Source organism: Staphylococcus sp. HMSC034C12 (assembly GCF_001835895.1).
GTDB lineage: Bacteria > Bacillota > Bacilli > Staphylococcales > Staphylococcaceae > Staphylococcus > Staphylococcus hominis.
Genome location: NZ_KV826352.1, coordinates 1 through 57671 on the forward strand (window position 1 = coordinate 1; position 57671 = coordinate 57671).

Here is a 57671-nt window from a genome sequence, read left to right on the forward strand (position 1 = left end):
TTTCACTTATCCAGATACTTTATGTCCCAGCCTCGTGTTTTTATATACTTCCCACTAATTGGGGTCAGTCCAGATATTCATCTATGGGTTTTTTATAATGTTAGGGTTTAATATACGAGCAAGATAAATTTACTGTATTTTTGAAACTGTTTTTATCTTTGAACTCAATTTTTACTTTAGTTTGTCTTATGTTAGATATATTACTCTAACATTTCTGAAACACGAGCATCTTCAATACCAGTGATTGGAAAATATTGAGATAAATAAAAAGCAATAATAAGTAAAGCAATTGTCATACCAACAAAAAGAATATCTTTGTATGAGAAAGGTGCTTTATAATAATAGGTACGTGGGCCATCTTTAAATCCTTTTGATTCCATAGCTACTGATAATTGATGTGCACGACGTATGTTTTGACTTAAAACTGGAATAAGTAAGTGTTTTATACGTTTAAATCCACGATAATTGGAAGCATCAATCATTTGGTAACGCATTTTTAAAGAACGTCTTAATTGGATAAATGATGTGAAAATAAGTGGTACCATACGAATAGCAGCCATAAATGCATAGGCGATTTTAGGTTTTACTTTTAAATGTTGCATTAAACTATAGAAAATCATTACAATTTGCGATGTTAATGCAATTAACACACCAAACATTGAAACAGTAATTGTTCTTAAAGATAAGTGAAGACCTCTTACAATGCTCTCAGTACTAATATGAATAATTCCCCATTCAAATAACATATGTGTACCATCACCATATAAAATCATGAATAATGATGATAGCAAGGCAAAGAGAATGGTTGCTGATAAAAATGCAGCAATGACTTTAAAAGCTGTACCATTAAAAGATAATAAAAATATAAACATTAATAAAGTAATATAAATCATGTAATCAAAATTATGCACAAAAATGATAAAAATAAATAATAAAACTCCAAGAATTAATTTCGTAATAATATTTACATCATCTACAAGTGTATGACGCTTTTTCCAACGTTCAAACATTTGATTCACCTGCCATTTCTAAAAGCTTATGATTTTCTACGACAAGTCGACGTGTTGGATAACGATGAATAATTTCAGGGTCATGCGTCACCATTACGATAGTTTGTCCTTGTTTTACACGTTCTTCAAATAGCTTAATCAATTGAAATGTATTATGACTATCAAGTCCAAATGTTGGCTCATCTAGTAAAACAATTTCAGCTTTTGAACTTAAAGCAGTTGCTACGCTTAATCGACGTTTTTGACCTGTAGATATTTCAAAAGGATGATGATGTTTAACTTTTTCTAAATGTAAAAGTTTCAAAAGATGCTCAGTTTCTTCTTTCGATTTTGCTTTATCAAGATGATTATAATGAATATTAATTTCGTCATAAACTGAATTTGTAATAAATTGAAGTTCAGGATTTTGGTATACAAGATACATATTTTGAGCAGCATCTTTAATTTTCTTCAGTAATCGCTTCTCATAAAACATTGTACCGTTGTATTTCACTAATTGCATCATAGATTCGAGTAAAGTAGTTTTACCAGCTCCATTTTTTCCAGTAATTGTAATCCATTCTCCAGGATGAATATTTAGTTCTGAAACTTCAAATAGTATATTTTTACTACGAATTATTTGTCCGTTTTGAAATTTAAAAAGTGTATTGGAATATTGGGGAGTTAAATCTTTTCGAATAGGTGCATAATCCCAAGCATGAGGATGCCATACGCCAAATTCAGTGAGTAACGATTCACAATGTTTGAGTATGTATTCAGGTGTATTATCAGCTATAATTTCTCCATCATAGTTCATTAATATGACTCGATCTACATGATGCCAAATATGTTCCACTTTATGTTCTACAATTAATACCGTTTGATCAGTCCATAAGTGAATTAATCGTTGCCATAAGTCAGCAGTTGCTTGTACATCTAACATAGCTGTAGGTTCATCTAAAAAGAGTGTATCAGCTTTCTGTAAAATCGTTTCAACGATAGCAAGCTTTTGTTTCATACCACCACTTAAATTATTTACGAAAGTTGAATTATCCACATCTAAATCTACAGACGCAAGTGCTTTTTTAATTTGTTCATCCATGTCTTCTCTTGGCACTTTTTGATTTTCTAAGACGAAAGCTAATTCTTCGTAAACTTTTGGCATACAAAATTGTGTATCTGGGTCTTGAAAAATAACCCCCGAATTAGGATCAATGTCTAGTTCATCATATTTCATCGGTAATTCTATAAGATTAGGAACAATGCCACTAAGGACATTAAGCAATGTGCTTTTACCAGATCCTGAAGGACCTAGTAAAAGCACTTTTTCTTTATCTTTAATTTCTATATTTAGATTATCGAAAATTTTTCGATCACCATTTGGATATTTTAGACGTAAATTTTTGACTTTTAACACAATCATTTCCCCTTATAAGTTGTCGTAATCTTTTTGAGAGGCAGGACGGAATAATTTAGTTACTCCAGTTTGATCTAAGGCTTTTACAATTAAATAAGAGAGTATACCAGACAGTACAATACCACTAATAGCACGGAAAATGATGAAAAGTAGTAAGTTCCAACCCGCAACTTCGTTTAGATAGCCGTAAAAATAATCTACAGGGAAAGATACTAATGCTGTTACTAAACCAGCTAACATTGCTACCATTAAAGAACGTGATTTGTATTTAAAGATAGCAAACACAACTTCACATGCTAGACCTTGTAAAATGGCATATACTATAGTAGGAATATCAAATTTCCCCATAACAATAGTTTCACCTGCACCAGCAGCAAATTCAGCAATTAATGCAATACCTGGTTTAGGAATAATTAAGTAAGCCACAATAGCAGCCATAAACCAAATACCGTATGTAAGTTGCTCTAGATGTATACCAGCTACTTGAGCTAAATTATATGGCAACCACCATAAGTTATAAATGATTGCAAAAATAACAGCAATCAGCACCGTAACTAGAATTTCTGAAAGTTTTAAACCTTTAGACATAAAATAGTTCCTCCTAAAAAAACGCACAACCCTTCGTAGAAAAGTTGTGCGTAAGTTTAAATAAAAATGCTATTGATTATTAAAAACATGATTTATTTAAGTTAACACTTTCCTACGCTAGTTTTTAACTAGATCAGGTTCAAAGGGTTTGAGGTTAAGCCTCATCTCAGTGCTATACACCCCTAGTGCATTTATATTTTATTTATTTTAAATGTATGACTTTTAATAGTAGATGTCAAGATGCTTTTAATCTATATTTAATTAAAAATAAATTATAATTAAACAGTTTACATATTTAACAATTAAAATGTAATTAGTTCTAAAAATAATGAAAGAAAGTAGGATAGATTTATTTCCAACTCAGCCATCGATAGCCAATATATTAAAAATACCTGAGACAGCTTGTATGTCTCAGGCTTATTCATTAAATATTCTTAATGATGACATAAATAAGAAAATTAGTCTAATGTATTTTGAACATCTTGTTTAGTTTGTTCAATATCATCAGTTTTTTCTTCTTTTTGTTCTTTTAATTTTTCTTCATATTCTTTTGCTTTTTTTGCATCTTCATGTGTCATAGGACAACTCTCCTTTTTCATAGATTACTTTACAAAACTAATATACCCAATTAATAAAAGAATAAACTTCATCTCAGTCTAGAGAAGTATTTTATTTTTTATTAAAGACAAGAATAGAAAGTTCATATATAATTAATTTTGAGGTGAACTGTATGTCTTTTCTTAAGAAACACGCCGAGATTATCTATAGTTACTTGATCGGTATCGTTTCACTCTTCACAGGTCTCATTATCTTAATCAATTTGCCTTTAATCCATAAACTAAAAGATAAAGATAAAATTGATTTAAAAATACATAATATATGGGACTTTCTTAATGCATTTTTTAGTGAAATAATTAGAGTGATGAGTAGATTCATAGGCAACTTTCCAGTTGTAAGTGCAGTCATAATTATTCTATTTGGTATTCTAGTCATATTGATTGGATATACGTTATTTAGAACAACCAAATACGATTACGACATCTCAATTTTCTTTTTAGTTATTGGTATTTTATACTTCCTCATTACAATTACATTGATGACTCAAGTATATGGTTTTTGGGCAATTATATTCATTATTCCATTTGTGATTCATACAGGATATATTGTTTATAAAGATGAATTGTATCAAGAAAATAGAAAAGTTCATTATTTATGGATTATTATTTCATATGGAATAAGTTACTTGATTACTCAACTGTCATTGTATGGCAAAATCGATGCAAATGAGATTGAGCCTATTGATATTTTAAGTGTAAATACATTCTTCATCATTATGTGGTTATTAGCTCAAGCGGCAATTTGGAATTTCTTATTCTTACGCCGTGCGTTACCTTTAACAAAAGAAGAATTAGGGGAAGAAGAGCCTGAATTATCAAGAACTCAAAAAGGAAACGTTTCGACTCAATCAAAAGTTCATTTTAAACAACTTCAAGATAAAACATCAGAATATGCACGTAAGACAAGAAGAAGTGTAGATTTAGATAAAATTAGATCTAAACGCGATAAATTTAAAAGTAAATTTAAAAATATTGTAGATATAGAAGAAGATGATATTCCTAAGTGGATGAGACCTCCTAAATGGATTAAACCAGCATATGTGGAAATTTTCTGTGGTTTTATCTTATTCTTATTTACATTTATAGAATTTAATAATAGAAATGCTCTATTTGTATCTGGAGAATGGGAATTATCACAAACTCAATACGTGATTGAATGGATTACACTGTTAATATTACTCTTTATTATTATCATTTACATTGCGACGACATTTACTCATTTTTTAAGAGGCAAATTTTACTATTTACAGTTGTTTATGATTAGTATTCTATTCTTCAAATTGCTTACTGAATTTATTAATATAATGATTCATGGTCTATTACTTTCAATATTTATTACACCTACATTAATTATTATGTTAATACCTGTAATTATAGCATTTTCGTTGCAATTAAAAGAAAAACCATAATCTGAGTAAGGGAGTGGAACAGAATTCATTTTTGAATTCAGTGTTCCACTTCTTTTTTTAATTTAATATTTAGGTGAAGAATTTTAAATTTGTTAAAATAGTAGAGTAGATTACAATAGATTCGTTACAAAAATTAAAATAGGAGAAATTAAAATGAAAATAGCAACTTTAAATAAAGGCAAAGAAACTAAATATTTAAATCAATATCCTTTAGTTGAAGAAGAAGATATTTTTCAACACGATCATTTAAAAGAAGGTGACTTGTTTAATATAGTTACTGAAAATAACCAATATATTGCAACAGCTTATGTAGGACGTCAACATAAAGGATTAGGATGGGTAATCACATATAGCCAAGAAGAAGATATCAATATTACTTTCTTTGAAAATTTATTTAAAAAAGCGCTAGAAGAAAGAGAGTATTACTATAATATAGAAGGAACTAATGCTTTTAGACTATTTAACGCTGAGGGAGATGGCGTTGGAGGTTTAACTATTGATAATTACAATGGACATCTACTTATTCAATGGTATTCAAAAGGAATTTACAAGTTTCGTTATATAATTATTGAAGCAATAAAAAAAGTATTTAAATTTGAATCAGTTTTTGAAAAAATGCGCTTTAAAGATACGGAGTATACAGGAGGACATGTACTTGGAGAAACTCCGGAATTTCCAATAGTTATTGAAGAAAATTTTACATTTTACAATGTTGATTTAAACGATGGATTAATGACAGGAATATTTTTAGATCAAAAAGAAGTTCGTAAAAAATTACGTGATTATTTTGCCGAAAATAGAAGTATTTTAAATTTATTTAGTTATACGGGCGCGTTTTCAGTGGTAGCATCTAAAAATGCTAAAGTTACAACAAGTGTAGATTTAGCTAATCGTTCTCGTACATTAACTGAAGAAAATTTTGGGTTAAATGGTGTAGACCCTAAAAGTCAATATATCTATGTCATGGATACATTTGATTTTTATAATTATGCAGCACGTCATGGAAAACAATATGACACAATAGTCATTGATCCACCTAGTTTTGCGCGTAATAAAAAGAAAACTTTTTCAGTACAAAAAAATTATGATGATTTAATTAATGGTGCTTTAGATGTTTTAGCACCAGATGGTACATTGCTTCTATGTACAAATTCAAGTGCTTTTTCTTTAAAAGCATTTAAAAATGTAATTAAGAAAACATTGGAACAAGCTAACGTAGAATATGAAATAGAAGAAGTCATGGGATTACCAAAAGACTTTAAAACACATCCACATTATAAACCTTCTAAATATTTAAAAGCTGTATTCATAAATATTAAGCATTAAAGTACTGAAATAGGGTATTAAATGTATATTGAAAATATTATGAAAAACGAAAGGTGAGTCAGTAAGTGGGTATTATTAATAAAATTACAAATGGAGTTACTGATAAAGTTGGTAAAAAGGTCTTAGATATAGAAGAAATTAACGAAAAAGATATCTTACCTAAAAATGAAGAAGAAATTGCACAACGTAGAGAAAAAGCTAAAGCTGTTGTTAAGAAAAAATCTTTATTATCTTCAGGGATGAGTGTTGTGCCAATTCCAGGATTAGACTTTGGTGTAGATATCAAATTGATGAAAGATATTATTGAAGATATTAATAAAATTTATGGTCTTGATCAAAAACAAGTCAATTCTCTTGGTGAAGATGTTAAAGAACGTATTTTATCAGCAGCAGCAATTCAAGGTAGTTCAATGATTGGTGAAAAAGTAACTAGTGGTGCTTTGAAATTAATTATTAGAGATGTTGCTAAGCGTACAGCAGCAAAACAAACAAAATGGTTCCCAATAGTGGGACAAGCTGTTTCAGCTTCAATTAGTTACTACTTTATGAATAAATTAGGTCAAGATCATATAGAAAAATGTGAAAAAGTTTTACGTGATATTATTTAATTTTTTAAAAATGTAGTATAATAAAAGGGAAGAAATTTATATATAACATTAGAAAATTGACTAACATAACGCTATACCTATTATAAGTAATCAAACTTTGTTTGATTACTTATATAATGACTGCTACTTTATTAATATAAGTGTATTTTTCGATAATAATTCAATTATATAAGAATTGAATTTAGTTATATATTTTGGTAGTGTTAGGGTATGAATTTTTATGTTAGATAATAAGAAAATTAATTTTCTAACTTATGGAGGAGAAATAGATTATGGAACAAAAATCATATGTAATTGTTGACGAAACTGGAATTCATGCACGTCCAGCTACAATGTTAGTGCAAACAGCATCTAAATTTGATTCAGATATTCAATTAGAATATAACGGTAAAAAAGTAAATTTAAAATCAATTATGGGCGTTATGAGTTTAGGTGTAGGTAAAGATGCTGAAATTACTATCTATGCTGATGGAAGCGATGAACAAGATGCAATTCAAGCTATCAGTGAAGTTTTATCAAAAGAAGGTTTAACAGAGTAATTATGTCTAAATTAATTAAAGGTATTGCAGCTTCTGATGGAGTTGCAATTGCCAAAGCATATTTACTAGTAGAACCTGATTTATCATTTACAAATGAGAAAATTACTGATACTGATGCTGAAATTAAAAAGTTCAGAAATGCTTTAGAAGCTTCCAAAATTGAATTAACAAAAATTAGAAATAATGCTGAAAAATCATTAGGTGCAGATAAAGCTGCTATTTTTGATGCACATTTACTTGTACTTGATGACCCAGAATTAATTCAGCCAATTGAAGATAAAATTGCGAATGAGAAAGTCAATGCTCCAGAAGCATTAAATGAAGTTACGACTCAATTCATTACTATTTTTGAATCTATGGATAATGAATATATGAGAGAACGTGCAGCAGATATTCGTGACGTTTCTAAGCGTGTACTTGCTCATCTTTTAGGCGTGGAGTTACCAAATCCTAGTATGATTGATGAAAGTGTAGTTATTATAGGAAACGATTTAACACCATCTGATACTGCACAATTAAACAAAGAGTTTGTTCAAGGTTTTGTTACAAATATTGGTGGACGTACAAGTCATTCTGCAATTATGAGCCGTTCATTAGAAATTGCAGCCGTGGTTGGTACTAAATCGATTACTCATGAAGTAAAACAAGGAGATATGGTTATTGTTGACGGTATTACTGGTGACGTTATCATAGATCCAACTGAAGACGAACTCATTGCTTATCAAAATAAACGTGAGCGTTTCTTTGAAGATAAAAAAGAATTACAAAAACTTCGTGATGCCGAAACTGTAACTGTTGACGGTGAACATGCAGAATTAGCTGCTAATATTGGTACACCTGATGATTTATATGGTGTTATGGAAAATGGCGCTGAAGGAATTGGTCTTTATAGAACAGAATTTTTATATATGGGTAGAGATCAAATGCCAACTGAAGACGAACAATTTGAAGCGTATAAAAAAGTGTTAGAAACTATGAAAGATAAACGCGTTGTTGTACGTACTTTAGATATTGGTGGAGATAAAGAATTACCATATTTAAATTTACCTAAAGAAATGAATCCATTCTTAGGTTATCGTGCAATTCGTTTGTGCTTAGATCAACAAGACATCTTCAGAACACAATTACGTGCGTTATTACGCGCATCTGCTTATGGTAAATTAAATATTATGTTCCCAATGGTAGCCACTATTAAAGAGTTTAGAGATGCTAAAGCTATTCTTTTAGAAGAAAAAGATAAATTAACTAGCGAAGGACAAGAAGTTGCTGATGATATCGAAGTAGGTATCATGGTAGAGATTCCTTCTACTGCTGCGTTAGCTGATATCTTTGCTAAAGAAGTAGATTTCTTTAGTATAGGAACTAATGACTTAATTCAATATACTATGGCAGCTGACCGTATGTCTGAACGTGTTTCATATTTATATCAACCATATAACCCAGCAATTTTACGTTTAGTTAAACAGGTCATTGAAGCTTCTCATAAAGAAGGTAAATGGACTGGTATGTGTGGTGAAATGGCTGGCGATGAAACAGCAATTCCATTATTATTAGGTTTAGGATTAGATGAGTTCTCTATGAGTGCAACCTCTATTCTTAAAGCTAGAAGACAAATTAATGGTTTAAGTAAAAATGAAATGGCGGAATTAGCAAATCGTGCCATTAATTGTGCAACACAAGATGAAGTTAAAGAACTTGTTCATCGCATTTCTAAATAATATTAAAAATACCTGAGACAATTTATGATGTCTCAGGTTCTTTTTTTATGTATTACAGTTGGATATCAAATATTCTGTTGATTTTTTCTAAATCTACATGATACATAGGCTCCTCATTTAATAAGATAAATGGTGTAGAGAATGCATCATATTCTAACATTTCATTACGATAAGAAGGATGCTTAATATTTTTTTCAATAAAATTAATATGATGTTCCGTTAAATAATTTTTTATAAAATTACAAGGTGGACAATCATCTTGTGTATAGATAATTATTTTAGACATAAATCATATTCTCCTTTTAATTATACTTTTCTTACTATATATAAGGTAATTAAAAAATGCAAATTTTGAATTTTATGTGAATTCCATTTAAATTATCTATTAAAAAGTAAACAAAAAAATTTTAGTTACTAATGTTTAGGTATATAATTTAAATCTATAGGATTAAATTTTAAATTATAGAAAAGGTGGTTAAGTATGAATTCTGTCGAAATTAGTCGTTTTTTGACAGGGATGACATTAGGCGTTCATATTATTTTTGCTACTATTGGAGTAGGAATGCCATTAATGTTTGCAATCGCAGAGTTTTTAGGGATCAAAAAGAAAGATCCTAAATATATAGCATTAGCAAAACGTTGGTCAAAAGGGTATACGATTACAGTTGCAGTTGGGGTTGTAACTGGAACAATTATTGGATTACAACTTTCACTTGTTTGGCCTACGTTTATGAAAATGGGTGGCCATGTTATCGCGCTTCCTCTTTTCATGGAAACATTTGCTTTCTTCTTTGAAGCAATCTTTTTAAGTATTTATCTGTATACATGGAATCGTTTTAAAAATCAATGGATACATTTTTTAATTAGTTTACCTGTTATTATTGGTGGTTCATTCTCAGCGTTCTTTATTACTTCAGTGAACTCATTTATGAATACTCCAGCAGGTTTTGAAATGAAAAAAGGTAAAATGGTGAATGTTCAACCATTTGAAGCAATGTTCAATTCTTCATTTTTAGTTAGAGCATTTCATGTTGTTGCAACAGCTGGTATGACGATGGCATTTATTTTGGCAGCAATTGCTGCATTTAAATTATTGAAAAATAAATATAGTGAAGATGCGCCATATCATAAAAAAGCGTTAAAAATGACTATGATTCTTGGATTTATTCAAACATTATTATCAATGTTAGCGGGAGATTTGTCTGCTAAGTTTCTTCATAAAGTACAACCAGAAAAATTAGCTGCATATGAGTGGCATTTTGATACACATTCCAAAGCAGATTTAGTATTTTTTGGTGTCTTAAATGAAAACACTCAAGAAGTTTCAGGAGCTATAAAAATTCCTGGATTACTGAGCTTTTTAGCTGATAATAATATTAATACTAAAGTAAAAGGTTTAAATGAATTTCCTAAAAATGATTTACCTCCATTAATCGTTCATTATTTCTTTGATTTAATGGTAGCTATGGGAATCTTTTGTTTTATCGTATCAGGCATTTTTATATTAGCATTATTGATAAAAAAACTACGTCCTATTATAACTAAAAAAGTAATGCTTTATGCAGTACTTTTAACAGGACCTGCTTCAATGCTTGCTATAGAGTTTGGTTGGTTCTTAACTGAAATGGGACGTCAACCATGGATTGTTAGAGGTTACATGCGTGTTAGCCAAGCTGCTACACAGGCAGGAGGAATTACATTAGTAACAATTTTATTCGGTTTACTTTATTTTGTACTTCTCTTTACATCTGCTTATGTATTATTGAGAATGTTTAGAAATAAACCAGCTCGCGAGGATATTGATAAAGTGATTGGAGGTCAAGAATAATGGATTATACTGGCATAGGTATTACAGTATTATGGACTTTCCTATTTTGTTATATTATCGTAGCGTCTATTGATTTTGGTGCTGGATTTTTAACTTTGCATACAAAATTAACGGGAGAAGAAAAAAAGATTAATCATCTTATAGAAAGATATTTAAATCCTGTATGGGAAGTAACAAATGTATTTTTTGTATTTTTCTTTGTAGGTTTTGTCGGATTTTTCCCAGATTCAGCTCTTTATTTAGGGACAGTGTTATTAGTTCCTGGTTCAATCGCTTTAATTCTTATTTCTATTAGAAGTAGTTTTTATGCTTTTGAACATTATGGACAAGATAATAAACTGCCTTGGATATTTTTATATGGTATTACTGGGCTTTTAATACCCGCAGCACTCGCAACTGTATTGACTATCTCAGAAGGCGGATACATTAATGAACAAGGCAATCATTTTGATTTGGATTGGGTACAATTACTATTAAGTCCTTTTGCATGGTCAGTTGTATTTTTAGCAATTGTAAGTGTGTTATATATATCATCAGGGTTTTTAACATATTACGCTTCTAAAGCAAAAGATAAAGTGGCTTATAAATTTATGCGTCAATGGTTTATGTTCTGGGGTCCACCGATGATTATTATTTCATTATTTGTATTCTTATCATTAAGAATACAAAACTCTAATCACTTTTATAATGCAATTACGCATTATTGGTGGATGTTTGCAATTAGTTTTATTTTCTTCTTAATTGCAGGAATTTTAAATATGATTAAAAAGTATCATGGTTTAGCATTTATTATGGTGATTTTACAAATGGCTTTCGCTTTTTACGGCTACGGTATGAGTAAGTTACCTTATATTCTTTATCCATATATTAAAATTTCAGATTCAGGTGTAAACTCATCAATGGGCTTAGCATTAACGATCGTCTTTATTTTAGGTTTACTTTTATTACTTCCATCGTTAATATTGTTATTGAGATTATTCGTTTTTGATAAACAATATGTGGAAGGTAAAAAGTAATTTAAATTAAGAGAGGAGCTGAAATGAGAGTGATTTATATTTATAGAACTTTGAATAAGTTTCTAGTATATAAATGAACTTATCATTTTAGCTCTTATTTTTTAGATGGGAGTTCCAGAATTCATGGAGAAAGAGTATGTAGTAATAGGATTAGGTCGTTTTGGAGGAAGTATTGTAAGAGAGTTAAACGCTTTAGATATGGATGTTATGGCTATTGATAGAGATGAAGCTCGAGTAAATGAATATAGTGAAATTGCGACACATGCTGTTGTAGCTGACACTACAGATGAAGCGGTAATGAAAAGTTTAGGTATACGAAATTTTGATCATGTCATTGTAGCAATAGGTGAGAATATTCAATCTAGTACATTAACAACTTTAATATTGAAAGAATTAGGTGTTAAAAAAGTTACGGCCAAAGCACAAAACGATTATCATGCAAAGATTTTGAATAAAATTGGTGCCGACACTGTGGTACATCCAGAAAGAGATATGGGTCGTCGTATTGCACATAATGTAGCAAGTGCAAGTGTACTAGACTATCTCGAACTCGCAGATGAGCATTCATTAGTGGAGTTAAAAGTAAGCGAAAAATTAACTGGTCAAACAATCAGAGATTTAGATATTCGAGCACAATTCGGTATTAATATTATTGCAATAAAAAGAGGTCGAGAAATCATTGTGTCACCAGATCCAAATATGAATATTGAAATTGGAGATATTATGATAATGATTGGACACGATAATGATTTAAATCGTTTTGAGAAAAAAATAGTAAGATAAAAAAACACACGGTATTTCTTAAGAAATACCGTGTGTTTTTATTCTTCATTTACTTTCATAATTACTGGTAAAATCATTGGACGACGAGCAGTTTTTTCATATAAATATGGCTGTAACGTTTCAATGATTGAAGATTTAATTTGATGCCATTGAATATCATCATTTGAATTTAGTTTTGAAATAACATCCGTTTTAATTTTTCGTTGTGCATCATAAATTAATTGGCCAGATTCACGCATATAAACAAAACCACGTGAAATAATATCTGGACCTGAAAGAAGTTTATTTGTATTAAAATCAATACTTACTACAACAATAACCAATCCTTCTTCAGATAATAATTTACGATCCCGAATGACAACATTACCAATATCACCGATGCCACTTCCATCAACTAATACATTACCAGATGGAATTCGACCAGCTTTACGCGCAGAATCGTGTGTTAAAGCTAAGACATCACCAATATCAAAAATAAAGACATTTTCTTCTTTAACACCACAATCAATACCTGTTTGACCATGAGCTTTTAGCATGCGATACTCACCATGAATAGGTAAGAAGTATTTAGGTTGAATTAAACGAAGCATTAACTGTTGGTCGCCTTGGGAACCATGTCCTGATGTATGAATGTTAGAAATCTTACTGTGAATAACATCAGCACCAGCTTTATATAATGCGTTAATTGTACGATTGATGCTTTTAGTATTCCCTGGAATAGGAGAAGAACTGAATACTACAGTATCATCAGGTATAATTTTAATTTGTTTGTGTGTACCATTAGCGATACGCGAAAGTGCAGCCATTGGTTCACCTTGAGAGCCAGTGCATAAAATAAGTAACTCGTGTTTAGGAATATTATTAATTTTGTTAGGCTCAACAAATGTTTCGGGGGGTGCTTTGATATAACCAAGCTCCATACCAATCTTAATATTATTTTCCATTGAACGGCCAAAAGTTACAATTTTACGATTATATTTAATTGCTGCTTCCACCGCTTGTTGAACACGATAGATGTTTGATGCAAAGGTTGCGAAAATAATACGACCTTTACAGTTACGGAAAATTTTATCGACATTTTGTCCAACTTCACGTTCACTTAATGTGAAATCAGGAACTAGCGCATTTGTAGAGTCAGATAACAAGCATAATACGCCTTCTTTACCAAGCTCTGCCATTTTTGCGATATTTGCAGGCGCACCAACAGGGGTAAAATCAAATTTGAAGTCACCAGTATGGACAATTTTACCTTCAGGTGTGTCAACAACAACACCATATGCTTCCGGGATACTATGCGTAGTTAAGTAAAAAGAAATTTCAAAATGTTTAGATTTTATAACACTATCTTCTGTAATTTCATTTAAACTAGCATTACGCAGTAAATTGTGTTCTTCTAATTTATTGCGTATTAAACCTAAAGCTAAAGGGCCGCCATAAATAGGCACATTAATTTGCTTTAATAGGTAGGGCACACCACCTATATGGTCTTCATGTCCATGAGTAATAAACAAACCAACAATTTTATCTTGATTTTGTTCTAAGTAGGTATAATCAGGAATAACGTAGTCTATACCTAATAAATTATCATCAGGGAATTTAATTCCAGCATCAATGATAACAATTTCATCTTTATACTCCACAGCATAAGTGTTTTTACCAACCTCACCTAAGCCGCCTAGAGCATATACACCTACTTCATTAGAATGTAATTGTTTCATTATTGAGCGTTCTCCACATTAAAGTGATCAGAATGTTCTTTTTCATATTCTAAATGTGCGCCCTCTAATTTAGTAATAAACTCGATATTATAATTGCGATCTTTTAAATAACGTCTTACTTGTTCTTCAGTTTCACCTTCAACATAAATTGTATTTGTGTTCTCACGAACAATTACTTCGTCTTTATTATGTTGAAAAAATACTTTAAATACTGCCATGATATATATTTCCTCCTAAATAAATGTCTATTTATTGTCTTATGAGCACAAGTAGAAAATAAATAAAATATACATGTTTATTTATTTTCACATCTAACGTGAATGCCACATAACAGGTATTTTAAATTTTTAATATAAAATAATATTTATTTTACTGTGCTTAAAGGCAAATCATACATGTCGTTCATTTTTGAAAGATAGTAATTTACTATGATTTCAGTTAACTTTTATTTTACCTTATGTATCAGAATAAATAAAGCAGTTTATATGTAGTAAAAGTAGTAGGAAATTGAATAAAAAAAGAAAAGCCTAACACATTTATTACAATAATGTAAAAATGCATTAGGCTTGAATATTAAACTTCAACTGAGTCTGGTAATGGAGTAAGAGGATGATCTTTATCGATATAATCGTAGAACATAATACCGTTTAAATGATCAATTTCATGTTGAAATACAATTGCTGGATAACCTTTCAAACGTAATTTAACTTCATTACCGTCAATATCATAAGCTTTAATTGTTGTTCTATAATGACGATGAACTAAACCAGGTATATTTTCATCTACGCTTAAACACCCCTCACCAGTAGGTAAATAAGCGTGTTGGACACTATGACTAATTACTTTAGGATTGACTAACATATAGTCGTAAGATTTACCTTCCCCGTCGTCAGGTAAATACACAGCTATCATTTTTTTTGAGATATTAATTTGTGGTGCAGCTAAACCTACTCCAGAGCGTAGACCGTATTTTTTAGCAATTTCATCATCTTGACTATTAATTAAAAATTCACGCATATCACGCAAAGTATTTTTATCTTCTTCAGAAAGAGGTAAATTCACGTCTTTTGCTTTTTCGCGTAACGTAGGATGTCCATCTCTAATAATATCTTTCATTGTTAACATGTTATACACCTTCCTTATATAATATAAAATATAACAGATAATATACATTTACGTACATTATATAGTTTCATTTGATTTATAAACTATCTTTATATAATATTACAATCGAAACACTATGAGGAGGAATGACATTAATGAAATTACGTAAAACCATAGTTGTTGCAGCTGCCTCTACACTTTTATTAGCTGGTTGTACAACTGATAAAAAAGAGGTAAAAGCTTATGACGAGAATGTTCAAAAAGCATTTGATAAAGAACAATCTATAAATGAGGTTAGTAAAAAACTAAATTCACTTGAAGAAAAGAAACAAGGTTTGTATAAAAAAGCAAATAGCAATGACAGTAATACACGTAGTAAAGCAGCTGACGATGTACTTGATAATATTGATAAACGAGAAAAAACCTTTGATAAGGAAGTTTCAATTTTAAAAAATTCCGAAAAGCAATTTAAAAAAGGCGATTCTCATATTAACGATATTAAAAATGATAATAAAAGAAAAGAAGTTAAACAACTTGACGATGCTATAAAAAACAAATATAAAACACATGACGACTATGCTAAGGCTTATAGAAATGTATTAAGTAAAGAAAAAGATTTATTTGAATTAGTCAAACAAGATGGAGTAACGCAATCTCAAGTAGACGAAAAAAACAATGCGCTTAATAAAGCTCAAGAAAACTTTAAGAAAAAATTCCAGGCTTATGCTAAGGCAATGAATACAGTTAATAAAGAAAAACAAGACGTCGATCATTTAATCTCTTAACATCACTAATACAGTGTTAATTGTTACATTGATACAGTTTCTCAGACTGTATCTTTTTTTAGTAATACAGAACTTTATGAAAATGTTTAACAGTCTAAAATAATTGTGGTACACTATGAGTGGATAAAATGAATTTCTATTATATGGGAAAGGTATGGTGAATTGAATGGCTCCTAAGTTACAAGCCCAATTCGATGCAGTAAAAGTATTAAATGATACTCAGTCGAAATTTGAAATGGTTCAAATTTTGGACGTAGATGGTAATGTCGTAAATGAAGACTTAGTACCTGATTTAACTGATGAACAATTAGTAGAATTAATGGAAAGAATGGTATGGACACGTATTCTTGACCAACGTTCTATTTCTTTAAATAGACAAGGTCGTTTAGGTTTCTATGCTCCAACAGCAGGACAAGAAGCATCTCAATTAGCTTCTCAATATGCTTTAGAAAAAGAAGACTTCATTTTACCTGGTTACCGTGATGTACCACAACTTATTTGGCACGGTTTACCGTTAACTGATGCTTTCTTATTCTCAAGAGGTCACTTTAAAGGTAACCAATTCCCTGAAGGCGTAAACGCATTCAGTCCACAAATCATTATCGGTGCACAATACATCCAAACAGCTGGTGTGGCATTCGGTATTAAAAAACGTGGTAAAAAAGCAGTTGCTATCACTTACACTGGTGATGGTGGTTCTTCACAAGGTGATTTCTACGAAGGTATTAACTTTGCTTCTGCTTATAAAGCACCAGCAATCTTTGTTATCCAAAACAATAACTATGCTATTTCTACTCCACGTAGTAAACAAACAGCTGCTACTACATTAGCTCAAAAAGCAATTGCAGTAGGTATCCCTGGTATCCAAGTTGATGGTATGGATGCATTAGCTGTATATCAAGCTACTAAAGAAGCTCGTGATCGCGCAATTAATGGTGAAGGTCCAACATTAATCGAAACTATGACTTATCGTTATGGTCCACATACAATGGCTGGAGATGATCCAACTCGTTACAGAACTTCAGATGAAGATGCAGATTGGGAGAAAAAAGACCCATTAGTTCGTTTCAGAAAATTCTTAGAAAATAAAGGATTATGGAACGAAGAGAAAGAAAACGAAGTTATTGAACGTGCTAAAGACGACATCAAGAAAGCAATTAAAGAGGCTGACAATACTCCAAAACAAACTGTTCTTGATTTAATGGATATCATGTATGAAGATATGCCTCAAAATTTAGCTGAACAATATGAAATTTACAAAGAGAAGGAGTCGAAATAAGCCATGGCACAAATGACAATGGTTCAAGCGATTAACAATGCGCTTAAAACTGAATTGCAAAATGACGAAAACGTTTTAATTTTCGGTGAAGACGTTGGTGTTAACGGCGGTGTATTCCGTGTTACTGAAGGTTTACAAAAAGAATTCGGTGAAGACCGTGTATTCGACACACCATTAGCTGAATCTGGTATTGGTGGTTTAGCTCTTGGTTTAACTGTAGAAGGTTTCCGTCCTGTAATGGAAATTCAATTCTTAGGATTCGTATTTGAAGTGTTTGACGAAGTTGCTGGTCAAATCGCTCGTACGCGTTTCCGTTCAGGTGGTTCTAAAACTGCTCCTGTAACAATTCGTACACCATTTGGTGGTGGGGTACACACTCCAGAATTACACGCAGATAACTTAGAAGGTATTTTAGCTCAATCACCAGGTATTAAAGTAGTTATTCCATCTGGTCCTTATGATGCTAAAGGTTTATTACTTTCATCAATTAGATCAAACGATCCAGTTGTATATTTAGAGCATATGAAATTATATCGCTCATTCCGTGAAGAAGTTCCTGAAGAAGAATATACAATTGAAATTGGTAAAGCAAATGTCAAAAAAGAAGGTAATGACATTACATTAATTGCATACGGTGCAATGGTACAAGAATCTGAAAAAGCTGCAGAAGAACTTGAAAAAGAAGGTTACTCTGTAGAAGTTATCGATTTACGTACAGTTCAACCAATCGATATTGATACATTAGTTGCATCAGTTGAAAAAACTGGTCGTGCAGTAGTTGTTCAAGAAGCGCAACGTCAAGCTGGTGTTGGTGCTACTGTAGCAGCTGAATTAGCTGAACGTGCTATTCTTTCATTAGAAGCTCCAATTGCACGTGTTGCTGCTGCTGATACTGTATATCCATTTACTCAAGCTGAAAATGTTTGGTTACCAAATAAAAATGATATTATTGAACAAGCTAAAGCTACTTTAGAATTTTAATAGTATATACAAAACAGTAAGCTATATATGAATCTATATATTTAAAATAGGTACTTTCTATTTATTTTATGTATATATAATTAATTGTAAACTAGAGACGTAGGACAAAATGATAAAGTGTTGACAGGCATGACATATTATTCTGTCCTTCCTCTATGTTATAAATTTATTTTAAATAATAAATATTTAAATCTTAGGAGGATAAGAACGTGGCATTTGAATTTAGACTACCCGACATTGGTGAAGGTATCCACGAAGGTGAAATCGTTAAGTGGTTTGTTTCAGCCGGAGATACAATTGAAGAGGATGACGTATTAGCAGAGGTTCAAAATGATAAATCTGTAGTAGAAATCCCATCTCCTGTAAGCGGTACAATTGAAGAAGTAGTAGTTGAAGAAGGCACTGTAGCAGTTGTAGGTGATGTCATTGTTAAAATTGACGCACCAGATGCAGAAGAAATGCAATTTAAAGGTCATGATGATGACGATGCTTCATCTAAAGAAGAAGAACCTGCAAAAGAAGAATCTAAAACTGAAGAAACTCCAGCAGCTTCAACATCACAAGATGAAAAAGTAGACGAAAATAGACGAATTAAAGCAATGCCATCTGTACGTAAATATGCACGTGAAAAAGGCGTGAACATTAAAGCAGTTTCTGGTTCAGGTAAAAATGGACGTATTACTAAAGAAGACATCGATAACCACTTAAATGGTGGCGGTGCTCAAGCAGCAACAGCTTCAAATGAAAGTGCAGCTGCTTCAACATCAGAAGATACTTCTGCAGTTCAAACTCAATCAGTACCTGAAGGAGACTTCCCTGAAACTACAGAAAAAATCCCTGCTATGCGTAAAGCAATTGCTAAAGCAATGGTTAACTCAAAACACACTGCTCCACACGTAACATTAATGGATGAAATTGATGTTCAAGAATTATGGGATCACCGTAAAAAATTCAAAGAAGTTGCAGCTGAACAAGGTATTAAATTAACATTCTTACCATATGTTGTTAAAGCGCTTGTTTCTGCACTTAAAAAATACCCAGCACTTAATACATCATTTAATGAAGAAGCTGGTGAAATTGTACACAAACATTACTGGAATATCGGTATCGCTGCAGATACTGAAAGAGGTTTATTAGTACCTGTAGTTAAAAATGCAGATCGTAAATCTATTTTCCAAATCTCAGATGAAATCAATGAATTAGCTGTTAAAGCTCGTGATGGTAAATTAACATCTCAAGAAATGAGCGGTGCTACATGTACAATTAGTAACATCGGTTCAGCTGGTGGACAATGGTTCACTCCAGTTATCAATCACCCAGAAGTAGCTATTTTAGGTATTGGACGTATTGCTCAAAAACCTATTGTTAAAGATGGTGAAATTGTAGCAGCTCCAGTATTAGCATTATCATTAAGCTTTGACCACAGACAAATTGATGGTGCAACTGGTCAAAATGCTATGAATCATATCAAACGCTTATTAAATAATCCAGAATTATTATTAATGGAGGGGTAAAACATGGTAGTTGGAGATTTCCCAATTGAAACAGATACTATTGTAATCGGAGCAGGTCCTGGTGGATATGTTGCTGCAATTCGTGCAGCTCAATTAGGACAAAAAGTTACTATTGTTGAAAAAGGTGACTTAGGTGGTGTGTGCTTAAACGTTGGATGTATTCCTTCAAAAGCGTTATTACATGCTTCTCATCGTTTCGTAGAAGCTCAACACTCTGAAAATTTAGGGATTATAGCTGAAAGCGTATCACTTAAATTTGATAAAGTTCAAGAATTTAAACAATCAGTTGTTAATAAATTAACTGGCGGTGTTGAAGGTTTATTAAAAGGTAATAAAGTTGACATCGTTCGTGGTGAAGCTTATTTCGTAGATGAAAATAGTTTACGTGTTATGGATGAGAAAAGTGCTCAAACGTATAACTTCAAAAATGCTATTATTGCAACTGGTTCAAGACCAATTGAAATTCCTAATTTTGAATTTGGTAAACGCGTTATCGATTCAACAGGCGCTTTAAACTTACAAGAAGTTCCTGGTAAATTAGTAGTTGTCGGTGGCGGTTATATTGGTTCAGAACTTGGTACTGCATTTGCTAACTTCGGTTCTGAAGTTACAATTTTAGAAGGTGCTAAAGAAATTCTTGGTGGTTTCGAAAAACAAATGGTTCAACCTGTTAAAAAAGGTATGAAAGAAAAAGGCGTTGAAATTATCACTGAAGCTATGGCTAAAAACGCTGAAGAAACTGAAAACGGTGTTAAAGTTACTTACGAAGCTAAAGGTGAAGAAAAAACAATTGAAGCTGATTATGTATTAGTAACTGTAGGTCGTCGTCCAAATACAGACGAATTAGGCTTAGAAGAATTAGGTCTTAAATTTGCTGATCGTGGATTATTAGAAGTAGACAAACAAAGCCGTACTTCTATTAAAAACATCTACGCAATTGGTGATATCGTGCCTGGTTTACCACTTGCACACAAAGCAAGTTATGAAGGTAAAGTAGCTGCAGAAGTAATTTCAGGTCAAGCATCAGAAGTTGATTATATTGGTATGCCTGCTGTATGCTTCACTGAACCAGAATTAGCTCAAGTTGGTTATACTGAAGCTCAAGCTAAAGAAGAAGGTTTAGATTTCAAAGCATCTAAATTCCCTTATGCTGCTAACGGACGTGCATTATCATTAGATGATACAACTGGTTTTGTTAAATTAATTACATTAAAAGAAGATGACACAGTTATTGGTGCTCAAGTAGCAGGTAATGGTGCTTCTGATATTATTTCTGAATTAGGTTTAGCAATCGAAGCAGGTATGAATGCTGAAGATATCGCATTAACTGTTCATGCTCATCCAACATTAGGTGAAATGACTATGGAAGTTGCCGAAAAAGCTATTGGATTACCAATCCATACTATGTAATTTCCTTTTGAAATAATTGTGAATTAAATCGACGTATTTAATTGAAATAACCATTTACGGTGGGACTATGATTTTATAAGGAATCTAGTTCCACCTTTTTTTATAGAATTAAGTTTATATTTTGGAGGGTAACTATGGAATATCAATATCCACTCGATTTAGATTGGTCTAATGAGGAAATGGTTGATGTTATTAAATTTTTTAATCAAATTGAAAACTATTATGAAAAATCTATAATAGGTACTGAACTAATGAAACAATATAAAAAATTTAAACAAATTGTGCCAAGTAAAGCTGAAGAAAAACAAATTTTTAAAGAATTTGAAGAAAAAAGTGGCTATAATAGCTATAAAGTCATCCAAGAAGTTAAAAAGAATCCTGATCGAGAAAATTTTAGTAAACATTAAGATTTCTAATTCAATCTCAATTTTTTAATATACCTATTGAATTTAAAGCTGTATTTTGTTATTTTTATTAAGCATTAAACAAAATGTTTGATAATAGTAAACAAGATACAGCTTTTTTAGGTGGTTAGTTATGCAGATTGGATATAAATTAAAAAATTTAAGACGTCAAAAAAATCTTACTCAAGAAGAGTTAGCGGAACGAACTGATTTATCAAAAGGATATATTTCACAAATTGAAAGTGAATATGCGTCTCCAAGTATGGAAACATTTTTAAATATATTAGAAGTATTAGGTACTACACCAAGTGATTTTTTTAAAGAAAAAGCGAAAGAGAAAGTATTATATAAAAAAAATGAACGAACTATTTATGATGAATATGACCGAGGATATATTTTAAATTGGATTGTACCTAGTTCAAATGAATATGAAATGGAACCTCTTATATTAACAATTAAGCCTGAATCATCGTACAAATCTTTTGAACCTTCTGAATCTGATACCTTTATTTATTGTTTAGAAGGATGTGTAACACTTACGTTAGGTAAAGAGCGCTATCAAGCTTATGAGGGAGATGTATTTTATTTTAGAGCAAATGAATTACATCAATTACATAATCATTCAGAAAATGAAGTTAAAATTCTAATTGTAGCAACAGCATCATACTTATAAAGGAGGAAATGGATTGGAGTCACTATTATCTTTTAAGAAAGTTACTAAGAAATTTGATGATACAACAATATTAAATAATATGAACTTAGATATTGAATCGGGATATTTTTATACGTTGCTTGGTCCCTCAGGATGTGGTAAAACTACAATTTTAAAACTTATTGCAGGATTTGAACAACCTAGTGAAGGTCAAATTATTTATAAAAATCAGTCTATCGAAAAATTACCTGCAAATAAACGTAGAGTAAATACAGTATTTCAAGATTATGCTTTATTTCCTCATTTAAATGTATATGAGAATATTGCTTTTGGTTTAAGACTAAAAAAGTTTTCTAAACAAGAGATTGATAAAGAAGTTAAAGAAGCATTAAAACTTGTTAAGCTCACAGGTTATGAACAACGTCATATTGATGAAATGAGTGGGGGACAAAAACAAAGAGTCGCTATTGCCAGAGCTATTGTAAATAAACCTGAAATTTTATTATTAGATGAATCTCTTTCGGCACTAGATTTAAAATTACGTACTGAAATGCAATATGAACTGCGTGAGTTACAAAAAAGATTAGGCATCACTTTTATTTTTGTTACTCATGATCAAGAAGAAGCATTGGCACTTAGTGATTATATTTTTGTGATGAAAGATGGTGAAATACAACAATTTGGTACACCAACAGATATTTATGATGAACCAGTGAATCGATTCGTGGCTGATTTTATTGGAGAATCTAATATTGTTGATGGCACAATGGTTAAAGATTTTGTAGTGAATATATATGGTCAGGATTTTGAATGTGTTGATGCTCGGATTCCATCTGGGAAAAAAATTGAAGTAGTGATTCGTCCAGAGGATATTTCTTTAGTTGAATCGACACAAGGTTTATTCACTGCAACTGTCGATTCAATGCTTTTTAGAGGTGTACATTACGAAATTTGTTGTATTGATGAAAAAGGGTATGAATGGGTTATTCAATCTACTAAAAAGACCACAATAGGAAGTCAGGTAGGTTTGTTTTTTGAACCGGAAGCTATTCATATTATGGTTCCTGGAGAAACTGAAGAAGAATTTGATAAACGTATTGAAAGTTATGAGGATATTGAACATGCGTAATTTAAATAAATTTCTCATCATTCCATATTTATTATGGATGATTATTTTTATTATTATTCCTGTGCTATTACTTGTATATTTTTCATTTATCGATATAAATGGTCATTTTAGTTTTACCAATTATCGACAAGTCTTTTCAATGAAATATTTAAAAATGATGTGGGATTCTATTTTTTATGCGGCACTTATAACAATCATTACACTAATTATAAGTTATCCTGCAGCCTATTTTATTAGATCTTCAAAATTCCAAAATATTTGGTTACTTATATTAATCATACCAACATGGATTAATTTATTGTTAAAAACGTATGCTTTTATTGGGATTTTAAGTCACGAAGGTATGATTAATAAAATGTTAGGTATAATGCATATTGATCCCCTAAATTTGTTGTTTACATCAGGTGCGTTTTTACTTGTTGCAAGTTATATTTATATACCATTTATGATTTTGCCTATTTTTAATAGCATGAAATCAATTCCTAATAATTTATTACAAGCTTCAAGTGATTTAGGTGCAAATACATTTACTACTTTTCGTAAAATCATACTTCCTTTGACTAAAGAAGGTATAATGACAGGTGTTCAAGTCACATTTATACCAGCACTATCATTATTTATGATTACTAGACTGATAGCTGGAAATAAAGTGATTAATATTGGTACATCTATTGAGGAACAATTTTTAGTTATTCAAAACTACGGAATGGGTTCGACAATAGCTATCTTTTTAATTGTATTTATGGCCTTTATCTTAATTATTACTAAATCTAAAGAAACAAATGGAAGAGGGTGAATTAAATGAAATGGTACGGAAAACTTTATATAGGAATATTACTTGTTGTATTATATCTTCCTATTTTTTTCTTAATGTTTTATTCGTTTAATTCAGCTGGAAATATGGTACATTTTGAACATTTTACATTAGAACATTATCAAGCTTTATTTCAAGATGATCATTTAATGTCTGTAATATTCAATACAATAGCAGTTGCATTGCTATCCGCAGCAGTATCTACTATTATAGGAACATTTGGAGCAATATCAATTTATTATTTGCGAAATAAGAAGTTTAAATTGACATTACTTACATTAAATAATGTACTAATGGTTTCATCTGATGTTGTCATAGGTGCCTCATTTTTAATTATGTTCACAGCTTTAGGACATATATTTGGATTAGGGCTAGGATTTGGAACAGTATTAGCATCGCATATTGCATTCTGTATACCTATAGTAGTCATTCTTGTGCTACCACAGCTATATGAAATGAATCATAATATGTTAAATGCAGCTCGTGATTTAGGCGCTACAGAATCTCAAGTACTCGGACGTATACTTTTACCAAACTTAATGCCTGCTATTATTGGTGGTTTTTTTATGGCACTTACCTATTCTCTAGATGATTTTACTGTAAGTTTTTTTGTGACAGGTAATGGATTTAGTGTCTTATCAGTAGATGTGTATGCCATGGCTCGAAAAGGTATCAGTATGGAAATAAATGCTATTTCAACAATCTTATTTTTAGCTATTGTGCTAGGTATTATTGGATACTATGCACTTCAAAATACATTAAAACGTAGAAGTGCTAAAAGAGGTGCAATAGAATGAAACAATTTTTTCAGTTAATTATCGGTGCCATTGTAGTAGGATTGATATGTTTAGGAATAAGTCATTGGTTTAATTCTCAAGATAATACAAAAAATGGTAAAAAAGTCTATGTATATAACTGGGGAGAATACATTGATCCTGATTTAATAAAGAAATTTGAAAAAGAGACAGGTATACAAGTTGTTTATGAAACGTTTGATTCGAATGAAGCTATGGAAGCAAAAATTAAAAATGGTGGTACACATTATGATGTTGCATTTCCAAGTGAATATACGGTTCAAAAATTAAAAAGAGAACATTTATTAGAACCTTTAGATCATCAGAAAATACCCAATATTAAAAATTTGGATTCTGATTATATGAATATGGCTTATGATCCACATAATACCTATTCACTACCCTATTTTTTTGGAACGGTAGGTATTCTATACAATAAAAAAGCGTATCCTAATGAACAATTTGATAGTTGGAGCGATTTATATCAGTCTAAATACAAAAATGACATATTACTTGTTGACGGGGCTAGAGAAATTATAGGGTTAGCTTTAAATAAATTGGGTTATAGTTTAAATGATTCCAATCCTGTTCATATTAAGCAAGCAGAACAAGACTTACAATCTCTTACACCTCAAGTTAGAGGGGTAGTAGGCGATGAAATTACTATGATGCTTCAACAAAATGAAGGCCATATTGCTGTAGTATGGAGTGGTGTAGCAGCACCACTTGTTCAAGACGGAAATACTTATGATTATGTGGTTCCTAAAGAAGGTTCGAATGTATGGTTTGATAATATGGTCATTCCTAAAACTGCTCAAAATAAAGAAGGGGCATACCAATTTATTAACTTTTTATTAGATGCCAAAAATAATAAACAAAATACAGAATGGGTTGGGTATGCTACTCCGAATAAGGCAGCTAGAAATTTATTACCAAATAACATAAAAAACGATCCCCGTTTTTATCCAACTCAAAAAGAACAAAAACATTTAGAAGTTTATAAAGATTTAGGAGAGAAAACATTAGGAGAATATAACGAAAGTTTCTTGAATTTTAAAATGTCGTTAAAATAAGTGATAATTAGTAGTTATTTTCCTATAAATTAGATATAATAATCTGACAAGTCAATTAAGGAGTTGTAATAAATGTCAGGAGAACGATACACACAAATCAAACGACCTGTGAGCCGTTTAACTGAGAAACTTTTAGGTTGGATTAGTTGGATTTTCTTATTAATATTAACGGTTATTACAATGTTTATTGCACTCGTATCATTCAGTAATGATACATCTATTCAAAATCTTGAAAATTCCATTAATAATAATCAATTAATACAACAAATACTAGTTAACAATAGTCTAAATACGACTCAATTTGTTATATGGTTACAAAATGGAATTTGGGCAATTATCGTGTACTTTATCATTTGTTTATTAATTTCATTTTTAGCTTTAATTTCTATGAATATTAGAATTTTATCTGGAATATTATTTTTAATTGCTTCCATTATTACTTTGCCTTTAGTGTTATTATTTATTACATTAATTATTCCAATCTTCTTCTTCATTACAGCGATTATGATGTTTGCAAGAAGAAGTAAATTAGAAACTGTTCCAGCATATGGTTCTACTTACGATTATCCCCCTTATTATAATCAAAGAGATGATTATGATGATAGATATTATTATGAAGAAGAACCTACTCAATATAATGATGAAGAAGAGTACATAGAACCACCTCGTAAGACTAAAAAATCAGAACGTCGTACTCGTCGTAAACCTTCAAGTTATTATAATGAAAGAGAACATGATTATGAGGATTATAATCATATTAATCAAAATAATAATGAGCAAGATTTTAATGATGATATTGAGGAAGATAAATATAATCAATATCCTAAACGTGCTGTAACAAGTGAATATCAACAATCTTCAAATGATGATGATACTTCTGGCGTGCTTTCAAGACAAAGAAAGTATAAATATAAATCAAAAAATAGTATGCCGAATGAAGTTAATGATGATGATGAAAATATATTCAATGAAAATAATGTAGAAACAGACTCATATATTGATAAGAAAGAACAAAAAGCACAACGTAAAAGAGAAAAAGCGGAATTACGTGCTAAGAAAAAAGAAAAACGTAAAGCTTATAATCAACGTATGAAAGAAAAAAGAAAGAATCAGCCAAGTGCTGTTAATCAACGTCGAATGAATTATGAAGAACGTAAGCAAATTTTAAATAAAGAAGAAAACAAAGAGAAACACTCAGTTGATCAAGAATAATTGAAGGTTATTAGTTTTACGTATAGCTCCCAAGCAATTTGAATTAAATGGCTTGGGAGTTTATTTATAGTCAATAAAAATAAAATTAGATAAGTATGTAATAATAGAAAGATATAAATTAAAATAAAATGCATACATAATTGAAATGATATAATCGCAATAATCAGTTCTATTGGAGTATTTGTAAAACCTACATTAATATTAAAAATTAAATCTATACTATTCATATTATGACATTGATATGAAAGTTTAATATAGTGTGGTTTGCAATGATATTATGGAAGTTATAATGAATTAAAAGAATACAGAGAAAAACTATTGTTAAGATATCATGTTCAATACCTTAACAATAGTTTTATTTTATGCAAAAAATTCTTTAAATGTTTCGATAATTAAATAAACATTAAGTAGGCTTAGAATAATAATTAAACTCCAAGAACAAAAGTTAATCCAGTTTTTATTATAAAAAGGGCCCATTAATTTTTTGTTGCTTGTTGCAAGTTGTAAAGGAATGAGTGAAAACGGTAAAGCGATACTTAAAAATACTTGAGAAAGTACTAAAAGTTGTTCCATTTTATTTTCATTACCTTTAAATACAATTAAACAAATTATAACAGGAATGACAGCTAAACCTCTAGTTATTAATCGTCTTAACCAATTTGGAATTGATAATCTTAAAAATCCTTCCATAACAATTTGACCTGAGAGTGTTCCAGTGATTGTAGAATTTTGTCCAGATGCAAGTAGTGCAATAGCGAATAATGTACTCATGATACTGCCAAGTACTGACCCTAGAAGCGGCTGAGTTTTAAGGGCATGATATAAATCATAAAATCCTCCTAATTTATCAGCATTAACACCATAAAATAGTGCAGCACCTAATATAAGTAACAAGCAATTTACTATAAAAGCGATGCTTAATTGTATATTAGAATCAATTGTTGCATATTTTATTGCTTGTGCCTTATCGTTCTCATTAGTTCTATCATATTTACGTGATTGTACAATCGAAGAATGTAAATAGAGATTATGAGGCATAATTGTAGCACCAATAATCCCTAAAGCAATATACAGCACACTGTGATTTGTAACGATATCCTTATGAGGAATAAAACCGTTAAGAATATTAATCACTTTAGGTGACGAAATAAATACTTCGAATAAGAAAATAATTAGAACAGTAAAAATTAATGTTCCGACAATCGCTTCGATTTTTCTGAAACCAAATTTCATAATAAAGAGTAAAAGAAAAACATCTAAAACAGTTATAAGTGCACCTATAATTAAAGGAATATTAAACAATAAATCTAGAGCTATTGCACTTCCGATAATTTCAGCAATATCTGTAGCGATAATAGCTAGTTCTGCTATTATCCAAAACATAATTGCTAACGGGCGATTTAAATAATGACGTGTCATTTGTGCTAAATCCATATCTGTAGCAATACCTAATCTCACTGTCATGCTTTGCAAAAGCATTGCAGATAAACTAGAAACTAAAATAATAAAAAGAAGGATATAGCCAAATTGTGCTCCACCTTGCATAGATGTAATCCAGTTACCTGGGTCCATATATCCTACCGCTACTAATAATCCTGGACCTAAAAAAGCTAGAAATTTTTGGCTTGCACTTTTATGACTACTAAAATCTACTGTATTATTAATTTCATCTAAGCTGCGTTGTTTTTTATCACTCATATAATTCATTCATACACTCCTAAAATCTTTTTAATTATATTAACCTAAATATATTTTTAGGTCAACCTAAAAATGTTGTAAAAAAGAATATTACTGAATTTAGATGGATCTTCAAGACAGTGAGTGATTACCAATAAAATAAAAAACACCTGAGACTTCTAGTAAAGTCCCAGGCCGAAGAATAGTATTTATTCATATAATTTTAAGAATTCATCAAATGTTTCTTTAATAAAAGCTAAAAATGTTTCATCTGATTTTAATCGTTCATCACTAGGGGCTAAAGTACGTGCTATAAAAAATTCTCCTTTTTTCACATTTTTAACACGATCAATAGCTTGATGTAAATCAGTATCACTTAAATCTTTGATATATTGTTTATCTTTTTTCATGTGATTTAAACTAATTTGATAATCATTTGGAAGTTGTTTTAATGCATTAAAATGTTTGTCAAAAACTTTAACACGTTCTTCTTTATTTTTTCCTTCATGCATTATTCCATACATGATAAATAATTGATCCCTAAAAAGGCCAATTTGGAAGTGGGGTAACATTTTATAACCACGTTTATTAGGTGCAAAAGCGACCCAGGTATCTATAGGAGGATTAACACTTCTACGCGCATGTTTAGCAACATGTGCATAAAATGTTTCTCCAGTTTGAGAAGTGAAATACTCACTAAAATAATCGCCTAACTGATGTAATTGAGGTCTAATATATTTATTTAAAGCTTCCATTCGTTCATCTAAACCCTCAACGTCAAATGCTTTAAAATCTTTAGGTGTAAATGTGTATTGTGTCATTGATCTTCCTCCTATTTTAATAGTATGTTGAGTTTATTGTAGCATATATTTCAAAGTGATAATGATAGAATAGTAATATACAATATAGATAGTTAATTTAAACTAATAAGGTAGAGTCAGTACCTAGATGTTAGTCATTTAATTTTTAGGATTTTACCCCTCGTGGTTAGGAGAGTGTCATGAGATTAATAAAAGTAAAAGAAAAAAGACTATAATACAATACTAAAAATTTGGGAGAAATCTGTAGTAAAAACACATGATTTTTTTAAAGAAGAAGATAGAATGCAATTAAAAAATGACCTTCTAACTTATTTAAAATATGTAGATGCATATCTATGATTTTATGATAAAGAAGTTATTGGTTTTTCGGGAATTAATGATGAAAATTTGGAAATGTTGTTTATAGATCCTAAACATTTTAATAAAGGTTACGGTACAATCATACTTCAGTCACTGATTCAAGAAGATAAAATCCAATATGTAGATGTTAATAAAGATAACCAACATGCATTGAAATTTTATATTAAAAATGGTTTTAAAGCATATAGTGAATCTCAAAAAGACAATCAAGGTAGAGATTACCCGATTTTACATTTAAAATTAGCTTAATGATCTTTTATTTATTTATCTTCCATAATTATAAGATGAATGTACATATTTATTCATATATTTTAAATGTTTTCAGTCTTTTATATCATGGATTTGATAGGTTGCTTTTATTGGCGACCTATTTTTATGCTTATAAACTATTCATAAGAGTTTAATATATAGTGATGAAGGTATAAAATGATGTATAACAATTATAAAATTGATTTGATGTATAATAGTAAGCAACAGGAGATGATAGTATGTCGCTATATGATTTTGCTAAAGGCTTAGTTTTAGAAGCAGGAAATAAAGTTAGAATAATGATGAAGGAAGAATTAAATATTGAAACAAAATCAAATCCGAATGACTTAGTTACAAATGTTGATAAAGCTACTGAAAATTATATATATGATGCGATTACCCATAGTTATCCAGAACATCGTGTTATTGGGGAAGAAGGACATGGTCATGATTTAACTCATGTTGAAGGGGTCGTATGGGTAGTGGATCCAATTGATGGCACATTAAACTTTGTACATCAAAAAGAAAATTTTGCTATCTCAATTGGTATCTATCGAAATGGTAAACCATACGCTGGCTTTGTATATGATGTAATGAAAGATGTTTTATATCATGCCAAGGTAGGTGAGGGTGCATTTGAAAATAAACATCCATTATCTACGATTGAATCTACCACCCTAAAGAAAAGCTTAATTGGTATCAACCCAAATTGGGTAACCAAACCTAAAATGGGTCCTATATTTCAAGATATAGTAAATGATGCAAGAAGCTGTAGAGCATATGGTAGTGCAGCTTTAGAAATTATAAGTGTAGCTAAAGGACAATTGGCTGCTTATATCACACCTAGATTACAGCCTTGGGACTTTGCTGGTGGTCTTATTGTATTAAATGAAGTTGGAGGCGTAGCTAGTAACTTATTAGGTGAACCATTAAATATTTCAAGTGCGAATTCAGTATTAGTAGGAAATTCAAATATTCATAAAGAAATATTAGAAATTTATCTAGCACCTAATACGGCTACTTTAATAGATTTACATCAACGCTTTAAAAAATAAAAAATCTTATTTCAATAAAAAAAGCTTGAGACAAAAATATCTCAAGCTTTATATATCTTAATGGTTGATTATAGCCAATTGTTTTCACGATACTTTTTCTTAAGCGTAAATCCGGCGCCAAACGTTGCAATGAAAAGAATAAATGTTAAAATCATCATTGGAATACTTCCGGCACCCACGCTGAAACTAAAGAGCACTAAAAATATAACTGCTACAATAGAAAGTATCCAGAATATACCTTTAGATTTTGGTTTTTCCATCCCCATCCCCACCTTTTAGTTATCTTTTGTTAATATTATGATATAATAAAAAAGTTGCAATTAAAAGTGGGAATTTACTCAAGAAAGGATATTATAAAATGACTAATAGAAGAGAAGATGTTCGTAATATTGCAATTATTGCTCACGTCGACCATGGTAAAACAACACTAGTTGACGAATTGCTTAAACAATCTGGAATCTTCAGAGAAAATGAGCATGTTGATGAAAGAGCAATGGACTCTAATGACTTAGAAAGAGAACGTGGTATTACAATTCTTGCTAAAAATACTGCGATAAATTATAAAGGTACAAGAATTAACATCTTAGATACACCAGGGCATGCTGACTTTGGTGGTGAAGTTGAACGTATCATGAAAATGGTAGATGGTGTTGTACTTGTTGTAGATGCCTACGAAGGTACGATGCCACAAACACGTTTCGTACTAAAAAAAGCATTAGAACAAAATTTAAAACCTGTTGTAGTAGTTAATAAAATTGATAAACCTTCTGCTAGACCAGAAGCGGTAGTAGATGAAGTATTAGATTTATTTATTGAACTTGAAGCAAATGATGAACAACTTGATTTCCCAGTTGTTTATGCATCAGCTGTAAATGGAACAGCGAGTCTTGATCCTGAAAAACAAGATGAAAACATGCAGTCTTTATATGAAACAATTCTTGATTACGTGCCTGCTCCAATTGATAACAGTGATGAACCACTACAATTCCAAGTAGCATTATTAGACTATAATGATTACGTTGGTCGTATTGGTATTGGTCGTGTATTTAGAGGTAAAATGCGTGTCGGCGATAATGTATCGCTTATTAAATTAGATGGTACAGTGAAAAACTTCCGTGTAACAAAAATCTTTGGTTTCTTTGGTTTAAAACGTGAAGAAATTGAAGAAGCACAAGCGGGAGATTTAATTGCTGTATCAGGAATGGAAGATATCAACGTAGGTGAAACAGTTACACCACATGATCATCAAGAAGCGTTACCAGTATTGCGTATTGATGAACCTACACTTGAAATGACATTCAAAGTAAATAATTCACCATTTGCTGGTCGTGAAGGTGATTTTGTAACTGCTCGTCAAATCCAAGAACGGTTAGATCAACAACTTGAAACAGATGTATCTTTAAAAGTTACACCAACAGATTCTCCAGATACGTGGATTGTAGCTGGCCGTGGAGAGTTGCACTTATCTATTTTAATTGAGAATATGAGACGTGAAGGGTTTGAACTTCAAGTTTCTAAACCTCAAGTTATTTTACGTGAAATTGATGGTGTATTAAGTGAACCATTTGAACGTGTTCAATGTGAAGTTCCATCTGAAAATGCTGGAGCAGTGATTGAATCACTTGGTGCGCGTAAAGGTGAAATGTTAGACATGTTAACAACTGATAATGGATTAACACGTTTAATCTTTATGGTACCTGCACGTGGTATGATTGGATATACAACTGAATTTATGTCTATGACACGTGGTTATGGCATTATTAATCATACATTTGAAGAATTTAGACCTCGTGTTAAAGCACAAATTGGTGGCCGTCGTAATGGTGCATTAATTTCAATGGATCAAGGACAAGCAACAGCCTATGCCATCATTGGTCTAGAGGACCGAGGTGTAAACTTCATGGAACCAGGTACTGAAGTTTATGAAGGTATGATTGTAGGAGAACATAACCGTGAAAACGACTTAACAGTTAATATTACTAAAGCTAAACATCAAACTAACGTACGTTCAGCAACAAAAGATCAAACTCAAACAATGAATCGTCCAAGAATTTTAACGTTAGAAGAAGCATTAGAATATATTAATGATGATGAATTGGTTGAAGTAACGCCTCAAAGTATCCGTTTAAGAAAGAAAATTTTAAATAAAGCTGCACGTGAAAAAGAAGCGAAACGTGTAAAACAAATGATGCAAGATCAATAAAACTAATAAAAAGACGCAACATCAAATTTGATGTTGCGTCTTTTTATTATTGAAAAGTATACTATAAGTTTTCATTTGGAAAATGGAGATTAAATTTACGATTCTCATTTGGTCGTTGTCTAGGTGTGTCTAATCGACTTTTACAGTCACTACACATGAATGTTTTAATTGGATTATTACGTAGACGTTTAGCTTCAACTGTACGTTCATCAATTAAAACCTTAGTATCACAAATAATACATTGTACTTCTCGCAACTTAAATCACCTCAATACGAGTTACATATTTAAATTGATATGAATAAGCGTTCTCCTCGGGATTATAAACAAAGCTATCTACTGAATTATCATCGTACAATCGCTTACCATCTTTAGCAAATTGGAAAAATAGATAAGGTAATAATTCTAATGGAATTTCAATTGAAGATGTATCATTTGAAAGTTTAATTGTAGTTGCACTTTCTAAAGGCTCTGCATTTTTAAAAAATGGTGTCATATTTATTGCAAATGAATCTTCTAATACAGCACGTTTACGATACTTAATTTCAGAGTTTAATGTAGGAGGATTGGTTTGTCCTTCTAAAATAGCCCTATTCCATTCGCGGTTATCTTCAAATTTAATAGGTTTAGTTCCTTCAAAAATACCGTTTTCAATATCTTCTATTTTTACTTTTCTATCATCAAAAATCCATGTTGTACTATCTAAAGTAATAGAAAATTTGACGTCTCCTTTAATTTGAATCATCTTGCCCACTCCCTAGTTTCAATCTAACCATTATTTTATCATATTTAAAATGAAGGGTTTATTGAATAAACTTGCTTTTTAAAAGGTAGTAGGATAAACTTCTGATATGAAGATATTTAATGATAGGGGGAGAATGTGATGCCGAAGCAAATGAACATAAATAGTGCAGCTTATGAGCAATTAAATCAAGATGCTGACCGAATCTTGCATTTAATTAAGGTTCAAATGGATAATTTAACTATGCCATCTTGCCCACTATATGAAGAGGTTCTCGACACACAAATGTTTGGTTTACAAAAAGAAGTAGACTTTGCTGTGAAACTTGGTTTAGTTGATAAAGAAGACGGTAAAAATTTAATGCTTCGTTTAGAAAAAGAATTATCTAAATTGCATGAAGCATTCACAAACGTATAACTCTAAGTCTAATGCTTTGAATATGAAAGTGTTATAATGAGCAAGAATTAATAGATGTAATAATTTATGATAGTGACTGAAATGTTATGTAAATAATATTTTCAGTCCTTTTATTTTATTTTTTACGTTTATGTTTGTTAATTAATAATTACAAAGTATATAATAGTTTAGACAGAATTTAATTTGATAAATCGTTTTAATGAGCATATATAGTTTAAATTTTTAGAATTGGATGATCTTTTTTATGAATAATTTAAAAAATATATTTCGATACATAGGTAGAACCTCTAAGTTTATCGATTATCCATTATTAATTTCATATGTTATTTTGTGTTTTATAGGTTTAGTGATGGTTTATAGTGCCAGTATGGTGGCAGCTACTAAAGGAACGTTAACAGGTGGCGTTGAGGTTTCAGGTACATATTTTTATAACAGACAATTAATTTATGTTATCATGAGTTTCATTATTGTTTTTTTTATTTCATTTATGATGAATATAAAAGTCTTTAAACAATCAAAAGTTCAACAGTGGATTATGATTATCATCTTTGTCCTTTTATTTTTAACATTATTGGTAGGTAAAAATATTAATGGTTCAAAAAGTTGGCTTGACTTAGGATTTATGAATTTACAAGCTTCAGAGTTGCTAAAAATTGCTTTAATTCTTTATATTTCTTATGTATTAAGTAAAAAATTACCGCAGTTAAGAGGTAATTTAAGAATTATCAAAGGGCCAATTATTTTAATTATCCTTTGTTTAGGTTTAGTACTTTTACAAGGAGATATTGGACAAACATTATTAACATTAATTATTATATTAGCAATGTTTTTATTCGTAGGTATAGGTGCTAAGAAAATAGTAAAAGGACCTATTTTATATATTATTCTTGGATTTATTCTTATTGCTGGGTTCTTTATTTTCACTGGAATGATGCCAGAATATTTAAAGGCACGTTTTAGTACAATTTACGATCCTTTTAGTTCTTCTTCTGGAACTGGGTATCATTTATCCAATTCATTAATGGCAATCGGAAATGGAGGATTATTTGGTCGAGGATTAGGTAATGGAATCATGAAACTTGGCTATCTTCCAGAAGCGCATACAGATTTTATTTTCGCAGTAATTTGTGAAGAATTAGGACTGATTGGTGCCTTATTAGTAATAGGATTATTATTTTTTATTGTATTCCGTGCATTTATATTAGCCACTAAAACATCTTCATATTTTTATAAATTAATATGTGTTGGTGTAGCGAGTTATATTGGTAGTCAAACGTTCGTAAATTTAGGAGGTATATCAGCTACGATTCCTCTTACAGGGGTTCCTCTTCCATTTATAAGTTTTGGTGGTTCATCAATGATCAGCTTAAGTATTGCTATGGGATTATTATTGTTAGTAGCAAGACAAATTAAAGTTGAAGAAAAAAGAGCAATAAAAAATAAAAAAACAAAAGTGGATATTCCTAGACAATATTAAAATCATTTAATGATAGATGTAAATATGTAACTAACATTATTAAGAGTGGAAGCAAGAATTAAAAAATTTGCTTCCACTCTTTTTACATTTATGTGACAAGTTAAAGGATTACTAGTCTACAGTAGCGTCTTCAAACTATAAATGATAATATAAAGTTATTAAGTATAATAATTATTAATGATTACATTTTAAAATAGTGATTAAGCTAACCTATTTACTATATTTTCATTTTATAAATTGTATGTAAAAAAGTATTAGCTTTCTCATGTATTTTAAGATAAAATTTTATTATCTAATTAGTTAGAATATTCAAAATATAAAGGGGTGTTTCTTCTTTGAATCATATAAAAAAATTATTAGTAGCCAATCGTGGTGAAATTGCAATTAGAATTTTTAGAGCAGCAACGGAATTAAATATTCAAACAGTAGCAATTTATTCAAACGAAGACAAAAATTCATTACATAGATATAAAGCCGATGAATCATATTTAGTGGGAAAAGATTTAGGACCAGCCGAAAGTTATTTAAATATTGAACGTATTATTGAAGTAGCAAAACGTGCGAATGTAGATGCAATACATCCTGGTTATGGCTTTTTAAGTGAAAATGAAGAATTTGCAAGACGTTGTAATGAAGAGGGCATAACATTTATTGGTCCTCACCTAGACCATTTAGATATGTTTGGTGATAAAGTAAAAGCAAGAACAACTGCAATTAAAGCAAATTTACCAGTTATACCAGGAACAGATGGACCAATTGAAAATTTTGATGCAGCAAAGGCATTTGCTAAAGAAGCAGGATTCCCACTGATGATTAAAGCCACAAGTGGTGGTGGTGGAAAAGGTATGCGTATTGTTCGCGAAGAAAGTGAATTAGAAGATGCGTTTCATCGTGCGAAATCTGAAGCACAAAAATCATTTGGTAATAGTGAAGTATATATCGAAAGATACATCGATAATCCCAAACATATTGAAGTTCAAGTTATTGGCGATGAATATGGTAATATTGTTCATCTATATGAGCGTGATTGTTCTGTACAACGTCGTCATCAAAAGGTAGTTGAGGTAGCACCATCTGTAGGCTTACCTGATGAATTAAGAGAACGTATTTGTCAGTCTGCATTACAATTAATGAAAAATATCAAATATGTTAACGCTGGAACAGTGGAATTTTTAGTATCTGGCGATGAATTCTTTTTCATTGAAGTCAATCCACGTGTTCAGGTAGAGCATACGATTACAGAAATGATTACAGGAATTGATATCGTTAAAACTCAAATTTTAGTAGCAGATGGAGCAAGTCTATTTGACAAACGTATCGCTTTACCTCCTCAAGAAGAAATCCAAACACTTGGTTATGCTATTCAATGTCGTATCACTACCGAAGATCCTACAAATGATTTTATGCCAGATTCTGGTACGATTATTGCTTATCGTTCAAGTGGTGGTTTTGGTGTACGTTTAGATGCAGGAGATGGTTTCCAAGGCGCTGAAATTTCGCCTTACTATGACTCACTATTAGTGAAATTATCTACTCATGCCATTACTTTTAAACAAGCTGAAGAAAAAATGGAACGCTCTTTACGAGAAATGCGTATTCGTGGTGTAAAAACAAATATTCCGTTTTTAGTTAACGTTATGCGTAATGAAAAATTCCGAAGTGGAGATTATACAACAAAATTTATTGAAGAAACACCGGAATTATTCGATATTGCACCTACATTAGACCGTGGTACTAAAACATTAGAATACATTGGGAATGTAACCATTAACGGTTTTCCGAATGTCGAAAAACGTACGAAGCCAGACTATGAGTCAACTTCGATTCCGCAAGTTTCAAAAAAGAAAATTCAACATCTATATGGTACAAAACAATTACTAGATGAAAAAGGCCCTAGTGGAGTTGCAGATTGGGTTAAAGCACAAGATGATGTTTTAATTACTGACACGACATTCCGTGATGCGCATCAATCTTTACTTGCTACGCGTGTACGTACAAAAGATATGTTAAATATAGCTTCTAAAACTGCTGAAGTATTTAAAGATAGTTTTTCTTTAGAAATGTGGGGAGGCGCTACTTTTGATGTGGCATACAACTTCTTAAAAGAAAATCCTTGGGAGCGTTTAGAAAAACTTAGAAAAGCGATTCCAAATGTATTATTCCAAATGTTATTAAGAGCTTCAAATGCTGTGGGTTATAAGAATTATCCTGATAATGTAATTCAAAAATTTGTAGATGAAAGTGCTAAAGCAGGTGTAGATGTTTTCCGTATTTTCGACTCATTAAACTGGGTAGATCAAATGAAAGTGGCAAATGAAGCGGTACAAAAAGCAGGTAAAATTTCAGAGGGTACTATTTGTTACACAGGGGATATTTTAAACTCAGAACGTTCAAATGTGTTCACTTTAGATTACTATGTTAAATTAGCTAAGGAATTAGAACGTGAAGGTTTCCATATTTTAGCAATTAAAGATATGGCTGGCTTATTAAAACCTAGAGCAGCATATGAACTGGTTGGAGAATTAAAAGCTGCAGTTAATTTACCAATACATTTACATACACATGATACAAGTGGAAATGGTTTATTAACCTACAAACAAGCCATCGATGCTGGTGTAGATATTATCGATACAGCTATTGCATCGATGAGTGGCTTAACAAGTCAACCAAGTGTGAACTCCTTATATTATGCATTAGATGGGTTTAAACGAAATATGCGTACAGATATTCAAGGTTTAGAAGAATTAAGTCACTATTGGAGTACTGTTCGCCCATACTACGTTGACTTTGAAAGTGATATTAAGTCACCTAATACAGAAATTTATCAACATGAAATGCCAGGTGGTCAATATTCTAATTTAAGTCAACAAGCTAAAAGTTTAGGTCTTGGTGAACGTTTTAATGAAGTCAAAGATATGTATCGTCGTGTTAATTTCTTGTTTGGAGATATTGTTAAAGTGACACCATCTTCAAAAGTGGTAGGAGATATGGCGTTATATATGGTACAAAATGATTTAGATGAACAATCTATTATTGAACAAGGTTATAAATTAGATTTTCCTGAATCAGTAGTGTCATACTTTAAAGGTGAGATTGGTCAACCAGTAAATGGCTTTAATAAACAATTGCAGGATATTATTTTAAAAGGTCAACAACCGCTAACTGAACGTCCAGGAGAATATTTAAAACCAGTAGATTTTGATGAAATACGAGAACAATTACAAGATAAAAATTATGGTGAAGTGACTGAGCAAGATATTATAAGTTATGTACTTTATCCAAAAGTATTTGATCAATTTATTCAAACTAGACAACAATATGGTAACTTATCATTACTTGATACACCGACATTCTTCTTTGGTATGCGTAACGGTGAGACTGTAGAAATTGAAATTGAAAACGGAAAACGTTTAATTATTAAACTTGAAACAATTAGTGAAGCAGATGAAAAGGGTAATCGAACAATTTATTACGTGATGAATGGTCAAGCTCGTCGTATTACGATTAAAGATGAAAACATAAAAACAAATGCGAATGTAAAACCTAAAGCAGATAAAACAAATCCAAATCATATAGGAGCTCAAATGCCAGGAAGTGTGACTGAAGTTAAAGTTTCAGTAGGTGATGAGGTTAAAGTAAATCAACCACTATTAATCACTGAAGCCATGAAAATGGAAACAACAATTCAAGCTCCATTTAATGGAGTGATTAAAAAAGTTACTGTTGGAAATGGTGATGCTATTGCAACGGGAGATTTATTAATCGAAATTGAAAAATCTGAGTAGGTATTAAAAAGTTTAAAAGCATAAGATAGAAAGTTAAATGACATTCTATCTTATGCTTTTTTGCATAAAAAACACGTTAGAGATTCCATGTTTTACAATAACTCTAACATGTCTTTTAAAACTTTATTTGATTTTTGATTTTTCACTTCTAATTGAACGAAGCATGAGTAAAATAAAGTAAGCGATTAAGCCAAAAAGTATAGTAATACAAAGTGCGTGTAGCAATGCAATAATTAAATTAACATGTGTGATTACAGACAATGCACCCGTAATCACTTGTAAAATAATTAAAATAAATGCAGCAGTATAGCCATATCTAATTGTACGGTTTTCAGAATAATTTTTGATGGCATGAATAAATGTAATCATAATCCAACAAAAAGTGATAAATGCCATACCGCGATGTGCAAATTGTACCCAATCTTGCTCAGTATGGGGTACTAAATTATTAAACGGCAATGGCCAGCTTCCATATGCTAAACTTGCTTTAGCGTGGCGAACCAAAGCACCAGTGTAAATAGTGACATAAACAACGCCCGTCATAATCCAAGTAAGATTGCGCAATGGTTTTTTTATAAATAATTCATCAGCCTCATATTTTTTATCCACTTCAAAAATAATAAGCATTAATACGAACACAGAAGAAAAACTAATTAATGAAATTCCAAAATGTAAGGCTAAAACGTAAGAATTTTGTTGCCAAATAACAGCTGCTGCGCCAATTAAGGCTTGAATTAATAGGAAAGCGACACTAATAATTGCTAAAGGTTTAACCTCTTTTATGTATCCTATATTTTTCCAAGCTGTGATGGCCAACCATAACACAACAATTAATGATAAACCTGATACAGCTCGGTGACTCAATTCAATGATTGTAGCAATTGGCAAATTCTGAGGTAATAAAGCGCCGTGACATAAAGGCCATGAAGCACCACAGCCATCTTCAGAGCCCGTCTTAGTTACTAAGGCGCCCCCAAGTTGTACCAATGCCATAATAATTGTTGCTACGATTGATAACCATTTAAGGTTTCGTTTGTTAAACAAGTTTAAACACCCCATCATTAATTTAAAATATTTTGTAATATGATATCCATTTATGCTCTGATTTTAATATAAAAGATATAATTATAAATATTACAACTATTATACTACAATAATTAAAGACAAAAAATTAGTGAGACAGGAAGTCGTTAAAGTGTCACAATTTAAATAGATATTACCTAGCCTTTTATAAGTAATTATTATATCATAGTACTATATGAAAATTTTAAGGAGGGGAACCATGAGTAAAGAACACACTTTATCACAGCCGTCAAGTAGAGTGTCTTTTAAAGAACTACAACAAATTATTAAAATGGGCTTGGTACAGGGTAACCTAATTCCTGCTTTTGCAGGCGCTTGGTTAGCTATTGTAATGACAAATCATTCCTTCCTATCGTCAATACCTCAAATCCTATTAATGTTGATAGGTTCGACATTAATTATGGGTGGTGCTTGTGCATTAAATAATTATTATGATCAAGATATCGATAAAATTATGCCAAGTAAACAAAGTAGACCAACAGTAAACGATAGAATTTCAGATAAACATTTATTAATGTTAAGTTTTGGTATGATGTTAGTAGGAGAAGCATGTTTATTCTTATTAAATGTGCCATCAGGTGTTTTAGGACTTTTTGGTATAGTAGGATATGTATCATATTATTCAATCTGGTCTAAAAGACATACGACTTGGAACACAGTAGTAGGAAGTTTTCCAGGTGCTGTGCCACCTTTAATTGGATGGACAGCTATTGATGGACAAATAAGTCTTGTAGCTTTTGCTTTATTTTTAGTTGTCTTTTGTTGGCAGCCTATTCATTTCTATGCTTTAGCTATTAAACGTAGTGATGAATATTCATTAGCAAATATTCCTATGTTACCTTCAGTAAAAGGCTTTAAACGTACAAGAGTAAGTATGTTTATTTGGTTAGTATTTTTATTACCATTACCGTTCTTATTATCTAGTTTAGGCACTACGTTCGTTGTATTAGCAACTTTATTAAATCTTGGATGGATTTTTATAGGTTTAACAACATTTAAGAAAAATACTGATCAAACTAAGTGGGCAACAAAAATGTTTATCTATTCACTAAATTATTTAGTAGTATTCTTTGCATTAGTTGTTGTCATCTCTTTAATAAAAATGATTTAAAATATCTAAGTTAAATAAGGATGGAACATATGAGTTTACCAATTCTACCAACTATTAGTACAAGCTGTATCGTAATTAGTGCTATTTTAGTAGCAATAGGATGGTGGCAAATTGCTCATCGTCATGTTAATACTCACAAAAAAGTTATGTTATGGGCAGCATTTTTCGCATTAACGTTTTTTATAATTTACGCAACTCGAACGATATTTATAGGTAATACAGATTTTGGTGGTCCAGATTCTGTTAGAACATATTATAAGATATTCTTAATCTTCCACATTAATCTTGCTACGATTGGTGGCGTATTAGGATTAGTTCAAATTATTACTGCATTTAAAGATAAATTTAAATGGCATAGAAGAATCGGACCTGTCGCTTCAATTATATGGTTCTTTACTGGTATTACAGGTGTGGCAGTATACTTATTACTATATGTAATTTATCCAGGTGGAGAAACTACATCGGTGATTAAAGCCACACTAGGTTTATAACAATATTGAATATTTTAAAGAATAGCCTGGGACATAATGAGTGTCTCAGGTATTTTTAATATTTTGGCAGTCGATGATCAAATTGTTTAGTATAAATTATGTTTTAATATTAATTGTTTATTTTATTTGTAAATAGGTATAATGTAGTTTAATTAATAAATTTGGAGTTTAGAAAAAAAGAATGGCTTGATTGTTAAAATAGTTATTTTGTACAATATATATAATTCTAAAGAGGTGGGGGAGCAATGACTAAGTTAGTAATCAAAGTTTTAGGAGTCGTATTTTTAATTACATTTTTAATTTATTTATTTTACTCACCAAGATTAAAATTTGATGTTCTTGAAAATCCTAATAACAACAATAAAATAAGTCATTCAAATCAAGTATCACATTCCGTGAAAAAACAGACTGAAAATCCTGCTCCCAAAAATGGGATAGGTACTTGGATAGGTAAAGATATTAATTATCTTACAAATAAATATGGACAAGCAAATCGTACATATCCTGTTAAAGGCGGATATACTGATTATATATTTAAGAGAAAACAACAATATTATATTGTTACTACAAAACATGATGAAATTAAATCTGTTTATGCTACTGGAGAAAAAGCTCAAACCGGATCATTAAAAATCAATGAAAATGCTTCACATATATTTGAAAAAACTAGTATTAATCCTGACCCCTCTTTTAAAGTGAATGGAAAACAATATAATTTTGAGTTATCAGATGAAGATATTAAAACTCAAACTCTAATTAAATATGGTAATATTTATGCTCAAGTTTATGTGGATCAACAATCAAATCGAATTATGGGTATTCGATATCTAGATAAAGAACTATTAGCATTTATAAAACCTTATCAATTAACAGATGAAGAAGATATTTCAGATGATAAATTTAATAATGACAGAAATAATAAAGATTCATTACCATATGAACAAAGCCCAAATCAATTGATAACCCTCTATGAAATTACTAATCAAATGAGAGATTTAAAACATATTCCACCATTGAAAGTAAATTCAGACATTTCACATATTGCTTCAGCAAATTTATATGAAGCAACTGGTACAGAAGATGTTGAATTTACAGAAGAAGCCCTTAAGAGCCAACTTGGTAACGAAAACATTGACTTTATAGCTACAAGTCAAAATGTGGGCTATGATTTTGATGACGTGCCTACATTAATTCATAGTTGGATGAATTCGGATATACACCGTTCAAGAATGTTAAATAAAAAGTATAATGAAATGGGTGGAGAAGTAATGAGAAATTATTATTCACTTATTTTTGTACAAAAATAAGTTGTGAGGTGACCGATAATGTATACAGAGGAAACATTATCAATTTTAGATGAAATTGAAGATTTATCAGACATGATTGTACAATCAAAAGTGTATTTTAATTATAGAGAAGCTCAAAAAACACTTAAACAAGATGATGAAGCACATTTACTGTATCAAGCTTTTTTAAAATCAAAAGAACGTTATGATGAAGTGATGCGCTTTGGTAGATATCACCCAGATTATCAAAATGTAATGTTAGATACACGTCGACGTAAGCGAGCTTATGAAATGTTGCCTAATGTAATGGATTACAAATCTAAGGAAGTACAATTACAAAATTTAATAGATGAAGTGTTGACTACAATCGCATTATCTGTGTCAGAAAATGTAAAGATTGAAGTGGGTAATCCATTTTTTAAAACGGATTCTAAAGGCTGCGCCTCAGGAGGTACATGTAATTGTCGTTTATAATTAAAAATAAAATCTAGTAAATCAGAGGTTGAGTTGCAAAATGAGATGTCAGCATATTTTTACTTTAATTATTGAAGATTAATATATTAAAAGAATCTGAGACAACTATGATGTATGTCCCAGATTCTTTTATGTATATATTTTAATTTTATATAGAATGAGTGTATTTAATTTGAGGTATGTTGTTTTAGTAGTGATTTAAATTGTTTACCTAAATCAGGACGGTCAGTAACAATGGTGTGGACACCTTTTTGATACAAATCATACATTAAGTCAACACTATTGATGCCATAATAACCTGGCACAATATTTAATAAGTTAAGCCATTGAATAAAATGAGTTGATGATAATGGGATACCTTTGAATTTTATAGGCATTTGAAATGTGTCAGCTTGAGGATGATAATGATAACCTAGTCCTAAAATAAACTTAATCACACCTTCAGTCACTTCATGTTGACTTGCACCAGTAGCTATTTCTCCATTGCTTATTGCTCTAAAACGTTCATTTTGTTTTTTATGGAAACTTGTTACAAGTACACGTTTCTCAGCATGATGATGCTTTATAATATCATACATTTTTTTAGGCGCAATAGCTCCTTCATAACTACTTGGAGTATCTTTTAAATCTACATTGATATATTTGCTAGGATACATTTCTAAAAGTTCATCGAAAGTTAAAATTTTAGCTTGTTGATGACCTCTATAAATATGGCGACCATTGATATCAGTAAAATGAAATCCTGCATCTAATTTTTTTAATTCTTTTAATGTGTAATCACATACTTTTCCTGAACCATTAGTAGTACGGTCGACTGTAGCATCGTGAAAAACAATCAATTCTTCATCTTTAGTTAGTCTCACATCTGTTTCAAAGCCATCTAAACCATAATCAACAGCATTATCGAAAGCTAATTGTGTTTGTTCTGGTCGAACTGACATTCCACCTCTATGTGCAAAAATATAAGGTGCTGGTCCATTAAAAAAGTAAGGTATGTCTTTAAGCATTTTAGGCTTTTGATTTCTTTTTAAAAGTAATAAACTGCTTAGTATACCCATACTAGTGATACCCAAATTAAAAAAATTCTTCTTAATGTGTTTCAAGGTATAACCTCCTAAAGTTCATTTAAAATTAATAATTAAAGAAATATTTTTCGAAAGTTAAGTGTTGAGATATTGAATGTATTTTATAAAATTATTAGTCATGGTATAGTAATTATGCATAATAAATGGAGTGAGTGAAATAATATGGAATTGATTCCAAGAGTTAGCTTAATTATTTACTTAAAGCATATTAAACATGAAAGACAGATACGTAAATATGGACATATCGTTTATACTAATAAACCTCGAAAGTATGTAGTAATGTATGTTAATGAACATGAAGTAGACGATATTCTCCAGAAATTAATGAAATTAAAATATGTTTTACATATTGATGGATCCCCTTATAAAAACTTGAAAAAAACATATGATAAAGAAAAGCATGAAAAGCTTTAAGATGTATTTAAACATTGTTATTGCATCGGTGGGATCCAATTTTGTAAACGAAGTACGCTAATTAAATATTTAAAATATAAATCATTCGTATGAAATGCATTTGGCGGTTGAACATCAATGCCGACAATAGGAATATCATACGATTGAGCTTGTTCATTAATCATCTCAAATTTTTTATTACTATTTGGGTAAGGATATTTTAAAGCGTTTAACATCATATATATGGCTTGAAATTGTTTACCGGTCGTAGGATTCATAATAATTGCGACTGATGATAATTGTTTGTCTGACTGTGGTGTATGGAAATAGACAACCTTGTCTATTCTTGCATGATTATATTCAATAAGAGTAAGAAATTCGAATAAATCTGTAAGTCCTTCTCCTAAAATAATAAATGATTGTTTCATAAATATTTAATTCTCCTTTTTCAAAATAAATTATAGTAAATAAATGAATGAAATGGAAGTGTAAGTCAAAATGAGAGTCATTGCTGGAAAACATAAAAGTAAACCACTAGAGAGTTTAGAAGGACGTAATACACGTCCAACAATGGATAAAGTTAAAGAAGGTATTTTTAACAGTTTACATGAAGTATACGGCTTAGGTTTAGACTTATTTGCTGGTAGTGGTGCTTTAGGAATTGAAGCACTTTCTAGAGGTATGGATAAAGTTATATTTGTAGACCAAAACTTTAAAGCAGTTAAAGTGATCCAAGCTAACTTGAAACAATTAAATTTAGAGGAACAATCTGAAGTATATAAAAATAATGCAGATAGAGCGTTAAAGGCTATCAATAAAAGAGACATTCAATTTGATTTCATTTTTTTAGACCCTCCTTATAATAAAGGGCTAATAGATAAGGCTCTAGATCAAATTTCTAAGTTTAATTTATTAAAAGAACATGGTATTATCATTTGTGAGTTTAGTAATCAAGAAAAAATCAATACATATGATTTTGAAGTAATTAAGCAATATCATTACGGTTTAACAGATACTTTGTTATTAAAAAAAGGAGAACACAATGACTAAGACAAAAGCAGTCATTCCAGGTAGTTTTGATCCTATTACTTATGGGCATTTAGATATTATAGAAAGAAGTTCTGATCGATTTGATGAACTTCATGTATGTATATTAAAAAATAGTAGTAAAGCAGGTACATTTTCTATTGAAGAACGTATGGAATTAATACGTGAATCTGTAAAACATTTGCCAAATGTGAAAGTACATAATTTTAATGGATTACTTGTCGATTTTTGTGATAAAATAGGCGCTAAAACAATTATTCGTGGCTTAAGAGCAGTGAGTGATTTTGAATATGAATTACGTTTAACTTCAATGAATAAAAAATTAAATAGTAATGTAGAAACAATGTATATGATGACAAGTACAAACTATTCATTTATCAGTTCAAGTGTTGTGAAAGAAGTGGCTCAATATAAGGCAGATATTTCAGATTTCGTACCTAGGCATGTTGAAAGAGCATTAAAAGAAAAATTTGAAGATTAAAAAATTAGCGTATAGAACAGAAATGAAATGTTCCATACGCTTTAATTCAATTATTTAATCTAATTACAGGGGTATTAAAATCATTTTTCTGTTGACCTGATAATAAGTTATAAATATCGGTAGATTTAATTTCATTTTTAAAAAAATGAGCAGATGTTTTATTAATATTAGTGATGAATTGACGCTCTGGAAATTTGGTTTTTAATTGTTTGAGATAACTTTGTCCGCGACGATTCATTCCTAAAATTCTTACAGCTGAAATGGATTGAATAGAATCTTCTTTTTTTACATTTAAAAGAATTTGCATAAGTATGCGTTGTAAATGAGTATAGGTAAAGCGTTTTGTCTTCAGTAAAGACATAAAGGATTCAAAAGAAGTGGCTTGATTGATATATTTTTTTAATCGATGTTCTAGTCCTTCAGATATAGTGTATATATGAGCCATTTCATGAATTGAATGACTTAAGATATGATATTTAATCAAGCTAAATGTATCCTCTTTAGTTAAATGAGGTGTTGTATACAGTGATTGAATTGAAGAGGGAACAACTGTAGTCCACTGAGTTTCTTGAGTGATTAACGACTGCCTAATTGCAGAACCACTTGCAAAGGATGATGTTTCAATTGTCGCATCATGATGATGAGCATGCACACGTTGGATAGCAAGTCCTTTCATGTGAGGTGCAAATTGTTGTATAGCTTTTAAGTAAGTGATTGCTAAAATATTATTAGGCATTTTCAGTAAAGTATTATCGCTAATTAAATCATTTATAATTTTTGCATAATTACTACCTTCTTTTACTTTTTGATTAAAAGTTGAACTATGTTCTAAATTGATTATTTCATTTGCAACGTTTTTAAGGCGAGTTATATCAGGTGTTTCACTTCCAAAAGCAATAGTATTAACATCTAGATAACGAGCAACTTGAACAGCTATTTGTGCAAAATAATCACTTGAAGAAAGACTAGCGATAAGGGGTAACTCAACAACTAAATCGACATTGGAAAGTGCCATTTGTGTACGTAGGAATTTGTTATAAATAGCAGGTTCACCTCTCATAACGAAATTACCACTCATGATTGCAATAGAGATCTCTGCATCGGACTGTACTTTAGCTTGTTGCGCATGATAAGCATGACCGTTATGAAATGGATTATACTCTGTAATCAATCCAACACTTTTCATTTGCAATTCGTCCTTTCAGTATTCATTATTAGTATTGTAACAGATAATAAGATGTTAAGAAAAAATCTTGACAACTTATAATAGTAAAGTTAAAATAAATTTTGTGTTTGTTAGAGGTGAAGCCATATGAAATGGTCAATAACGCAATTGAGAAAATATCAAGGTAAACCTTTTGAATTCAATGAAAAGGCGAACTTTGACGATTTAATAGAACCTTTAGGTCTGATTGATTTATCAGAGATGAATATCGAAGGTGAATTAACCATAAAATCAAATGAAGTGATAGCAGATATGCATGTTACTGGTACGTATACTATGCCTTGTGCTCGTACATTAGTGCCTGTAGATGTGCCACTTGATGTCAGAACTTCCGAAATATTTGATTTAGAAGGTTATAATAGTTATACCGATGAAGAAGTAGATGAAGATGAACATTATCATCTTGCTACAGATGGTATGATTAATATCCGAGATATTGCTAAAGAATTGGTTATTATTGAGAAGCCAATGCGTGCATTTTCTGAGAATAGTGATCAAATGCTTACAGAAGGTAACGGTTGGGAAGTTATTGATGAAGAACAAGCGCTTGAGCTTGAGCACTCTAAAGATAACGACGATTCCCAAACACGCCAAGTTGATCCTAGGCTTCAAAAATTACAACAGTTATATGATAAAGAGTAATAGCAGGTTAATTTAATTTATAGTATAATAATTAAATGACCGAATACTTGAGATTATGTGTTTTAATATTAAGGAGGATATATCATGGCAGTACCAAAAAGAAGAACGTCTAAAACTAGAAAAAATAAACGTCGTACTCATTTCAAAATTTCAGTACCTGGTATGACTGAATGCCCAAACTGTGGCGAGTACAAATTATCTCACCGCGTATGTAAAAACTGTGGTTCTTACAATGGTGAAGAAGTCGTTTCTAAATAATTTATATCTATTTAAAAAAGGTGGAATACGAATTCATTATGAATTCTATCCCACTCTTTTTTTATATTATCTCAATTTATATCATTGCTATCAAAAATAATTTGGAGAGACTATTATGGAACAAATTACTTCAACACAAAATAATAAAATTAAATTAGCAAATAAACTTAAAAAGAAAAAAGAACGCGATAAAACAGGATTAGCTCTCATCGAAGGCATACATTTAATTGATGAAGCATTTAAAAGTAATATGATGATTAAACAATTATTTGTAATTGAGCCAGAAAGAACAGATTCTAGACTTTTAGAGTATGCAAAAGAAGCTTACGAAATTAATATGAAAGTGGCTGAATCATTATCAGGGACTATTACACCGCAAGGTTTTTTTGCAGTCATTGAAAAACCTAAACATGATATCTCAAAAGCGAAACAAGTGTTATTACTTGATCGTATACAAGATCCTGGTAACTTAGGCACGTTAATTCGTACAGCAGATGCTGCGGGTATAGATATGATTGTAATGGAAAAAGGTACAGCAGACGCATACCAAGATAAAGTAATGAGAGCCAGTCAAGGAAGTGTATTTCATATTCCTATTGTCACAACAGAATTAAATAAATTTATTGAACAATTTGATGGCCCAGTATATGGTACAGCCTTAGAAAATGCTGTGTCCTATAAAAACATCGAATCGCAAGACACATTTGCCTTATTACTTGGTAATGAAGGAGAAGGTGTTAATAAAGAATTATTAGCACATACCTCGCAGAATCTTATTATACCTATATACGGCAAAGCGGAAAGTTTAAACGTGGCGATTGCTGGAAGTATTTTGCTTTATCATTTGAAAGGTTGACCTTTTGATTTAAAATCGACTATACTTAATTGTATACAAAATTAAAATAATATGTTTATTAAAGATAAATATAAACCGATAAAAAGACGTAAACTAAATGATTAATTGCACAGGGAAAGTAAGCGTGACTGAAACTTACTTCAATTTACATTAGTTTTTTTCACCTTTTTGGTTACTTAAAGAAATTTAAGTCGGAGTGCATCTTCGTTAACAATGCTAACAAGTGTATGCTTAGGCATAAATTTGGGTGGTACCACGGAAGGCTTTCGTCCCAGTTATTTAGGGATGAAAGTCTTTTTTTAATTTAATAAAGTAAATTTTATGATAAATAGAAAGTATGAGGTGTAAGTCATGACTCAAAATGATTCAATGACAGAATTAAGACAACAAGCTTTAGTAGATATTAACGAAGCGCAAGATGAACGTGCTTTACAAGATGTCAAAGTAAAGTATCTAGGAAAAAAAGGCTCTGTAAGTGGTTTAATGAAAAATATGAAAGATTTACCAAATGAAGAAAAGCCAGCTTATGGACAAAAAGTAAATGAGTTAAGACAAGCAATTCAAAATGAACTTGAAGAAAAACAAGAATTATTAAAAAATGAAAAGTTAAACCAACAACTTGCTGAGGAAACAATTGATGTTACATTACCTAGTCGCCAAATTAATATTGGCTCAAAACATCCATTAACTAGAACGGTTGAAGAAATTGAAGATTTATTCCTAGGATTAGGATATGAAATTGTTGATGGATACGAAGTAGAACAAGATTATTATAATTTTGAAGCTTTAAACCTTCCTAAATCACATCCAGCCCGAGATATGCAAGATAGTTTTTATATTACAGATGAGATTTTAATGCGTACGCACACGTCTCCAGTGCAAGCACGTACAATGGAAAAACGTCACGGTCAAGGACCAGTAAAAATTATTTGTCCTGGGAAAGTGTATCGACGAGATTCAGATGATGCTACACATAGTCATCAATTTACACAAATTGAAGGTTTAGTAGTAGATAAACATATCAAAATGAGTGATTTGAAAGGAACGTTAGAGTTAGTAGCTAAAAAATTATTTGGTGCTGATCGTGAAATTCGATTACGACCAAGTTATTTCCCATTCACAGAGCCATCAGTGGAAGTAGACGTCTCTTGTTTCAAATGTAAAGGTAAAGGATGTAATGTATGTAAACATACTGGATGGATTGAAATCTTAGGTGCAGGTATGGTACATCCTAATGTTCTAGAAATGGCCGGTTTTGATTCAAATGAATATTCTGGCTTTGCATTCGGTATGGGGCCAGATCGTATAGCAATGTTAAAATACGGAATCGAAGACATTCGTCATTTCTATACAAATGATGTGAGATTCCTTAATCAATTTAAAGCTGTAGAAGATAGAGGTGAAGCATAATGTTGATTTCAAATGAATGGTTAAAAGATTACGTAGATGCTGGTGTACCTTCTAAAGACTTAGCTGAGCGTATTACACGTACGGGTATTGAAGTAGCAGATATTATAGATTACTCAAAAGATATTAAAAATGTAGTAGTAGGATATGTAACATCTAAAGAAAAACATCCAGATGCAGATAAATTGAATATCTGTCAAGTTGATATAGGTGAAGAAGAACTTGTTCAAATTGTTTGTGGGGCACCTAATGTTGATGAAAATCAATATGTGATTGTGGCTAAAGTAGGTGGACGTTTACCTGGAGGTATTAAAATAAAACGTGCCAAATTACGCGGAGAACGTTCGGAAGGTATGATTTGTTCCTTACAAGAAATTGGTGTCTCAAGTAATGTTGTACCAAAAGACTATGAAAATGGAATTTTCGTATTTCCTAGTGAAGTGACACCGGGAACTGATGCATTAGACGCATTATATCTTAATGATCAAATTATGGAATTTGATTTAACACCTAACCGTGCAGACGCTTTAAGTATGGTGGGAACTGCATATGAAGTTGCAGCATTATATCAAACTGAAATGACTAAACCAAACACAACGCTTAACGAAACTGAAACTTCAGCAACAGATGAGTTATCAGTGACTGTTGATAATCCTGAAAAAGTTCCTTATTACAGTGCAAGAGTTGTTAAAAATGTGAGAATTGCACCATCACCTATCTGGATGCAAGCACGTTTAATTAAAGCTGGTATCCGTCCAATTAATAATGTAGTTGATATTTCTAACTATGTATTACTTGAATATGGTCAACCACTTCATATGTTTGATCAAGACCATATGGGTTCTAAAGATATCGTTGTACGTCAAGCGAATGAAAATGAAACAATGACAACATTAGACGATACTGAAAGAACGCTTATTGATACAGATATCGTTATCACAAATGGTAAAGAACCTATTGCATTAGCTGGTGTTATGGGTGGAGATTTTTCAGAAGTGACTGATCAAACAATGAATGTCGTAGTAGAAGGTGCGATTTTTGACCCTGTATCTATCCGTCACACATCACGTCGTTTGAATTTACGTAGTGAGTCTTCAAGTCGTTTTGAAAAAGGTATTGCAACAGAATTTGTTAATGAAGCAGTCGATAGAGCTTGTTATTTACTTGAACATTATGCTTCTGGTGAAGTATTAAAAGATAGAGTGGCACAAGGAGATTTAGGTTCACTTGTTACGCCAATTGATATTACTGCGGAAAAAGTAAATCAAACAATTGGTTTTAATTTATCAAATGATGAGATTAAAGCTATTTTCGAACAATTAGGATTTAAAACGATTCAAAATGCCGATACTTTAACAGTATATGTACCTTCACGTCGTAAAGATATTTCAATTAAGGAAGATTTAATTGAAGAAATAGCAAGAATATACGGATATGATAATATTCCTTCAACTTTACCAGTGTTTGATGATGTAACTAGTGGAAAATTGACAGATCGTCAATATAAAACGCGTACGGTAAAAGAAACACTCGAAGGTGCAGGATTAAATCAAGCCATCACATATTCACTTGTGTCTAAAGACCATGCCAAAGATTTTGCATTACAAGAACGTCCTACAATTAGTCTACTTATGCCAATGAGTGAAGCGCATTCTACATTACGTCAAAGCTTATTACCACATTTAATCGAAGCAACAACTTATAACGTAGCACGTAAAAATAAAAATGTAAGATTATATGAAATTGGACGTGTGTTCTTTGGTAACGGCAAAGATGAATTACCGGATGAAATCGAATATTTAAGTGGTATTCTAACTGGAGAATATGTAGTTAATACTTGGCAAGGTAAAAAAGAAGAGATTGATTTCTTTATTGCTAAAGGTGTAGTCGATCGAATTGCTGAAAAATTAAATTTAGGTTTCACTTATAAAGCTGGCGAAATAAAAGGCCTTCATCCAGGTAGAACTGCGATTGTTTCATTAGAAGGTAAAGAGATAGGATTTGTAGGAGAATTACATCCTCAATTAGCAGCTGAAAATGATCTTAAACGCACATATGTATTTGAATTAGACTATGATGCAATGATGCAAGTAGCTGTAGGTTACATTAATTATGAACCAATTCCAAAATTCCCTGGTGTGTCAAGAGATATCGCTATGGAAGTAAAACGTGACATGCCTTCATCAGAATTATTAGACATTATTCATGAGAATGGTGAAGACATTCTAAAAAATACACTTGTATTTGATGTGTATGAAGGTGAACACTTGGAAGAAGGTAAAAAATCAGTAGCCATTCGTTTAAATTATTTAGATACTGAAAATACACTTACAGATGAACGTGTTTCTAAAGTGCATGATAAAATTTTAGAAGCATTAAAAGCTAAAGGCGCTACAATTCGATAATAAATTAAAGAAGAGATTGGGATATACATCCTAAAAAAATAGCCAGTAAATGAGTTTATTATAAAGTCATTTACTGGTTTCATTATTTACAATACTTTGTATAGTTGGTTCGCTTTATTAGGGAATAAATTTAGTCTGTAGTCTTTAGCGTATCCTATTTTATCAAGAGTCGCGCTAAAATGCTTTTTTTATGTAATTTTACATTGAAATACTTTTAAAAAATAAGGTCCTTTCGTATAATTTAATAAACTTCATTAAATTAACGAGGTACCTTATGTATAAAGATTCTAACATGACTCAACTTACTTGACCGATAGAAACTTCAGCACTTGTTCCCGCAAACGATGTGTCACGATATGTAAATAAAAGTGTTGAAACAATTCTCGATACTGAATTTGATGAATTTAGACATCATCGTATAGCATTCTAAAATGTTCTTTATTGATACTTTTTATTAACCAACGTCCATGCTTTATCACGATTTTTAAAATGTTTTTTTGAAATAGAATCTAACTTACTAATATTATATTTTTCAATAATTTGAGCAGCGATTAAATCTACTTTATGACTCGCGCCTTTTGGAATATCAAAATGCATCATTTTTGATATTGAATCCATGTGCTTAATAAAAGCATAGCGAGAAATGATACTTGCTGCTGCAATAGCAAGGGATTTAGATTCTCCCTTTGTTTCAAATTTTGTTTGATTTGGAAAAGGTAAGTCGCTTAGAGCATAACGCTTGTAGACGTTACGTTCTGCAAATTGGTCAATGACAATGTAGTCTAATGCTTTAGTATCTATCTTGTTAGTTACATTTTTTATCGCTTCATTATGAAGGACTGCTTTCATTTTTACTTGAGACCAACCTAGTGCTTGTCTTTCATTATATTTAGTATTGTTTAATGTAAGTAATGAATGAGGAATAAAGGTAATCAGTTGTTCTGCAAGTTCTATAATTTTAGTGTCTGTTAATTTTTTCGAATCATCTACGCCTAGCGTTCTTAAAATATCTATATGCTCTTTAGATACAAAAGCAGCACAAACCGTTAATGGACCAAAATAATCGCCACTTCCCGCTTCATCACTACCAATACAGTTATAATCATTATATGTTATATTATGTAAATCATCTGCCTTTGAAGATTTTGAATTAGTTACAGAATCAGTAGTACAAAATTGACGCGCTATATGTTCAGCATGTTTTCCTTGAAACATAACTTTACCAGAATTGTAAATACTAATGACAGTGTCATGATATTTGGTTCTTGCTTTCATTCCATTAGGTAAATTGGATGTACTAAAGTTAATTTGGTTCAAAAGTTGCTCAATATCTTGATTAGTTAATTTATGTACTACATTTCCCATAAAATGTTTAAACCTCTCTTTTAAAATTCTAATAGATATACTTTAACATAATGAAGATAAAAACGTAGGTTTAGTGGTATAAATAAATAGTATTTTAAATCTATAATTACAAATAAGAGACGCTCATGTATAATAATAATAATCTACTTATTCACTCAACAAAACATTAGTCAAAGAAATTTAAAATATTATCAAAAGTCAGGAGTTAATACAATGGGAGAATTTAAAAATCGTATTAATGTATCGATCAATGATCAAAATTTTACGATTATCGGTGACGATGATCCTGAACACATACGTTATGTAGCACATTTAGTAGATGAACAGCTAAGATTATTAGGACGTAAATCAGCAGGATTAGATACAACAAGAAAAGCAATTTTAACTGCAGTGAATATCATGGACGAAAAAGTGAAATTGGAAGAAGAAAACGAAATATTAAAACAAATGATTTATGAATTAAAACAACAGGATAGCTAAATGACTATAGATTTAGTAATGATACTTATTATTTTGATGTATATGATAATTGGTTTTAGAAGAGGCCTTTGGCTGAATAGTCTTCATTTGTCGTCTACGCTTGTCTCACTATTCATTGCGCATCGTTTTTACCAATATATATCAAAACAAATGATTGTTTTTGTTCCATTTCCTAAAACAGTTGCTTTTGATACGCACTTCGCATTTCAATATCATGATGTACAACAACGTTTTGATACTATTGTGGCATTTTTATGTATTGCTTTTATAAGTAAGTTGCTTTTATATCTTATTATTGTAACTTTTGATAATATAGTGTCATATCATAATATTCATGTTACAAGTCGAATATTGGGAAGCTTATTAGGTAGTATTGCCAGTGTGATTGTACTGCAACTTGTTTTATATTTAGTATCTTTATATCCTAATGAATGGATTCAAGAAAGTTTAAAACACGGTTATTTAAGCCATATTATTCTATTTAAGATGCCGTTTTTATCATCTTATATACTAAATTTATAAATAAAAAAAGATAAAAGGTCAGGACTAGGTGATGGATATAAACCTCCTGGTCTCTTTTTATGGAGTGAATGTAATGACAAAGAAAGATGTAATTCAACTACTAGAAAAAATTGCTATATATATGGAATTGAATGGAGAAAATACGTTTAAAGTATCTGCTTATCGTAAAGCAGCACAAAGTCTTGAAATAGATGAACGTTCTTTAGATGAAATAAAAGATGTTACTGAATTAAAAGGAATTGGAAAAGGGGTAGGAGAGGTCATTAGCGAATATCGAGAAACAGGTACCTCATCAACTTTAAAAGAATTGCAACGTTTAGTTCCTGAAGGATTAATTCCTTTAATGAAAATTCAAGGTTTAGGTAGTAAAAAAATTGCAAAGTTGTATAAAGAGTTAAATATTACAGATAAAGAACATCTTCAAGAAGCTTGTGAAGCGGGAAAAGTTAGTGAACTAAGTGGATTTGCTAAAAAAACGGAACAAAACATACTTGAAGCAGTAAAAGCACTAGGAGCTAAAAAAGATCATTATCCTATTGATTTGATGCGACATTTAAATAAAGATATTA

General features: G+C 30.8%; 58 protein-coding genes, 1 pseudogene and 1 riboswitch (1 of these 60 running past the window's edge). Of the genes and pseudogenes, 41 read left to right on the forward strand and 18 right to left on the reverse strand.

The annotated features are described in order from the left end of the window. Positions 1 to 200: 200 nt before the first annotated feature. The 4 genes from HMPREF2629_RS09005 to graF all read right to left on the reverse strand — a co-directional run bounded on the left by HMPREF2629_RS09005 (position 201) and on the right by graF (position 3572). Positions 201 to 1010 (reverse strand): energy-coupling factor transporter transmembrane component T family protein, encoded by an 810-nt coding sequence (locus HMPREF2629_RS09005; protein WP_017175761.1) that lies wholly within the window; start codon positions 1008 to 1010, stop codon positions 201 to 203. After that, positions 1003 to 2406: an ABC transporter ATP-binding protein gene (locus HMPREF2629_RS09010; RefSeq protein ID WP_070813311.1), complete on the reverse strand. Its 1404-nt coding sequence runs from the start codon at positions 2404 to 2406 to the stop codon at positions 1003 to 1005. The genes HMPREF2629_RS09005 and HMPREF2629_RS09010 overlap by 8 nt, the downstream gene beginning before the upstream one ends. A 12-nt stretch (positions 2407 to 2418) precedes the next feature. After that, a complete protein-coding gene (locus tag HMPREF2629_RS09015) occupies positions 2419 to 2994 on the reverse strand; it encodes an ECF transporter S component (protein WP_002448226.1) in 576 nt (191 codons plus the stop codon). 92 nt (positions 2995 to 3086) lie between these two features. After that, positions 3087 to 3188: riboswitch (TPP riboswitch) on the reverse strand. 264 nt (positions 3189 to 3452) lie between these two features. Continuing rightward, positions 3453 to 3572 carry a glycopeptide resistance-associated protein GraF gene (gene graF / locus HMPREF2629_RS11220; protein ID WP_002448238.1) on the reverse strand — a complete coding sequence of 40 codons (120 nt, stop codon included), beginning with the start codon at positions 3570 to 3572 and terminating at the stop codon, positions 3453 to 3455. 152 nt (positions 3573 to 3724) lie between these two features. On the opposite strand from graF, the gene auxA reads away from it, so the two are divergent. The 5 genes from auxA (at position 3725) to ptsP (ending at position 9211) form a co-directional block, all read left to right on the forward strand. Further along, a complete protein-coding gene (gene auxA / locus HMPREF2629_RS09020; protein WP_017175758.1) occupies positions 3725 to 5020 on the forward strand; it encodes a lipoteichoic acid stability factor AuxA in 1296 nt (431 codons plus the stop codon). Between the two features lie 153 nt (positions 5021 to 5173). Continuing rightward, a complete protein-coding gene (locus tag HMPREF2629_RS09025) occupies positions 5174 to 6346 on the forward strand; it encodes a class I SAM-dependent rRNA methyltransferase (protein ID WP_019835358.1) in 1173 nt (390 codons plus the stop codon). A 65-nt stretch (positions 6347 to 6411) separates the two neighbouring features. Further along, positions 6412 to 6954: a DUF697 domain-containing protein gene (locus tag HMPREF2629_RS09030; RefSeq protein WP_017175756.1), complete on the forward strand. Its 543-nt coding sequence runs from the start codon at positions 6412 to 6414 to the stop codon at positions 6952 to 6954. Between the two features lie 272 nt (positions 6955 to 7226). Further along, on the forward strand, positions 7227 to 7493 hold the full coding sequence (locus HMPREF2629_RS09035) for a phosphocarrier protein HPr (protein ID WP_002448249.1): 267 nt from the start codon (positions 7227 to 7229) through the stop codon (positions 7491 to 7493). 2 nt (positions 7494 to 7495) lie between these two features. After that, complete coding sequence (ptsP, locus tag HMPREF2629_RS09040) at positions 7496 to 9211, forward strand: phosphoenolpyruvate--protein phosphotransferase (RefSeq protein ID WP_049416172.1); 1716 nt, start codon at positions 7496 to 7498, stop codon at positions 9209 to 9211. A 52-nt stretch (positions 9212 to 9263) separates the two neighbouring features. Here ptsP and HMPREF2629_RS09045 read toward each other — a convergent pair whose 3' ends face one another. Beyond that, positions 9264 to 9497, reverse strand: coding sequence for a glutaredoxin family protein (locus HMPREF2629_RS09045; protein ID WP_049382531.1), 234 nt, complete (start codon positions 9495 to 9497; stop codon positions 9264 to 9266). 195 nt (positions 9498 to 9692) lie between these two features. Here HMPREF2629_RS09045 and HMPREF2629_RS09050 point away from each other — a divergent pair, with 195 nt between their 5' ends. From HMPREF2629_RS09050 to HMPREF2629_RS09060, 3 genes are all read left to right on the forward strand, one after another. Next, the gene (locus HMPREF2629_RS09050; protein WP_017175753.1) at positions 9693 to 11039 is read left to right on the forward strand and encodes a cytochrome ubiquinol oxidase subunit I; all 1347 of its coding nucleotides are present in this window, start codon (positions 9693 to 9695) and stop codon (positions 11037 to 11039) included. Continuing rightward, positions 11039 to 12055 carry a cytochrome d ubiquinol oxidase subunit II gene (locus HMPREF2629_RS09055; RefSeq protein WP_017175752.1) on the forward strand — a complete coding sequence of 339 codons (1017 nt, stop codon included), beginning with the start codon at positions 11039 to 11041 and terminating at the stop codon, positions 12053 to 12055. Before HMPREF2629_RS09050 ends, HMPREF2629_RS09055 begins: the two co-directional genes overlap by 1 nt. 123 nt (positions 12056 to 12178) lie before the next feature. Further along, positions 12179 to 12838, forward strand: coding sequence for a potassium channel family protein (locus HMPREF2629_RS09060; RefSeq protein WP_002448135.1), 660 nt, complete (start codon positions 12179 to 12181; stop codon positions 12836 to 12838). Between the two features lie 38 nt (positions 12839 to 12876). Here the strand turns inward: HMPREF2629_RS09060 and rnjA are convergent, their stop codons facing one another. The 3 genes from rnjA to def all read right to left on the reverse strand — a co-directional run bounded on the left by rnjA (position 12877) and on the right by def (position 15681). Next, positions 12877 to 14556, reverse strand: a complete 1680-nt coding sequence (gene rnjA / locus HMPREF2629_RS09065; protein ID WP_002448244.1) for a ribonuclease J1 — start codon at positions 14554 to 14556, stop codon at positions 12877 to 12879. Beyond that, positions 14556 to 14774: a DNA-dependent RNA polymerase subunit epsilon gene (locus HMPREF2629_RS09070; protein WP_002448185.1), complete on the reverse strand. Its 219-nt coding sequence runs from the start codon at positions 14772 to 14774 to the stop codon at positions 14556 to 14558. Before HMPREF2629_RS09070 ends, rnjA begins: the two co-directional genes overlap by 1 nt. Before the next feature lie 355 nt (positions 14775 to 15129). Beyond that, positions 15130 to 15681: a peptide deformylase gene (def, locus tag HMPREF2629_RS09075; RefSeq protein ID WP_002448106.1), complete on the reverse strand. Its 552-nt coding sequence runs from the start codon at positions 15679 to 15681 to the stop codon at positions 15130 to 15132. A gap of 134 nt (positions 15682 to 15815) precedes the next feature. Between def and HMPREF2629_RS09080 the strand changes: the two genes are divergently transcribed. From HMPREF2629_RS09080 to auxB, 12 genes are all read left to right on the forward strand, one after another. Then, the gene (locus HMPREF2629_RS09080; RefSeq protein ID WP_017175751.1) at positions 15816 to 16445 is read left to right on the forward strand and encodes a YkyA family protein; all 630 of its coding nucleotides are present in this window, start codon (positions 15816 to 15818) and stop codon (positions 16443 to 16445) included. 166 nt (positions 16446 to 16611) lie between these two features. Next, complete coding sequence (gene pdhA / locus HMPREF2629_RS09085; protein WP_070813312.1) at positions 16612 to 17724, forward strand: pyruvate dehydrogenase (acetyl-transferring) E1 component subunit alpha; 1113 nt, start codon at positions 16612 to 16614, stop codon at positions 17722 to 17724. 3 nt (positions 17725 to 17727) lie between these two features. Beyond that, a complete protein-coding gene (locus tag HMPREF2629_RS09090) occupies positions 17728 to 18705 on the forward strand; it encodes an alpha-ketoacid dehydrogenase subunit beta (protein WP_002448131.1) in 978 nt (325 codons plus the stop codon). A 209-nt stretch (positions 18706 to 18914) separates the two neighbouring features. Further along, positions 18915 to 20219 carry a dihydrolipoamide acetyltransferase family protein gene (locus HMPREF2629_RS09095; protein ID WP_070813313.1) on the forward strand — a complete coding sequence of 435 codons (1305 nt, stop codon included), beginning with the start codon at positions 18915 to 18917 and terminating at the stop codon, positions 20217 to 20219. Positions 20220 to 20222: 3 nt separating this feature from the next. After that, positions 20223 to 21629, forward strand: coding sequence for a dihydrolipoyl dehydrogenase (gene lpdA / locus HMPREF2629_RS09100; RefSeq protein ID WP_002455496.1), 1407 nt, complete (start codon positions 20223 to 20225; stop codon positions 21627 to 21629). A gap of 134 nt (positions 21630 to 21763) precedes the next feature. After that, complete coding sequence (locus tag HMPREF2629_RS09105) at positions 21764 to 22036, forward strand: UPF0223 family protein (RefSeq protein ID WP_048681796.1); 273 nt, start codon at positions 21764 to 21766, stop codon at positions 22034 to 22036. A 130-nt stretch (positions 22037 to 22166) separates the two neighbouring features. Further along, positions 22167 to 22706 carry a helix-turn-helix domain-containing protein gene (locus HMPREF2629_RS09110; protein ID WP_070813314.1) on the forward strand — a complete coding sequence of 180 codons (540 nt, stop codon included), beginning with the start codon at positions 22167 to 22169 and terminating at the stop codon, positions 22704 to 22706. Positions 22707 to 22719: 13 nt separating this feature from the next. Next, complete coding sequence (locus HMPREF2629_RS09115; protein ID WP_048684208.1) at positions 22720 to 23814, forward strand: ABC transporter ATP-binding protein; 1095 nt, start codon at positions 22720 to 22722, stop codon at positions 23812 to 23814. After that, positions 23807 to 24610: an ABC transporter permease gene (locus HMPREF2629_RS09120; protein WP_049382527.1), complete on the forward strand. Its 804-nt coding sequence runs from the start codon at positions 23807 to 23809 to the stop codon at positions 24608 to 24610. Before HMPREF2629_RS09115 ends, HMPREF2629_RS09120 begins: the two co-directional genes overlap by 8 nt. Positions 24611 to 24615: 5 nt before the next feature. After that, complete coding sequence (locus HMPREF2629_RS09125) at positions 24616 to 25425, forward strand: ABC transporter permease (RefSeq protein ID WP_048682738.1); 810 nt, start codon at positions 24616 to 24618, stop codon at positions 25423 to 25425. Beyond that, a complete protein-coding gene (locus tag HMPREF2629_RS09130) occupies positions 25422 to 26495 on the forward strand; it encodes an ABC transporter substrate-binding protein (RefSeq protein WP_070813315.1) in 1074 nt (357 codons plus the stop codon). Before HMPREF2629_RS09125 ends, HMPREF2629_RS09130 begins: the two co-directional genes overlap by 4 nt. 72 nt (positions 26496 to 26567) lie before the next feature. Next, entirely contained in the window at positions 26568 to 27707 is a 1140-nt protein-coding gene (auxB, locus tag HMPREF2629_RS09135; RefSeq protein WP_070813316.1) for a lipoteichoic acid stability factor AuxB, read from the forward strand. A 360-nt stretch (positions 27708 to 28067) separates the two neighbouring features. Here auxB and HMPREF2629_RS09140 read toward each other — a convergent pair whose 3' ends face one another. Together HMPREF2629_RS09140 and HMPREF2629_RS09145 are read right to left on the reverse strand one after the other, a co-directional pair. Further along, positions 28068 to 29414, reverse strand: coding sequence for an Nramp family divalent metal transporter (locus tag HMPREF2629_RS09140; RefSeq protein ID WP_019835366.1), 1347 nt, complete (start codon positions 29412 to 29414; stop codon positions 28068 to 28070). Between the two features lie 179 nt (positions 29415 to 29593). Continuing rightward, a complete protein-coding gene (locus HMPREF2629_RS09145) occupies positions 29594 to 30205 on the reverse strand; it encodes a YktB family protein (RefSeq protein WP_002448079.1) in 612 nt (203 codons plus the stop codon). Between the two features lie 354 nt (positions 30206 to 30559). Here HMPREF2629_RS09145 and HMPREF2629_RS09150 point away from each other — a divergent pair. Next, positions 30560 to 30814, forward strand: a pseudogene (locus HMPREF2629_RS09150) (GNAT family N-acetyltransferase); the annotation flags it as partial. Between the two features lie 239 nt (positions 30815 to 31053). Beyond that, positions 31054 to 31869 (forward strand): inositol monophosphatase family protein, encoded by an 816-nt coding sequence (locus HMPREF2629_RS09155; protein WP_002448077.1) that lies wholly within the window; start codon positions 31054 to 31056, stop codon positions 31867 to 31869. 68 nt (positions 31870 to 31937) lie between these two features. Here HMPREF2629_RS09155 and HMPREF2629_RS09160 read toward each other — a convergent pair whose 3' ends face one another. Then, on the reverse strand, positions 31938 to 32129 hold the full coding sequence (locus tag HMPREF2629_RS09160; protein WP_002448174.1) for a DUF5325 family protein: 192 nt from the start codon (positions 32127 to 32129) through the stop codon (positions 31938 to 31940). A gap of 98 nt (positions 32130 to 32227) precedes the next feature. Here HMPREF2629_RS09160 and typA point away from each other — a divergent pair, with 98 nt between their 5' ends. Further along, entirely contained in the window at positions 32228 to 34072 is a 1845-nt protein-coding gene (gene typA / locus HMPREF2629_RS09165) for a translational GTPase TypA (RefSeq protein WP_017175739.1), read from the forward strand. Between the two features lie 61 nt (positions 34073 to 34133). Here typA and HMPREF2629_RS09170 read toward each other — a convergent pair whose 3' ends face one another. Both HMPREF2629_RS09170 and HMPREF2629_RS09175 read right to left on the reverse strand, forming a co-directional pair. Beyond that, a complete protein-coding gene (locus HMPREF2629_RS09170; protein ID WP_002449988.1) occupies positions 34134 to 34328 on the reverse strand; it encodes a DUF2197 domain-containing protein in 195 nt (64 codons plus the stop codon). A gap of 1 nt (position 34329) precedes the next feature. Then, a complete protein-coding gene (locus tag HMPREF2629_RS09175) occupies positions 34330 to 34815 on the reverse strand; it encodes a hypothetical protein (RefSeq protein WP_070813317.1) in 486 nt (161 codons plus the stop codon). A gap of 138 nt (positions 34816 to 34953) precedes the next feature. Here HMPREF2629_RS09175 and HMPREF2629_RS09180 point away from each other — a divergent pair, with 138 nt between their 5' ends. The 3 genes from HMPREF2629_RS09180 (at position 34954) to HMPREF2629_RS09190 (ending at position 40491) form a co-directional block, all read left to right on the forward strand. Further along, complete coding sequence (locus HMPREF2629_RS09180; RefSeq protein WP_017175737.1) at positions 34954 to 35229, forward strand: Fpa/YlaN family protein; 276 nt, start codon at positions 34954 to 34956, stop codon at positions 35227 to 35229. A 244-nt stretch (positions 35230 to 35473) separates the two neighbouring features. Beyond that, positions 35474 to 36706, forward strand: coding sequence for a cell division peptidoglycan polymerase FtsW (ftsW, locus tag HMPREF2629_RS09185; protein ID WP_017175736.1), 1233 nt, complete (start codon positions 35474 to 35476; stop codon positions 36704 to 36706). Positions 36707 to 37041: 335 nt separating this feature from the next. Continuing rightward, positions 37042 to 40491: a pyruvate carboxylase gene (locus HMPREF2629_RS09190; protein WP_017175735.1), complete on the forward strand. Its 3450-nt coding sequence runs from the start codon at positions 37042 to 37044 to the stop codon at positions 40489 to 40491. Positions 40492 to 40614: 123 nt separating this feature from the next. Here HMPREF2629_RS09190 and HMPREF2629_RS09195 read toward each other — a convergent pair whose 3' ends face one another. Then, a complete protein-coding gene (locus HMPREF2629_RS09195; RefSeq protein WP_017175734.1) occupies positions 40615 to 41535 on the reverse strand; it encodes a COX15/CtaA family protein in 921 nt (306 codons plus the stop codon). Between the two features lie 238 nt (positions 41536 to 41773). Here HMPREF2629_RS09195 and cyoE point away from each other — a divergent pair, with 238 nt between their 5' ends. The 4 genes from cyoE to HMPREF2629_RS09215 all read left to right on the forward strand — a co-directional run bounded on the left by cyoE (position 41774) and on the right by HMPREF2629_RS09215 (position 44936). Then, positions 41774 to 42685, forward strand: coding sequence for a heme o synthase (gene cyoE, locus HMPREF2629_RS09200; RefSeq protein WP_017175733.1), 912 nt, complete (start codon positions 41774 to 41776; stop codon positions 42683 to 42685). Positions 42686 to 42714: 29 nt separating this feature from the next. Beyond that, on the forward strand, positions 42715 to 43176 hold the full coding sequence (locus tag HMPREF2629_RS09205) for a DUF420 domain-containing protein (protein ID WP_017175732.1): 462 nt from the start codon (positions 42715 to 42717) through the stop codon (positions 43174 to 43176). A gap of 245 nt (positions 43177 to 43421) precedes the next feature. Continuing rightward, the gene (locus HMPREF2629_RS09210; protein WP_049382518.1) at positions 43422 to 44483 is read left to right on the forward strand and encodes a CAP-associated domain-containing protein; all 1062 of its coding nucleotides are present in this window, start codon (positions 43422 to 43424) and stop codon (positions 44481 to 44483) included. 18 nt (positions 44484 to 44501) lie between these two features. Next, complete coding sequence (locus HMPREF2629_RS09215) at positions 44502 to 44936, forward strand: YlbF/YmcA family competence regulator (RefSeq protein WP_049382517.1); 435 nt, start codon at positions 44502 to 44504, stop codon at positions 44934 to 44936. Between the two features lie 167 nt (positions 44937 to 45103). Here HMPREF2629_RS09215 and HMPREF2629_RS09220 read toward each other — a convergent pair whose 3' ends face one another. Next, entirely contained in the window at positions 45104 to 46039 is a 936-nt protein-coding gene (locus tag HMPREF2629_RS09220; RefSeq protein WP_017175729.1) for a glycerophosphodiester phosphodiesterase family protein, read from the reverse strand. 144 nt (positions 46040 to 46183) lie between these two features. Between HMPREF2629_RS09220 and HMPREF2629_RS09225 the strand changes: the two genes are divergently transcribed. Then, entirely contained in the window at positions 46184 to 46435 is a 252-nt protein-coding gene (locus HMPREF2629_RS09225; protein ID WP_017175728.1) for a DUF2129 domain-containing protein, read from the forward strand. 17 nt (positions 46436 to 46452) lie between these two features. On the opposite strand, the gene HMPREF2629_RS09230 is transcribed toward HMPREF2629_RS09225, so the two are convergent. Beyond that, on the reverse strand, positions 46453 to 46842 hold the full coding sequence (locus tag HMPREF2629_RS09230) for a DUF7147 family protein (protein WP_019835748.1): 390 nt from the start codon (positions 46840 to 46842) through the stop codon (positions 46453 to 46455). 70 nt (positions 46843 to 46912) lie between these two features. Between HMPREF2629_RS09230 and rsmD the strand changes: the two genes are divergently transcribed. Together rsmD and coaD are read left to right on the forward strand one after the other, a co-directional pair. Continuing rightward, positions 46913 to 47464, forward strand: a complete 552-nt coding sequence (rsmD, locus tag HMPREF2629_RS09235) for a 16S rRNA (guanine(966)-N(2))-methyltransferase RsmD (RefSeq protein ID WP_002450015.1) — start codon at positions 46913 to 46915, stop codon at positions 47462 to 47464. Next, positions 47457 to 47942, forward strand: a complete 486-nt coding sequence (gene coaD, locus HMPREF2629_RS09240) for a pantetheine-phosphate adenylyltransferase (RefSeq protein WP_017175726.1) — start codon at positions 47457 to 47459, stop codon at positions 47940 to 47942. The genes rsmD and coaD overlap by 8 nt, the downstream gene beginning before the upstream one ends. A gap of 46 nt (positions 47943 to 47988) precedes the next feature. Here the strand turns inward: coaD and HMPREF2629_RS09245 are convergent, their stop codons facing one another. Then, positions 47989 to 49128, reverse strand: coding sequence for a nucleotidyltransferase (locus HMPREF2629_RS09245; protein WP_019835747.1), 1140 nt, complete (start codon positions 49126 to 49128; stop codon positions 47989 to 47991). A gap of 126 nt (positions 49129 to 49254) precedes the next feature. On the opposite strand from HMPREF2629_RS09245, the gene HMPREF2629_RS09250 reads away from it, so the two are divergent. The 5 genes from HMPREF2629_RS09250 (at position 49255) to pheT (ending at position 54735) form a co-directional block, all read left to right on the forward strand. After that, complete coding sequence (locus HMPREF2629_RS09250; protein ID WP_017175724.1) at positions 49255 to 49809, forward strand: YceD family protein; 555 nt, start codon at positions 49255 to 49257, stop codon at positions 49807 to 49809. 84 nt (positions 49810 to 49893) lie between these two features. Then, positions 49894 to 50067, forward strand: a complete 174-nt coding sequence (gene rpmF, locus HMPREF2629_RS09255; protein WP_001830121.1) for a 50S ribosomal protein L32 — start codon at positions 49894 to 49896, stop codon at positions 50065 to 50067. Between the two features lie 115 nt (positions 50068 to 50182). After that, the gene (locus tag HMPREF2629_RS09260; protein ID WP_017175723.1) at positions 50183 to 50923 is read left to right on the forward strand and encodes a TrmH family RNA methyltransferase; all 741 of its coding nucleotides are present in this window, start codon (positions 50183 to 50185) and stop codon (positions 50921 to 50923) included. Positions 50924 to 51274: 351 nt separating this feature from the next. After that, a complete protein-coding gene (gene pheS, locus HMPREF2629_RS09265; protein WP_017175722.1) occupies positions 51275 to 52333 on the forward strand; it encodes a phenylalanine--tRNA ligase subunit alpha in 1059 nt (352 codons plus the stop codon). After that, positions 52333 to 54735 carry a phenylalanine--tRNA ligase subunit beta gene (gene pheT, locus HMPREF2629_RS09270; RefSeq protein WP_070813318.1) on the forward strand — a complete coding sequence of 801 codons (2403 nt, stop codon included), beginning with the start codon at positions 52333 to 52335 and terminating at the stop codon, positions 54733 to 54735. Before pheS ends, pheT begins: the two co-directional genes overlap by 1 nt. Before the next feature lie 438 nt (positions 54736 to 55173). On the opposite strand, the gene rnhC is transcribed toward pheT, so the two are convergent. Next, the gene (rnhC, locus tag HMPREF2629_RS09275; RefSeq protein WP_017175720.1) at positions 55174 to 56100 is read right to left on the reverse strand and encodes a ribonuclease HIII; all 927 of its coding nucleotides are present in this window, start codon (positions 56098 to 56100) and stop codon (positions 55174 to 55176) included. Positions 56101 to 56313: 213 nt separating this feature from the next. Between rnhC and zapA the strand changes: the two genes are divergently transcribed. From zapA to polX, 3 genes are all read left to right on the forward strand, one after another. After that, entirely contained in the window at positions 56314 to 56580 is a 267-nt protein-coding gene (gene zapA, locus HMPREF2629_RS09280; RefSeq protein WP_017175719.1) for a cell division protein ZapA, read from the forward strand. Then, positions 56581 to 57102 (forward strand): CvpA family protein, encoded by a 522-nt coding sequence (locus HMPREF2629_RS09285; protein WP_017175718.1) that lies wholly within the window; start codon positions 56581 to 56583, stop codon positions 57100 to 57102. Positions 57103 to 57175: 73 nt separating this feature from the next. Continuing rightward, positions 57176 to 57671, forward strand: partial view of a DNA polymerase/3'-5' exonuclease PolX gene (polX, locus tag HMPREF2629_RS09290; RefSeq protein ID WP_049416187.1) — the start only. It continues 1217 nt past the right edge of the window; the window shows 496 of its 1713 coding nt (coding positions 1–496); the start codon lies at positions 57176 to 57178; its stop codon lies beyond the right edge, outside the window.

Coding starts and splice junctions, on each gene's coding strand:
- HMPREF2629_RS09005 (WP_017175761.1), bottom strand. CDS start 1,010: ATGTTTGAACGTTGGAAAAAGCGTCATACACTTGTAGATGATGTAAAT.
- HMPREF2629_RS09015 (WP_002448226.1), bottom strand. CDS start 2,994: ATGTCTAAAGGTTTAAAACTTTCAGAAATTCTAGTTACGGTGCTGATT.
- graF (WP_002448238.1), bottom strand. CDS start 3,572: ATGACACATGAAGATGCAAAAAAAGCAAAAGAATATGAAGAAAAATTA.
- auxA (WP_017175758.1), top strand. CDS start 3,725: ATGTCTTTTCTTAAGAAACACGCCGAGATTATCTATAGTTACTTGATC.
- HMPREF2629_RS09025 (WP_019835358.1), top strand. CDS start 5,174: ATGAAAATAGCAACTTTAAATAAAGGCAAAGAAACTAAATATTTAAAT.
- HMPREF2629_RS09035 (WP_002448249.1), top strand. CDS start 7,227: ATGGAACAAAAATCATATGTAATTGTTGACGAAACTGGAATTCATGCA.
- ptsP (WP_049416172.1), top strand. CDS start 7,496: ATGTCTAAATTAATTAAAGGTATTGCAGCTTCTGATGGAGTTGCAATT.
- HMPREF2629_RS09045 (WP_049382531.1), bottom strand. CDS start 9,497: ATGTCTAAAATAATTATCTATACACAAGATGATTGTCCACCTTGTAAT.
- HMPREF2629_RS09050 (WP_017175753.1), top strand. CDS start 9,693: ATGAATTCTGTCGAAATTAGTCGTTTTTTGACAGGGATGACATTAGGC.
- HMPREF2629_RS09055 (WP_017175752.1), top strand. CDS start 11,039: ATGGATTATACTGGCATAGGTATTACAGTATTATGGACTTTCCTATTT.
- HMPREF2629_RS09060 (WP_002448135.1), top strand. CDS start 12,179: ATGGAGAAAGAGTATGTAGTAATAGGATTAGGTCGTTTTGGAGGAAGT.
- rnjA (WP_002448244.1), bottom strand. CDS start 14,556: ATGAAACAATTACATTCTAATGAAGTAGGTGTATATGCTCTAGGCGGC.
- HMPREF2629_RS09070 (WP_002448185.1), bottom strand. CDS start 14,774: ATGGCAGTATTTAAAGTATTTTTTCAACATAATAAAGACGAAGTAATT.
- def (WP_002448106.1), bottom strand. CDS start 15,681: ATGTTAACAATGAAAGATATTATTAGAGATGGACATCCTACGTTACGC.
- HMPREF2629_RS09080 (WP_017175751.1), top strand. CDS start 15,816: ATGAAATTACGTAAAACCATAGTTGTTGCAGCTGCCTCTACACTTTTA.
- pdhA (WP_070813312.1), top strand. CDS start 16,612: ATGGCTCCTAAGTTACAAGCCCAATTCGATGCAGTAAAAGTATTAAAT.
- HMPREF2629_RS09090 (WP_002448131.1), top strand. CDS start 17,728: ATGGCACAAATGACAATGGTTCAAGCGATTAACAATGCGCTTAAAACT.
- lpdA (WP_002455496.1), top strand. CDS start 20,223: ATGGTAGTTGGAGATTTCCCAATTGAAACAGATACTATTGTAATCGGA.
- HMPREF2629_RS09105 (WP_048681796.1), top strand. CDS start 21,764: ATGGAATATCAATATCCACTCGATTTAGATTGGTCTAATGAGGAAATG.
- HMPREF2629_RS09110 (WP_070813314.1), top strand. CDS start 22,167: ATGCAGATTGGATATAAATTAAAAAATTTAAGACGTCAAAAAAATCTT.
- HMPREF2629_RS09120 (WP_049382527.1), top strand. CDS start 23,807: ATGCGTAATTTAAATAAATTTCTCATCATTCCATATTTATTATGGATG.
- HMPREF2629_RS09125 (WP_048682738.1), top strand. CDS start 24,616: ATGAAATGGTACGGAAAACTTTATATAGGAATATTACTTGTTGTATTA.
- HMPREF2629_RS09130 (WP_070813315.1), top strand. CDS start 25,422: ATGAAACAATTTTTTCAGTTAATTATCGGTGCCATTGTAGTAGGATTG.
- auxB (WP_070813316.1), top strand. CDS start 26,568: ATGTCAGGAGAACGATACACACAAATCAAACGACCTGTGAGCCGTTTA.
- HMPREF2629_RS09140 (WP_019835366.1), bottom strand. CDS start 29,414: ATGAATTATATGAGTGATAAAAAACAACGCAGCTTAGATGAAATTAAT.
- HMPREF2629_RS09145 (WP_002448079.1), bottom strand. CDS start 30,205: ATGACACAATACACATTTACACCTAAAGATTTTAAAGCATTTGACGTT.
- HMPREF2629_RS09155 (WP_002448077.1), top strand. CDS start 31,054: ATGTCGCTATATGATTTTGCTAAAGGCTTAGTTTTAGAAGCAGGAAAT.
- HMPREF2629_RS09160 (WP_002448174.1), bottom strand. CDS start 32,129: ATGGAAAAACCAAAATCTAAAGGTATATTCTGGATACTTTCTATTGTA.
- typA (WP_017175739.1), top strand. CDS start 32,228: ATGACTAATAGAAGAGAAGATGTTCGTAATATTGCAATTATTGCTCAC.
- HMPREF2629_RS09175 (WP_070813317.1), bottom strand. CDS start 34,815: ATGATTCAAATTAAAGGAGACGTCAAATTTTCTATTACTTTAGATAGT.
- HMPREF2629_RS09180 (WP_017175737.1), top strand. CDS start 34,954: ATGCCGAAGCAAATGAACATAAATAGTGCAGCTTATGAGCAATTAAAT.
- ftsW (WP_017175736.1), top strand. CDS start 35,474: ATGAATAATTTAAAAAATATATTTCGATACATAGGTAGAACCTCTAAG.
- cyoE (WP_017175733.1), top strand. CDS start 41,774: ATGAGTAAAGAACACACTTTATCACAGCCGTCAAGTAGAGTGTCTTTT.
- HMPREF2629_RS09205 (WP_017175732.1), top strand. CDS start 42,715: ATGAGTTTACCAATTCTACCAACTATTAGTACAAGCTGTATCGTAATT.
- HMPREF2629_RS09210 (WP_049382518.1), top strand. CDS start 43,422: ATGACTAAGTTAGTAATCAAAGTTTTAGGAGTCGTATTTTTAATTACA.
- HMPREF2629_RS09215 (WP_049382517.1), top strand. CDS start 44,502: ATGTATACAGAGGAAACATTATCAATTTTAGATGAAATTGAAGATTTA.
- HMPREF2629_RS09225 (WP_017175728.1), top strand. CDS start 46,184: ATGGAATTGATTCCAAGAGTTAGCTTAATTATTTACTTAAAGCATATT.
- HMPREF2629_RS09230 (WP_019835748.1), bottom strand. CDS start 46,842: ATGAAACAATCATTTATTATTTTAGGAGAAGGACTTACAGATTTATTC.
- rsmD (WP_002450015.1), top strand. CDS start 46,913: ATGAGAGTCATTGCTGGAAAACATAAAAGTAAACCACTAGAGAGTTTA.
- coaD (WP_017175726.1), top strand. CDS start 47,457: ATGACTAAGACAAAAGCAGTCATTCCAGGTAGTTTTGATCCTATTACT.
- HMPREF2629_RS09245 (WP_019835747.1), bottom strand. CDS start 49,128: ATGAAAAGTGTTGGATTGATTACAGAGTATAATCCATTTCATAACGGT.
- HMPREF2629_RS09250 (WP_017175724.1), top strand. CDS start 49,255: ATGAAATGGTCAATAACGCAATTGAGAAAATATCAAGGTAAACCTTTT.
- rpmF (WP_001830121.1), top strand. CDS start 49,894: ATGGCAGTACCAAAAAGAAGAACGTCTAAAACTAGAAAAAATAAACGT.
- HMPREF2629_RS09260 (WP_017175723.1), top strand. CDS start 50,183: ATGGAACAAATTACTTCAACACAAAATAATAAAATTAAATTAGCAAAT.
- pheS (WP_017175722.1), top strand. CDS start 51,275: ATGACTCAAAATGATTCAATGACAGAATTAAGACAACAAGCTTTAGTA.
- pheT (WP_070813318.1), top strand. CDS start 52,333: ATGTTGATTTCAAATGAATGGTTAAAAGATTACGTAGATGCTGGTGTA.
- rnhC (WP_017175720.1), bottom strand. CDS start 56,100: ATGGGAAATGTAGTACATAAATTAACTAATCAAGATATTGAGCAACTT.
- zapA (WP_017175719.1), top strand. CDS start 56,314: ATGGGAGAATTTAAAAATCGTATTAATGTATCGATCAATGATCAAAAT.
- HMPREF2629_RS09285 (WP_017175718.1), top strand. CDS start 56,581: ATGACTATAGATTTAGTAATGATACTTATTATTTTGATGTATATGATA.